This is a genomic window from Alteribacillus persepolensis (assembly GCF_900099605.1).
Taxonomy (GTDB): Bacteria; Bacillota; Bacilli; order Bacillales; family Marinococcaceae; genus Alteribacillus; species Alteribacillus persepolensis.
Map to the genome: position 1 here is coordinate 1 of NZ_FNDK01000012.1, position 57,671 is coordinate 57,671.

Consider the following 57,671-nt stretch of genomic DNA (forward strand, 5'->3'; position numbering starts at 1 on the left):
CAATCAATGTCAACAACTTTTTTGGTGTTTTTTCATGGTGGGCCTGAGTGGACTTGAACCACCGACCTCACGCTTATCAGGCGTGCGCTCTGACCAACTGAGCTACAGGCCCATTCTTCTTATTTATGCATAAAAAAAGACCATGCTTTTTCTATATGAAATTATAAGAAAATGAATGGAGCGGGTGATGGGAATCGAACCCACGACATCAGCTTGGAAGGCTGAGGTTTTACCACTAAACTACACCCGCATTATGGTCGGGAAGACAGGATTCGAACCTGCGACCCCTTGGTCCCAAACCAAGTGCTCTGCCAAGCTGAGCTACTTCCCGTACATTTCATAATTAGTAATTTGCTTTTTCATTTTTCTCTCATCTATAATTCCATACTTGGCAGCAAGCAATCTTTTATATAAATGGCGCGCCCGAGAGGAGTCGAACCCCTAACCTTCTGATCCGTAGTCAGACGCTCTATCCAATTGAGCTACGGGCGCCTATTAATGGTGCGGTCGAGAGGACTTGAACCTCCACGGGATTAACTCCCACTAGGCCCTCAACCTAGCGCGTCTGCCATTCCGCCACGACCGCGCAAACCAATTATTTCAATAAAATAAAATGGTGCGGGTGAAGGGACTCGAACCCCCACGTCAGAGACACTAGATCCTAAGTCTAGCGCGTCTGCCAATTCCGCCACACCCGCATTTTATGGCTGGCCCAGCTGGATTCGAACCAGCGCATCACGGAATCAAAATCCGTTGCCTTACCGCTTGGCTATGGGCCATCGTTTATTGTTTTGTTTTTTTATGGCGGGCCTGACGGGAATCGAACCCGCGATCTCCTGCGTGACAGGCAGGCATGTTAACCGCTACACCACAGGCCCTTTTATGTTATGTTAAGTCATCTTCTGCAATGTTTTCTTATGAATATTGTTCTATAAAACTATTTTGCATGGTGGAGGGTGACGGGTTCGAACCGCCGACCCCCTGCTTGTAAGGCAGATGCTCTCCCAGCTGAGCTAACCCTCCATGGTGACCCGTAGGGGATTCGAACCCCTGTTACCGCCGTGAAAGGGCGGTGTCTTAACCACTTGACCAACGGGCCGTTCCATTAATAATCATGGCGGAGAAGGAGGGATTTGAACCCTCGCGCCGCTTACACGACCTACTCCCTTAGCAGGGGAGCCCCTTCAGCCACTTGGGTACTTCTCCTAATGGCTCCACAGGCAGGATTCGAACCTGCGACCGATCGGTTAACAGCCGATAGCTCTACCACTGAGCTACTGTGGAATTTTTAAGTATTTTCGCTTTCGTTTTCAGCGACATTTTATATTTTAACGAATTCCTTTTTAAAAGTCAATAACTTTTTTATATCTTTTCATGTCGCTTTTCTTATTATGTTGTGTCCCTCTCTCAAGCGACTTTTATAATGTATCACAGGAAACAAAATGTGGTCAAGTGTTTCCCTATATTTTTTTTATTTTACCTCGGCATATTCCACAAACGTACTTTGCTGTATCCATTCTTCGATGCCTTCGGAACGTTTGTTCACATTCCAGGCATTGATAAAGGTGAATCGTCTTTCGCCGATTTTGCAGTTCTGGTATTGTTTTACAATGCCTTGCACCACCGACCTGTTCCAACAAATCCTTAAAGTTACGATCTTTATGCTGGTAGCCTTTGCCTTCTAGATGTAAATGATAATGACAAAGTTCATGCTTTAATATGGCCACCAGTTCTTCCCTTCCAAATCGTTCATAGTGTTTTGGATTAATTTCTATATGATGAGAATGAAGCAGATAACGCCCCCCAGTAGTTCTTAGTCTCCGGTTGAACACAGCTTTGTGCAAAAAGGGTTTAGCAAAATATTGTGTGGATATTTCCTTTGTCAGCTCGGTCAATGTTTCATCGTCCATCTCCGTCCCCTCCTTTTCAATGGAAAGTCTGACAAACTGTTGCGCATATACTGATTGTAACAGACAAAGTCCTTTGCTTTCACTTCAACATTACAGGGAGGTTGTGCCCCATGCCTGGCTGGTTCATGAGGCAGCTGAAAAAAGCTTTTTTTGAAAAAAACCGTCAGGAAATTCGGGTGTTAAATCAATGCTGGTTTGATTATCAATTCAAACAAAAAAAAGCAGGCCGGTAGCACACCGGCTGCTTTTTACGTTTGCTTCGCGGGCTGAATCATGGTTAAAGCAATTCTTCCCTTGTTAACATCCACATCTTCTATCCAAACATTTACAATATCTCCTACTGCTACTTCTTCCATTGGGTGTTTAATGAAACGTTCTGCCATTTTAGATATGTGCACCAGCCCATCTTGTTTTACGCCAATATCAACAAATGCCCCAAAATCAACCACATTTCTGACTGTCCCTTGCAGTTCCATGCCTTTTTCTAAGTCTTCCATACTCATAATACCTTTTTTTAATATTGGAAGCGGCAATTCATCCCTTGGATCGCGATTTGGGCGCTTTAAATCTTCTGCTATGTCTATAAGCGTTGGTACTCCAATGCCAAGTTCAGCAGCTGTCTGTTCTATGTCCAACGTTTTTAGTTTTTCCTTCATAGAAGCAGTGCCTGCTTCCTCCACATTGGCATCAATCATTTCTAACAACTGCATGGCAGCTCCATAACTTTCTGGGTGAATAGCGGTACGGTCCAAAGGCTCTTTCCCATCCAATATCCGCAAAAATCCCGCTGCCTGTTCAAATGTCTTTGCTCCTAACCTCGGTACTTGCTGCAACTCTTTCCGAGACTGGAACTGCCCCTTTTCATCTCTTGCTTTAATGATATTACTAGCGACAGACTTAGACAATCCAGCTACATACTGCAACAAGCTCGCTGAAGCACTATTTACATTAACTCCAACTTGGTTTACCGCTGTTTCTACAACAAACTTTAATGAATCATTCAATCTGGATTGAGAAACATCGTGCTGATACTGCCCTACTCCGACTGACTTCGGATCGATTTTCACCAGCTCCGCGAGAGGGTCTTGCAGCCGCCTTGCAATTGATACAGCACTGCGCTCTTCCACTTCCAGCTCAGGGAATTCTTCACGTCCTAATACAGAAGCGGAGTACACACTAGCCCCTGCCTCACTGATAATGAGATAAGATACATCTTTCGAAAGTTCTGTCATTACATCAGCGATAAATTCTTCTGTTTCTCTAGAAGCAGTTCCATTTCCAATAACAATAACGTCAAAATCGTACATTTTCAGCAGTCTTTTTATTAATGCTTTCGATTTTTCTACTTCTTTTTTCGGCGGCACTGGGTACATGACATCTGTATCCAGCAGCTTCCCAGTTTCACTTACAACTGCCAGCTTACACCCCGTTCGATACGCTGGGTCTACACCAAGAACTCTTTTCTCCCGCACTGGAGGCTGCAGCAGTAAATGGCGCAGGTTTTCAGAAAAAATGTGAATGGCTTGTTCTTCTGCTTTATCTGTTAATTCCTTGCGAATCTCTCTTTCTATCGCTGGTGCCAGCAGTCTTTTGTATGCATCTTGATAAGCTGATTCTAAGTAAGGCACAGCAGGTGAGCCAAAACGTTTAATGATATGCTTTTCAAGAAATGAATGAATCGCTTCCTCATTCATTTGAATAGAAATTCTCAGGATGTCTTCTTTTTCTCCACGATTCATTGCTAAAACACGGTGAGAAGGAATGCTTCGCAACGGCTCTTCGTACTCATAATACATTTCATAAATGCCTTGGTCATCCGCTTTATCCTTTTTCTTTTGAGACAACATCAATCCTTGTTGAAATGTCATCTTCCTTATACGCTTACGGACATCCGCATCGTCAGAGACCCACTCAGCAATAATATCCAAAGCCCCTTCTAAGGCTTTTTCTTTCGTTTCTACTTCCTTTTCTTCAGAAACATACTGTTTTGCTTCTTCTTCAATATCTGCCTTTCGCGGCTGAGAAAAAATGAGCGCAGCGAGCGGTTCTAACCCCTTTTCCTTCGCTTTTGTCGCTCGTGTTCTCCGCTTTTGACGATACGGCCGATATAAGTCTTCTACTTCCTGCAATTTCTCCGCAGATTCAATGGACTGTCTTAACTCTTTGGTTAACTTCCCTTGTTCATCGATTAAACGTAATACTTCTTGCTTTCTTCCATATAATTGCTTCCCATATTCCCATTGTTCATGCACGTTTCGTATTTGTACTTCATCAGCACCACCGCTCTGCTCTTTACGATACCTTGCTATAAACGGAACAGTATTTCCGTCTTCAAGCAGCTGAATAATGTTTTTCACAGAGGAAGCACTTAATGACAGCTGCTTTGTGATCATTCCTAGAAGTTGTTGTTTTGCTTGATCATCCATATGTTTTGCAAACTCCTTTGTGTTCATTATGTAAAACATAACCATCTATCAGCATATACTCTCTCACTATATCATAATCAAAAGCCTTTTCTTGTTCTACTTTACCACCCCTTCTTACAAATAAGAGCCGTATAAATGCCCTGACAAGTCGTTTCGTTTACCGGCTCCTCTTGGTCCCATAATGCGTTGAAGCTTTTTCTATCATACAAAAAAGAGCCTCTTTGGGCTCTTACATAATATATCCAGCAATAATGGTTGTATCGTCGTCCTCGTTTTGTGCTTTTTTAGACAATTGCTCAACAGAACGTTCAGGGGAAGGGGAGTACTTTAGCCATTGCTGATCAGATGAAGTCATCGTTATACCATCCGAGTGTAACAAAAACTGAAATCCTTTTTGTACGGGGAAATAATCAAGCCTGTATTGAAATTTGCGTCCCGCCATATAACCAGGTGCTGGAATAGGGCGAGAAGCCTCCCCGCTGCTGGTAATGAAATAGGTAGCAATGTTTCCAATATTGCCATACACCATTTCATTAGCAGCAAAATACACCTTTAAAATAGTTATAACCACGCCTCTTTCCCTTAGCAAAGCGCGATTGCACTTTTCTAACAGGCGCGGAACACTGTCCCCATGATATTGCTGGACAATATCCATCGTTTTTTTTGATGAGCGGTAAGCCATTTCTCCGCTACCAAGACCATCAGCCAGTGCACAAACAAAATAATCATCTGTCTCCACTGTTACATAAGCATCTCCGCACTGGTAATTGCCCTTTTTTCTCTTTTGAAACGCTGCAACGTCCACTTTGGCATGCGTTGGATTTTCAATCATATTAAAGACACTCCGATGGTTCCACTCTTATTGATTCTCGCAGCTTTTGTAATGCCCGCCGCTGTAAACGAGAGACGTGCATTTGAGAAATCCCTAACTTTTCTCCCGTTTCTTTTTGACTTAAGTTATCAAAATACGTACATTGCAGTATTTGTTTTTCCCGGTCATTTAATACTTTAAATGCTTTTTCTAACAACATCTGCTGGTCAGTCTTTTCATACCCTTCCTCTGTTGCTCCAACTAAATCCAACAATGTCACAGCACTGCCTTCCTGATCAGCTTCGATAGAGCGATCAACTGAAAGCGCCTGATAACTTTTCCCCATTTCCATTGTTTCGAGTACTTCTTCTTCACTAACGTCTAAGTATGACGAGATTTCTTCAACCTGCGGAGAACGCTGCAGCTGTGTTGTCAAATCTTCAACCGCTTTCTTGATTCGAGGGCCTAGTTCTTTAATTCGCCTGGGAACATGAACACTCCATGTTTTATCGCGGATAAACCGTTTAATTTCTCCAACAATGGTAGGCACAGCAAACGATTCAAAGCTGCGCTTGTACGTATCATCAAACCTTCTAAGCGCAGCCAACAGTCCAATCATACCAACTTGGTACAAATCATCATCATGGTCCTGTCCTCGCGAAAACTTTCGAGCTAGAGACTGAACAAGAGGTTCATAATGCTGTACTAGTTTTGTTTGTATTTCTTCTGATGGGTCCTGCTGGTATTGCTTAATCCATTCATACACTTCATGTTCTTCTTTATTGTTTTTGGGCGTTTGTTGGCGCTGGGACTCCATCGGCATTCTGTTCCACCTCATCTCTTTGCAGAAACTTTGTCATCACAATAGCAACACCAGCTTTTCCGTTAATTTCCACTTTATCCATCAGAGAATCAATAAGAAACAGCCCTAGCCCCCCTTCCTCCAATTCACCAATTGGTTTCGTACCATCTACAGGACCGAGGCCTTCTTTTAATTTCTCCAAATCGAAGCTTTGGCCGTTATCCGCAACGACAATAACCATTTTATCTGTATATAAGCTGCACCCTATCCCGATAAGCCCGCTGTCTTGATAGGCATGATCAACTACATTCGTACATGCTTCAGCTACTGCGATCTTTAAGTCTTCAATATCATCATAGGAATAACCAGCTCGGCTTGCAATTCCGGATACAGTTAAACGTACGACTCCTACATATTCAGCCTTTGCCGGGAGCTTCAATTCAATGTGATCTATTGGTTTCTCGCCCATCATTTAGCCTCCTCTCTTTCCTCACTGATGTCCATCACCTCATCTAAGCCTGTAATAGAGAATAAACGTTTCACCCGTGCATTAAGACCAATGAGCTTTAACGAACCTTCATTTGCGTTAACAGATTTAAGCGCACCAATAAAAATACCCAGACCTGTGCTGTCGATGTAATCCACATCAGCAAGGTCAACGATTACATTAGGAATATCTTTTTCTGTCAGCGGCTTTAGCGATTCCCGCAGCTGCGGTGCTGTATATGCATCAACTTCTCCGCCTACATAAAGAATATCTTGGCCGTTTTTTTCTTCCGTACGTATATCCAAATCCATTTTTATGCCTCCTATATCCATACGTTGCCCTCATGTTATATCAACGATACTGCTTTCAGTATGCTAACTTTCATTTTTCCTGTCATAAAGATGTGTTCAACTGGACAAAAACAGTCATCAAACACATACAATCTGCAAAACCGCTGTTATTAACGTACCCATATCTGTGTCGTTATTTGTTCTTTCCCTTGCGATATAAAAGTTAAACCTTTCTCCGTAAAATAATTAAGGAGAAGTCATCACGAAGCTGGAACCCTTGCAGTTTTTCTAATTGATAGAAGACATTATCAACAATTTCTTGTGCAGGCAGGTGTTTGTATTTGCGAATCAGCCGTGTCAGCTCTTCTCTTTCGATAAAGCCGTCATCCGTGCGACATTCTGTAACACCATCAGACAACAATACAATAAAATCACCAGGTTCCACTTTTTTATGGTACTCACGAAATGTAGTATCCCGCTTGATACCCAATACAAGTCCTTTTGCATACAGCTCTTCAAATGTATCTGTGTCATAATGATAATAAAACCCTGGTTCATGTCCTGCTCCAGAATAATAAAAATGGTGAACACGCGGATCATAAGACCCGTACATCATCGTAATAAACATATTGGAAGCTACATTCTGCTCAACGACTCGGTTTAAATTATCCAGCAAGGCTCCCGGCTGCAGCCTCTGTTCAGGCAGGCTGTCCATCGCATATTTAATCATAGACATACATAGTGCTGCTGGAACGCCTTTACCTATAATGTCAGCAATTGCTACTCCAATACAATCATTGTCATCTTTTATAAAATGATAATAATCACCGCTCATTTTTGAGGCCGGAACACTAATAACACCTACATCTAATGCGTCAACGCTGGGGATTTCTTTTGGTAAAAATGTTTGCTGCATACTCGCCGCAACATTAATTTCTGTTTCAAGCTCTTTCTGTTTATCTCTTAAGCTTTGATGTTCTCGATAAGCCATGCCATATCCCATCATTACTTCCAGCAAAAATTCAAACGAATCAAACACACCTTGGGGTAAATCAGGAAAATATTTTTCGAGTGCATCAAGGTGAAGACTGACCACTTCTTCTGGAGAGATTTGATTTTCCAGCACTTTTTTACTGAATTGTTGGGCATGATATAGTCCTGTTTCGTTCTTTTCTTCTAAATATTTCTTTAAAATCTTTGTGTATTGTTCCTGCATCAAGCTAAAAGAATCCGCCAACCTTCACCCTCCTTTAGCTATTCCATTTGATCGTCGTTATTTCCGTTCCTTCTCCGGCAATAGAATCAATATCAAACTCATCCATTAATCGTTTGACACCTGGCAGACCTGCACCTAAACCTCCAGACGTCGTAAAACCGTCTTCCATTACTTGGCGTATGTTTTTAATACCCGGACCTTCGTCTTTAGCTGTAATTTTAATACCCTTTTTCCTGCCAGTTGACTGCATCCTTTCGACCGACTCTATAATAATTTCACCTTTTTCAGCATACAGATATATATTTCTTGCTAATTCAGAAATGGCAGTCGTAATTCGCGCCTGGTCGACACTGCTGAATCCAAGTTCTTTTGCTAAATTCCTTCCTGCTTGACGAGCAGAAACAATTCCCCATTCCGTATGAACTTCAACATTGGATTGGACACTCATCTTCACCCCTCCAATTCCTGTTGAAGTTTATCCAAACCTTGTTCTAAATCAAGAGCAGTCGGTACCTCGTCAAGCATAATTCCCATGTCAATTAGTGTGATAGCTACAGCTGGCTGAATGCCTGTCAGCACAACTTTCGCTCCCATTAAATTGGACATTTCAACAACATCTCCTAAAACTTTCGCTATAAAGGAGTCGATCATCTCTACCGAAGTTAAGTCGATCACTACTCCGGATGATCCTTCTTGATGTATTTTATTCAGTAAATCTTCTTGAAATTGCAGTGCTGTTTGATCATCTAATTCTACTTGAACAGAAATTAACAGATAATCATGCAGCTTCAAAATTGGTATACGCATACGGGTCCTCCCTCCGATTCTTGCTTGGCGTTAAATATCGACAATTTTACGCTGTGTCAGTTCTAAGCCTGTCTCAATTCCTTTACGAAGAGTACTCCTTGTCGGAAACTTCCCTAAATCAATCCCCAAGTTGACAATCGTTTGTGCAATTTCTGGACGAATACCAACCAAAATACACTCGGCACCTACAAGACGTACGGCCTCGGAGGCTTGAATAATATGATGAGCAACCATAGTGTCTACAACTGGCACTCCCGTGATGTCGATTAACACCACTTGTGAACGATGTTCAATAATACCCTCTAGCAAACTTTCCATAATAAGTTTCGCTCGCTCTGTATCAATCGTTCCAATTAACGGCATTACACTAATCTTTTCAAACACAGGAATCAGCGGCGCAGATAACTCCTTTAATGCCAACTTCTGCAGATGAAGTGTATTTTCCCACGATCCCGTGTATTCATCGACAAGCTGGTTAATGATTCCATCAATCCAGCTTTCTATCTCATAAAACGTTGTAAATACTGTTTTTGACTGCAGCGAATCATTGGAAGTCATTGTTTCAAGCAGCACTCGGCGAAAAGCCTGCATCCCTTGTGTGAAATAGCTGAGAGGCCATCCAGCATGAATCAGCCTCTCAGCAAAGAAACGCAATTTTTCTTTTGCTTCATTCTGATCTAACTCCAACGTATCTATAATTAAATGAATAAACTCTGCGTTCGTTTCATTGTACTTGTCATATGGCAACTGTCGTCCCATTTCATTCTCACTTACCCGCTGAACTTCTTCTTCCCAACGCTTCATAATTTCTTCGCGCTGGCTGTATATCATCTCTATGATGGATGGCTGCATCAACAATTCCTCCAAAAAAATTGTTATCAATTTAAACAAGTAGTTTAAAAGAATAAGAAAAAGGTAAAACGATAAAACACACTTGTTTATATTATTTCATTTCTTGCACACGGGCGCAAATATATATTCGATACGCAACAATTTTATATATTTTTATATCCTTTTTTGATATTCTTCACCAATAAACCTGCCCATCGAGTGCGAAACGAAATGAAGGCGCGTATGCATATTGATTTATAAAAAAGGTTCTATTAGTTACAGGAGGTTAGCATTATTACCCCTTCTGGCTGGGCGGGCCCTTTATGTTCACTTGTGCGGGCGGCATTTTCACTCCTCAGCAGCTTATCGACGCATGCGAAAATTTCATCCGCTGCTTTTTCATAGGCATCTCATCTGAGAGCCGTTCATAAGGACATAAATAGAAAAAACAAAGTATATCCCTTAATTTTTGATTTAAAACCTAAAAAAAAGGCTACCACTAATCAGCGGCAACCTTTCATCTGTATATTTCTTTTTAAAAGATAACATAAATAAGGAAAAATAATAGCACAAAACATGCTTCTACGTTTTGCGTGTACGGTTCATTACACTCCACTTACAAGGCGATCATCCAAAGAATTTTCCGCTTCTTCTTCTGCCAAAAAGGACTCAGCAGCGATATGCAAATTAATGCTGGCCATTTCCATGTAGCCTTGCTGCATGGACTCACGCACTTTCTTTCTTTGCCGCTCTTTTAAATAATATTCCGTCGCTTGGTGGATAAAATCATTGCGATCCACGTCATCATGCTCAATAATTCCGTCTAATTCACGCAATAAATATTCAGGGAGACTAACATTAATTTGCTTTGTGCTCTTCTGAGACACTCCACACACCTCCAGCATACGCCTATAACTATCTCAAATCATTTTACTCAATCATAGCATTTCGATATTATTTTTGCAAAGTATGTTTAAACATAGATACCGCTCATTTTTTGTCGATTCGCAGCGAAACCTTATACATACACGCGCGGAACTCTATTACTAATCATACATGGTATTTCGTACGTAATGGTTTCTAGGCGTTCTGCCGCTTCTAATACAGTGATTGCGCAGTCCCCTTGACTTCCAATTAATGTCACCTTCGTATCAACCGGCGTGTAGCCCGGCAGCTTTATCATCATCTGATCCATACAAACTCTCCCTACAATCGGAACTCTTTGGCCGTTCACCAATACTTCACCGCCCTTTGAAGCATGATACCTGTACCAGCCATCTGCATATCCAATCGGCACCGTCCCAATCCATTCCTCCTCTGTTGTTGTGTATGTCGCTCCATAGCTAATGCTTTCTCCAGGGGGAAGCTTTTTGATTTGGATAATTCGGCTGTGCAGAGAAAATGCTTCTTTTAGCGGAAAAGGGAGCTGATCACTAATATCCGCCGAAGGTGTCAGCCCATACATCGCAATCCCAAACCGGAACATGTTAAAACACTTGTCAGGAAAGCGCAGTCCAGCAGCACTATTGCCACAGTGAATGTAGCGCGGCGCCCCATGCTGTTCTTCGACCGTTTGCACCATTTCTAAAAAACGCTGATACTGCTTAAGAAAATAAGTGTGATTTTTTTCATCGGCCGTTGCAAAATGTGTAAAAAGACCTTCCACACGGATTCCCCGGTATTCTTTCAGTGTTTCTAAGAAATCAGACAGTTGCATGGTATTTGTCATACCTATACGTCCCATTCCTGTGTCTACTTTCAGATGAATATCTAATACATTGCCCGAAGACAAGCACTCCTCTGCTTGTTGAATCCATTCTTTTTGAAATGCTGTTAACCGAATCCGGTATTTAGCAGCCAACTCAGCGTCTTGCGGACGTGTCCGTCCTAAAACTAAGATCGGCGCCTCTATTCCCGCTTCTCTCAACTCCAATGCTTCTTCTAAAAGCGCTACACCTAGAAACGATGCTCCTGCCTCAAGAGCAGCTTTAGCCGTTGGCACTGCTCCATGACCGTATCCATCAGCTTTAACTACTGCCATGATGTGCATCGTCTGCTTGAACTGCGCTGCTGCATTAGATACGTTTTCTTTAATATTTTCTACATCTACCTCAACCCATGTATCTCGATATGATGATTGTTTGAAAGCCATTGTTTATCTTCTCCTAGTTGTTCTCCTGCTTTTAGCTACCGTTATTGTAGCACAAAAGAAAACCCCAAAAGAGGGGCCGATCTTTTGAGGCTTTATGCTTATTTAATGTTTTCACTTGTTTCATTCATTGAACGGGCAATTGCTGTCATTTCGTCTTGGCTTAAGTCATGAGAAGCAATGAAGTATTCTACACCATTATAGTGCCACGTGAGAGAATTCTCTGCTTGCGCTGCCACAGTGAACCCTAAATCAACCGGCTGACCGTTTCCTACATTAACACTTGCTGCAGCCTCTTCGGCTGTTTCAACCTGCTGCACAATGGTAAATGACTGGTCACCACTGTAAGACAGGACGACTTTCGGTCCATTTTCTGTCATCGTTTCTTCTTTATCGTTTAACGTAGAGCCTTGTGGCTGGTAGGAAGGATAGACTGCTTCGAAATTTTCTTGTGCTGCATTTTCTTCTTCATTGTTCTCATCATCTTCTGTAGAAACTGGCACATCTTCTTCCATCGCAGCCGCTGTCATGTTTTTATCTGTATCGAAATCATTGTCATCAAAGGAAGCATTTTCGTCAAACTCTGTAAACTCAACAGACACTAACAATTTATAATCAGCATCGTAAATCTTTACTGTTTTTGGCTCTAGCGACTTGGAATCAAGAACAATTTCTTGATGATGAAGATTTTTATTTTGGTAGTTTGTTTTTGTTTCAAACACATACGTACCTTCATGAATAGCAAAAGTGCGTTCTGCATCCATTAATATATCAGATATTAATGATTCATAGAGATATACTTGGCTGTTGTTATTAGGCCAATCGCTCTGGAACCGGAAACTCTTGTTCAATGCCGGCGTCAACACAAAAACCCCGTCATCGTTTCGAATAATCATCTGATTTTGTTCTTCATTATCATTTTTCAAATGCACTTTATAATATTTATTTTTTTCATTTTGCATGTGCCAGATATCCACATCATAGGTTCTGGGCTCTTCACCCGTCTCAAGTGTCATGGTTGCTTCACCTTTGTAACCATCCATATCTTGCAGCTTTTTATCCAAGTCTTGTACGACTTCTTCTTGTGACTTTTCACCACACGCTGTCATAACAACAGCCGTTATCACACATACAAACACGAGCAGAAATATTTTGCGCACGTTATCATTTCTCCTTTGTCCTAAAGATAACGACAAAGGAGGGAACCTTACAAAGAAGAAACTATGGTACGAAATGCAAGCGGCAGCTGGTGAATCAAATCAGATGATGCCATTGAAGTTGCGGTAAAACCTTTTTGCAACGCTAAATCAGCTGTTAAACCGTGTATATACACAGCATTGCAAAGCGCAGAGAAGACATCTCGGTGCTGAAGCATAAACCCTAAAGCAATTCCTGTTAAAATGTCACCCGTACCCCCTCGGGCCAGCGCTTCATTGCCAGTAGGGTTAATGGACTGTTCTCCTTCTGGAGAAGTGACAATCGTATACGGGCCCTTTAATACGACGTAACAGTTATATGCTCGGGCAAATTCTTTCGAAATAGAGAAACGGTGTTTATTTACTTCCTGGATAGACACATCAGCCAGACGTGCCATTTCTCCAGCATGGGGTGTTACAATAACAGGTTCTTCTCGTTGTTTCATTTCCTGTTTCAGCTCAGGCAAGTAATATAACGCATCAGCATCAAATAACAGCGGCGTCTTCACCTCAGCCAGCAGCTTTCTGATAAGTTGTTTTCCACCCCGCTCCCTTCCAAGGCCTGGACCAGCGGCTACCGCATCGTAATGGCCAAAAGTAAAGTCTGTTCCCATTACTTCTCCTGCAATATAGCCGTTTTTTTCCGGAAGGGGCAAGAACATCGTTTCTGGCACGCTGTTCGAAACAATTGATAGAATACTAGCCGGAAGTGCTGTTGTTAACAGACCAGCTCCACTGTAGATGCAAGCGGAAGCAGTCATACTTACCGCCCCTGGCATAGAAAACGACCCGCCAACAATGAGCCCTTTTCCGTGATCTCCTTTATGAGAAGATGGACTTCGTTCAGGAAGTGACAGGGCGACATCGCTCTTTGTCCAGATACTCCGCTTAGAATGAACGACACTCCAGGCAGATTGAGGAATCCCAATGTCTACAGCGGTTATGTCCCCATAATAAGACCGCGCCGGAAAAAGATAGGCACTGCACTTGGCCGATTGAAGCGTAATCGTCGCATCAGCTTGGACTGCCTCCTCCGCAACATCGCCTTCTCCCGCCGGCACACCGCTTGGAATATCAACAGCCGTGATAATGGAACCACTTTTGTTCAAACAATCGGCTGCTTCACTGTAAGGGTAACGCAATGCCCCGGTAGCACCGGTACCAAGCATAGCATCAACACACAAATCATACGCTTTTTCCATAAAAGCAAGAACGTCCCAGTTTTTCCCTTCATACCCGCAGCTCTCAAATAAACGTTTGTGGTACTTAGCAGCCCCTTTCCATTGTTCTTCTGCAGCTAATAACCAGACATCGACATGAAACCCCCTGTCTAACAGTGTCCTGGCAATAACAAAACCGTCACCACCGTTATTACCCTTTCCAACCAACACAGCAATCTTCTTTTTACAAAGACCGGCGTAAAGCTTTTCCAATTGTTCAACCCAAGCTCTGCCGGCGTTTTCCATTAAAACTTCTTCTCTCATCCCAATGTCTTCAATGGCAAAGCGATCCACCTGCCTCATTTCTTCACCGGTAACCACTTGCATGGCAGGTCCCTCCTAACCGCAATATATTTCTATGAGACAAACAGAAAAGATATGCAAACAAGCCGTCAACCTGTCCAACATTTACTTCTCTACAATAACTTGAGCGGCAGCAAAGTCATGACTGTGTGTGATGGATATATGCACTGTACTGTTTAGACCCTTCGCTTTTATGACCGGTTTGCCTAAAGAGTCATTATATACTTCTATATCTTGAAAACCGTATTCTTTAGAAATACCAGTGCCTGCCGCTTTTGCAAAAGCCTCCTTTGCTGCATAACGTCCAGCTGCAAACTCCACTTTTCTTTTGCCTTTCAGCATGTGCAACTGCTCACGCTCTGATGTCGTGAGAACTCTTTCCTCAAAGCGCCGGCTTTTATGTAACAAACGTTCAATTCGGTCTAATTCTACGACATCTAAGCCGATTCCTTTAATCATGTTTTATGTTCACCCTTTGTCCTGTGCACTGTCATTAGTACCTGTCCCATTCCATATGGTAAAATTATAAAGGATTATGCAGTTGCCAACAACTTGTTGACAATTGGCCAAAAAAGGGGGGAAACCATGTTTATTAGAAACGAAACCTTCTATTCTTTTCGGAAAAATTACCCCATTATTACCGGACTTATCGTTATACATCTTTTGCTTTTCTTATGGATGAACCTGTCCATTTGGACCAATGGATGGATCCCTTTTGGAATCGCGATTTTCCAATTAGGGGTAGGAAACAACGGCGCGATTGCAGCTGGGGAGTGGTGGCGGCTGATTACCCCGATATTCCTCCACCGCGATATGGGGCATGTGCTGTTTAATTCGTTTTCATTGGTTCTCTTCGGACCTGCTCTAGAAAAAATGCTTGGGAAAGTAAAGTTTATTACAGTGTACCTAACCACAGGCATTTTAGCTAACCTGGCCACCTTATTTTTAACCAGCCCCTTCTATTTACACCTCGGCGCCTCGGGTGCAATCTTTGGTTTGTTTGGCGTCTATTTGTACATGGTCATTAACCGCAAAGATTTAATCGATGCAGCCAATGCCCAAATCATTACCGTCATTCTCATCATTGGTGTCGTGATGACATTTATTAATCCAGGTATTAATATTGTGGCTCATTTGTTCGGCTTGATTGCCGGGGCTGCTATCGCCCCTGTCTTTTTGCGGAATGCCCGGCCTTTTTACATGCATACACAGGCACCCGTTCACGACGGCGACATTACGTTTAATCCGCACCGCTGGAATAAACGACGTTTCGTTTCAAAGCAAGTGATCGTACGGGTGTTAGGATGGGGATTTCTTCTCCTTGTTATCGTTGGCATTGTGTCACGCTTATTCTAAGCACCCTGCACACAGCTGACTCGCAATGCTTTGCATTTGCTGTCAGCTGTTTTTATTGTTTGCTTTTTTACCGAACGCCCTCTTTAAACAGCGACTTCCTTTTTTGATTAACCGCTGAGCGGTTTTTCCAAATAAAACGAAGGACTTCTTCTTTATTTAACACTGTTTCTGCTATATCACAATAATTGTCGCCTTTCCCATGAACAGACCAGCGATTATTGGTTTTCATCAATGTCCACCAGCCGCCGCGCTGCCTGTCGCGAAACACAAAGTAATGTTTTTGTCCTTGCTCATCATACTTCGCCATGTTTTCAAAGTCCGCAAGCATCTCTTCAATATCTTTCTTCCTTCTTATCGTAACAGCCATTGCTACCACCTAACTTGTCCATAATAATCACTTATGTGTTAGAAGATAGCAAATACAAGAAGCGAAACTTGTAAAAATACGAAGATAAGACAAAAATATTTTTCGACAAAAAAGCTGCCCTCTGTGATCTGCAGAGGAACAGCTTCTGTTTGTACAAAGGAAATTATCTGCTTTTTACCAATAAGCTTACCGCTTCTTTAATAGTATCTTCTGTATCTTCTCCTCGTTCAATTTGAGCACGCACACATTGCTCTAAATTTTCACTAACAACAACACCGATCGTTCTGTCCAAAGCGCTTCTTACCGCAGACATTTGGCTGACGATATCCTGGCACTCCTTCCCTTCTTCCATCATCTTTAAGACACCGCGCACCTGGCCTTCAATCCGCTTTAATCTATTTTTAACCTGATCATTGTAATCCACGGCAAACCACCCTCCAACATACCTTTTCGTGTATTATAATTATACAATAGTGTGAACCGCAAAAAAAGCGCGCAGCCCTTCCTTTCATCCTTCTATATAGTTTGGTGCAACTGGCACTTCCATTGGCTCTCCTGCAGGATAATCCTGTGCCAGTTCATTCTCCATGTCTGCCCCTAGAAAAGACACATGTTCAAAACCAAAATCCTCGGCAGCAAATAAAATTGCCTCTAGCATTGCTCGCGACCGCGGTGTGTCTGCAAGCGAAGTATCTTCAGAGAATACTACCTGTACGCTGCCACCCTCTTCACTGACATTCTCTATTGTAACACCTTCAGGAATAGCAGGGTCTACAGAACTGCTTTCTTCCGCTGTTTTCATATTCTCTAATACTTCTGCAAATGTAGGCTCTTTTTCATACTCCTCTGAAAGACCACTTGCATTTCCGCTTACAAGAAAGGACTCATTCTCACTAGTTGTATAAACATAATATCCTTGTTGTGTTTTTCTTTGTTCCACATTTTCCATCAAGCCGTATTTACCTAGTTCTACCCCTCTTTTTCCATTCGATTCTAAAACTAACTCATTTTCGTTCATAAAGCGCAGCGACTCCTCTAAACTTTTTACAACGACGTCACTTTCACTGCTGCTCATGGCCGACATGTCCCTTTCAAACATTGCTTCAAGCGGCCCTTCCTCATCTGGATGGTTGAGCCAGTCGACATCCTCCAAGGCAGACCGGTGCAGACCAATATTTGCAGCTGCATAGTCTTCTGATATCTCTTCAAAAGCTTCCATCATGTTCTCCTCTACTTTAATGATAAATGTTAATGGAACAACGACAGCAGTATCAGCATCATAAAACGGAACAGTAACTGTCTGTTCATCCTTTTGAAGATCATCTGTACGCACAGCTTCCGTGTACCGCTCAAACGCCATCGTCGTTTCACCGATTTCAACAGCAGGCTCCTGGCTGATTTCCGCTTGTTTGTTTACACTTTCTTCCTCTTCATCAGAGACAACCGGACCTTCCTCTCTTTCTGCTTGAAACGTTTCTTCTTGATTATTCTCACTTTCTTCTTGGACTGCCTCTTCATCAGCTTTATCACTTTCTTGAGCTTGCTGCTGATTCGCCGATTCTGGCTGTTTTGGCTGATCACTCGCCGTAAATGGCACTCTTTCCATAAACAATGCAGGAACCAGGAGGAAAAGAAGGAGTAGAGCTGCTGCCGATAACGATGGAACGAGCCATACCGGCCTGCGTTTTTTCTGTGGTGCATCGTCCCATTGTTTCCGTACCTTTTGATAGACTTCTGCCTTCGAGCGTGCATCTTGAATACGCGGCAATTGATGAATATAACGCTTTATCTGCTCTTCGCTCTCATCATGGTAGCGCTTTGTCATGATTGTCCCCTCCTTTCCTGCTTTTGTTCCAGCACGCTTTTTATTTTTTTTACCGCCCGGTGCTGTGTTGTTTTCACTTTACTGTCTGACCACCCTAATATATCAGCTGTTTCTTTTATGGAAAGAGATTCTAAATAGCGCAGAACAATCACTTGACGCTGATCTGGCGTGCACTGCTCCATCGCTTCGTAAACATGTTTGACTTCCTCCTTAGTGGATACAATTTCATCTGGCAAAGGGGCAGGATCTTTCACCTCATATTTAGCAAGCGGACCAATAAAACCCAGCCATTTCCGCTTTTTCCGATTTTGTTTCCGTATCCAGTCAATGCCAACATGACGAGCAATGGAATATAGCCACGTCTTTTCACTGCTTTTCCCTTCAAACGTATGAAAAGAATGAAATACTTTAATATATACTTCTTGAACGAGTTCTTCCGCCGCTTCTTTATCTCGGACCATATAAAATAAGTATCGAAACAGAGAGTGGTGATAGTTTTCATACAACCGTTCAAATTCATCTTGCACGATTAACACTCCCAGTAATATAGTCGATTTTTCCTCACGTCTGTTACAAAATAAACATGAATATGTAACAAAAAGAAAAGCCCCGACAAAAACGCCGTTGAGCTTTTCTTCTTTAATTACAAAAACAATGCATAAACCCAGTACAAAACACCGTACAAGACTACAAGTGTCACAATCAACGCAAGTAATCCCTTATTCGATAATTTTTTCACTCTATCACCTGCCGCCAAATCACTACCATCGTATTATACCACGTTTGTATACACCCAGGCACCCAAACACAGTTTACAATAAGAAAACTCAGCTAACAGCATAACTTTAGGCTCAAGTGCTTACATCATTGCAGGCACACCTGTATTCTCAATGTGTTTGTAACACCGATGATTCAGCTGCTCTAGAACGCGGCCTTTTACTGTTGGCATAAAAAAAGAAGCGCTTATGCAGCGCCTCTTTCCAGCTTACCAACCTGTATTATAACAATTACTCTATTGTTTCATGAACGTGATATGTTTTTTCATAAATGTGTTCAATATCTTCATCCGTCATCATAGAAAAGTCAAATTCTTCTGTTCTCCTCACTTTACCGATAAATGCAACCATGTTCTTTCGTTCTTTTCTCCTCATGTATACCTGCCCTCCTGTTTTATTACAGTTTTATTATTTTGTTTTATTATATAACAGAGCAAATTTGCTGTCAACGGAATTTTCAGAAATGTTTACTTTTTTACTATCTCCGCTAAATAAGGAAGAAAGACCTTTGACAACTTTTTCTACTTTTTCTACACTTTGTGTAACTGTTTCTTTCTACATACGACGATGAAAGTAAATGGATTCACAAACAGGGAAAGGAGAAGATCCATGAAACGGCTATTGTTTGTTTTTCTTACGGCCTTTTTAAGCATCGGCATGCTAGCTGCATGCGGACAAGGGGAAGACATGGAAGAAACGGAGGAGACGACAGGAACTGAAGAAACTTCAGAAAACGAGGAAGCAGCAGAAAATGAAGAAACGGTTGAAAATGAAGCTGATTCAGATGAGTCTTCAGATGAGTCCGATACAGAGAATACAGAAACAAATACACAAGAAGACACAGCAGAAAATGAGGAAACAACAGAATCTGAGGGTAGTACAGCGGATGAAACAGTGAATGAGACAGTCACTTTATATTTCTCAGATGATCAACTGTTAGAAACATATAAGGAAGAACAAGAAGTAGAAGCTGCATCCACAGAGGAATTGCCAGAAGCAGCATTGAACGCTTGGTTAGAAGGTTCAAATAGTGAAGAACTAATTAATCCATTAGCTGGGTTAGCCGAACAAGAAGTAGCGATTCAATCCGTAGAAGGAGAAAACGGAACAGCCGAAGTATCCTTCTCAGACGCTATTCTAGATGTCAACGCAGGTTCAAGCGTTGAAATGGCTGTTACAGATCAAATTGCTTTGATAATGGAACAGTTTGGATATAATGAAACGAAAATATTGGTTGAAGGGCAAGAAGAACCAACATTGTTTGGACATATGGACGCAACGGAACCAATTTCCGCTCCAAATCCTGACGATTATGAACCCGTAGAATAATCCCTTCAACAATAACCAGCCTCTTTCATGTTCTAATTTTTAAATATAAGGATATCTTCGGTTTTGTTACGGTTTGGCCGCTTTAACTTAATCGGAAGATATCCTTTTTTTGTGGAAAAACCATGAGACACCTGCGGAAAAAAGCAAGAACTAACGCTTCGGCAGTAAAAAAGCGCAGCTTGACCTGATGTTGTACTTGTACCGGAGTGGTGCCAACGAATATATGTTAATCCATCCTTTGACGCAGAAAACCCTTACAGCAGTGCGGGCCTTCTTCATTTACGGAGCGTTCTTTTTTTATATTCCTTCTCTTATACATGCTTTCCCTTCGAAACGAATAAATACATGATCCATTTCTGCCCTTTACAGTAAATACTTAGTGTATATTACATATTGATAATATTTGTTATCTCTTTTTAATAAACATGAATAACCCCTGTACACCTAAGGATTGCAGCTTCCTTTTTCTTCGTTGGATGCTATTTCCTAAAGAAAATCATTTCCTCCCTTGATATTCTATCGATGTAAAAAACAGAAAAAGGAGGTCACTTACTTTGTTTAAAGTAATAAAAACAGTGGCTGTTGGACTTTTCGCACTGATATCTTTTCAATTTTCCACAGATATTACCAAAGCCTATACTGTCAATAAAGGAGATACATTGTGGTCTATCGGTGTGGAACACGGTGTGTCTGTGTTAGATTTAAAAGAAATCAATAAGAAAAACACAATGCATGTTCGTGAAGGGGAGTACCTTCATATCCCTGAGAGTATTACTTCTTCTGAAAGAGACCTGCTCGAAAGACTGGTTAGCTCAGAAGCAGAAGGTGAGTCATATGCAGGAAAAGTAGCTGTGGCAACCGTTGTCTTAAATCGTGTGAGCAGCAGCGAGTTTCCAAACACAATTAACGAGGTTATTTATGACGTATCAGCGACAGGCAACCCTTCATTCAGTCCAGTTATGGACGGCTCTATCCACGAACCAGCCGATGCACAATCAAAAAAAGCCGTAAAAGAAGCACTAGCTTTTGAAGGAATGGGCAGTGGATCCCTTTTCTTTTATAACCCTGCGATTGCTACAAATCACTGGATTTCCACAAGAGAAACAACATCTGTTATCGGCAACCACGTGTTTGCTAAGTAGCACAACTTCTGCTTACGGTATGATATCACGCCGTAAGCAGTTTTTTTGTTTCATTTGATGCTGTATGAGAAGTTCATACTAGAAAACGAAATCCCCTCTTTTCCCATCAAATTCTCTTTCTGTTCCTCTATGCATAACGATTGTGTTAGAATATAGAAAGTAAAGAGGTGAGGAATATGGATTATTCAAAAATGTGTCCCAAATACGAAGCAGCAATGGAACTGCTTGGTAAAAAATGGACTGGCCTCATCATTCGCGTACTGTTAGATGGTCCTAAACGATTCAAAGATATAAAAGCACAAATCCCAGATATGAGTGATAGAATATTAACAGAACGTATGAAAGAGTTAGAGGAAAGTGACATTGTCGAGCGCACTGTCTACCCTGAAAAACCAGTCCGTATTGAATACAGTTTGACGACAAAAGGAAACGATTTATCCCCCGTGATTGAATCTATTCAAGAATGGGGGGAAAAATGGATGTAGATACATCCTTCATTCAACCTTTATGGGTTGTATGAAAAAGAAAGGAAGTTTTAATAAATGGCTGCAGTGCACACATTTTCACGCCGAGAAGAAATGGCAAATGCTGCGACACACGCTGTTGGTATTCTGTTAAGCGTAACAGCACTTGCTTTACTCATTGTTTTTGCAAGCCTCTACGCCACCCCGCTTCACATTGTCAGTGTTTCCATTTATGGGGCCACGATGGTGTTGTTGTATGTCTCCTCCACTCTGCTGCACGCTTTGAAAGATGGCAGAGCTAAGAACCTTTTTGAAATATTTGACCACGCCTCTATTTATTTGTTTATTGCCGGCACTTACACTCCAATACTGTTTCACGCTCTTGACGGAGCATTAAGCTGGACGTTGTTTGGAATTGTGTGGGGCCTTGCGCTTTTTGGCGTCGGTTTTAAAGCTTTTTTCGTTAAAAAATTTATGTTTCTGTCCACTCTGTTTTATATTTTAATGGGCTGGATTATCGTGATTGCATGGGAGCCTCTCATGAATACTCTCCCAAGTGGTGGTATCACATTTCTTGTCATTGGCGGTCTGTTTTACACAGTAGGTACCATTTTTTATGTATGGAGGCACTTCCCCTATCACCACGCTGTGTGGCATATTTTCGTGCTGGCTGGATCAGTCATGCATTTCTTTGCCATTTTCTTTTATGTGCTGCCGCTGTAGCGTGTAAGAAAAGTTCAAGAGCCTTGAAAAACGCCAATGTTTATCTTTTTCTGTCAGTACAAAAAAGCAGCAACACATATCGTGTTTGCTGCTTTTTTCATGCCTTTATTTTGTAATAAACATTTGTGTCCAATAATGCCCATAGCTTCCGCCTTCAACGTGTCCGACACCAATATGAGTGAAGTCGCCATTAAGAATATTTTCGCGGTGGCCCTGGGAATCCATCCAGCCTTGCACTACTTGTTCTGGCGTTGTTTGACCAGCAGCAATATTCTCTCCTGCACCGCGGTAATCAATGCCATATGCATCCATCATATCAAATGGGCTGCCGTGGTTTGGACTATTGTGAGAGAAATAGCCTGCATCTCTCATATCCTTCGACTTATCTTCTGCTACAACAGAAAGTTCACTGTCTGCTTGCAGAGGTTCGAGCCCATGCTTTTCCCGCTCTTTATTCGTTAGACGAATTACTTCCTGTTCAAATGAACTGTCTGTATCTGCCTCATCTGCTGATGAAGAATCTTGATCAGAAGCTGAGTAATTGTTTGATTCGTCAGCTGGAGTTTCCTGAGCAGTCTCTGGCGTTTCCTGCTCGACATCAGATGAAGGTTGTGGTGTTTGCTGCTCAGGAGCTTGATGCGTTTCAAAGAAAGTTTGAATATCAAACCCATCTAACTCCTGGGCAATTTTATTCCATTCTATGCTTTCCAGTGATTGTGACGGACTTTCCTGTGCTTGACCTGACACCGCTGCCGGAAATGCAATAAGTGCAACGGCAAAGGATATAATAAATTTTTTCATTCCTTAACACCTCCGCCCTTTATTATGGCATATCTCTGAAACTTCGAAAGGGGGAGGGAAAAATATAGTAATAACTGAGAAAGTTTACATTAGTCCATAAGACCTATTTTACCTCCTTCATATTTTTCCTATATCGCTTTTTCTTTTGCATAAAGTAACTTATACACCGGCTAAAGGCTTTCTGCCATTATCCATACAAGGACTTTAAGCCTGCATCATGTAATCATAATGTAAAAAACACGGAAAGCCTTTGAAATCAAATGCATCCACAGAATGATACAACGATGGGACTGTATCAAAAGGTAAAAAAATGACCCTTTGACAGCCCCTCTCGTGAACGATCCGCCATTCTAAAGCGTAAAAAAAGAAAAGCCCTGCCCTTAGCAGTGCTTTTCACGATAAGTACTATTATTCAATCGGCTCTTCTTCGATTCCACCGCCATCATCCATACCCGGTTCTTCCTCTACATCCCCACAAGCAGCCAATACACTTGTTGCTAAAATACCAGTTAAACATGCGTAAAGAAGTTTTTTGCTCATGCCAGCTTCCTCCTTTTCTTACGATAGAAATATTTTGTCTCTTTCTTGCTGTAGTTTTACTGTACCACATACATTTTCCAATAAATATAATTATTGGAAAATTATAGATTTTTCAATAATTGTCTCACATTGTCCTAAATTTTTTTATAAGAAAAGACACATACTATGTTTACACATAAAAGAAATCGGGAAATACATTGATGATTTGTACCTAGAAATATAATTCCATACATACTACGAAAATGAATTGAGGGGTTGAAATAAAATGGACAGCCAAAACCTGCACACCATTCAGAAAATTGGAGAGTATCTTCTTCAACACCCACACACTTTAAGTGAAAAAATGGAGCAGCACAAACCAAGTAAACTGCATGCAGCATTTAACACAAATACTAATGATGTAAAGGACTTGCTGGAAGAACTATTTATAACAATTGGAAAAGGCGCAGTGGAGTCTTTTACCAATACCGATACTCTCCATGCTTCCGTTGAAGAATGGGGAAAGAAAACCGCTGATTATTGCATTAAAAACGATGTCAGCATTTCCAGTGCTTTAACGATTATGCCTCCATATAGAGATATTTTCATGGATATTACCGAAAAACAATGCAATGAAGATCAACGTACTATTCGTGATGCATTTGACATTTACAGCCAGTTTGAAACATTTTTAGATGAAGCAATTTATTCTTTCAGCCATTCATTTTTACATGAACATATTATTGAGTTAAACCACGCCAAAACACAGATGCAAGAAATTTCGGTACCGGTTGTGCCTATCAAACAAGAAACGGCTGTATTACCTTTGATTGGTGATATGGACGATGAACGTTCCGAATTTCTGCAAAGACGAACACTCGAGCGAGCAACAGAATTAGAACTTTCCTATCTCATTATTGATTTATCAGGTATTAATACAATCAACACTTGGTTTGCTCAACATTTAAACCAATTAATTGATGCATTGAAACTTTTAGGCATTGATACAAGTATTTCTGGCATGCGCCCTGAACTATCACAGACAATTGTCCAGCTGGGTATTTCCTTCAAGCACGTTACTAAATACTTGACGCTTGAACAAGCACTGCTACAACACTCTGCATATTCCATCTAATGCAGCCTTCCTGCCAGCTTTATGCTGGCAGGTTTATTTGTGTAAACCTCTTGTTTCGTTTATGATTGAAATGGTTAGAGCAACTTACGCAAAAGAAAGGGTTATATAGATGAGTAAGCTGACTGAAGAAATTCAATCTCGAAAGACCTTCGCTATTATTTCACACCCTGATGCCGGGAAAACGACATTAACAGAGAAGCTGCTGTATTTTGGCGGAGCGATTCATGAAGCCGGCACTGTCAAGGGAAAGAAAAACACGAAACATGCAACGAGTGACTGGATGGAGATCGAAAAGCAGCGCGGTATTTCTGTAACCAGTTCCGTCATGGAGTTTCACTATAAAGACCATCAAATCAATATTTTAGATACTCCTGGACACGAAGATTTTAGTGAGGACACGTATCGGACTTTAACAGCAGCTGATTCTGCTACCATGCTGATTGATGCGGCCAAGGGCGTCGAAGCTCAGACAAAAAAGTTGTTTAAAGTCTGCAGCATGCGAGGCATTCCTATCTTCACATTCATAAATAAACTTGACCGGCAGGGCAGAGACCCATTTGAATTGATGGAAGAAATGGAGAACCTGCTTGGTATCCGCTCCTATCCCATGAACTGGCCAATCGGAATGGGGATGGATTTTTACGGCATATATGACAGACACTCTAAGAAAATTGAACTGTATGATGCTGACAACCCTTCTAATGTTGAAATAAAACAAACAACCGGGCCAGACGATCCTGCCTTAGATGATTGGATTGAACCAACGCTTCTGGCCCAATTCCGTGAAGAAATCGAATTGTTAGATGTCGCAGGCGATGCCTATGACGAAGCAAAAATAAAAAATGGTGAATTAACACCTGTATTTTTCGGAAGCGCCATTTCTAATTTCGGTGTTCAAAATTTTCTAGAACACTTTTTACATCTAGCCCCTGCTCCAGTTGGCCGTAAAAGTGATAAAGGCTTTATTGAACCAGCACAGCCCGGCTTTTCTGGGTTTGTCTTTAAAATTCAAGCGAACATGAACCCAAAACACCGAGATCGCATTGCTTTTTTACGAATTACTTCTGGCAAGTATACACAAGGAATGCACGTCAGCCACGTGAGACAGAATAAAACTATGCGGCTTGCACAACCGACGCAGTTTTTAGCTCAAGACCGTAACATCGTTACAGAAGCGTATGCTGGTGACATTATCGGCCTTTATGACCCGGGCACGTTTCGTATTGGTGACACGCTCGCAGAAGATGACCACTTTCAATTTGATGAAATGCCTCACTTTTCCCCAGAACATTTCGCTGCCATTTCTGTCAAAGATGCCATGAAGCATAAGTCATTTGAAAAAGGGCTGCAGCAATTAACGGAAGAAGGGGCTGTACAATTATTTCACACCTACAATAAGTATCCAGAACAGCAAATTATTGGGGTGGTCGGTGTCTTGCAGTTTGAAGTCATGGAATATCGCTTAAAAAATGAGTACAATGCAGATATTCGCTTAGAAAACCTGCCTTTCTCCATCGCCAGGTGGGTGAATGGCGAGAGTGATGCGATGGAAACGTTCAAAAAACGCCAGCGCAACTTAACATTAGATAGAGATAACCGAATCGTTGCTTTGTTCGAGAATGAATTTCAAATGAACATGACAAAAGACAAATACCCACAGCTTATGTTCTATGAAAACTCTTATATGAAATAAACAAACTGCGGCCTAGATGGCTGCAGTTTGTTCCTATGGTGTATCTGGCAACTCTGTTAGAAAACGGCCAAAAAGCAATAAAACAATAAGAAATCCCCAAATCATGGCATTGTTAAACGTAGTACCATCAAATGCCGACACATCCCGGCTCATTAGCGTATCACCCTTCCTTTCCTAAATGATTCTTTATAGCTTCCATGACATCATCTATCGTTATATCATCATTTTCCTTTAAAAAATCTGCCATTTTATCTGCTTTTTCTTTTGGGGAGACCCTCTTGTATTCCCCAAGAAGTGTCACTTGAATAATAGGATAACCACGATACACTTGTACAGATTCTACTTTTAACCGCCCGGTCAACAGCAAAACTGCGGCAATCACATCCAAGTTGCTTCCATTTAATAAATCATTAACAGTATACGGGGGCAGTGACGATTGACTGTTGCGGTCCTTGTTGTTTTTAAACATTGATATGCACCCCCATTTTCACATTATGTACGTATCACAAAGAAGGTGCAGAGCCTAAGAACATTTCCTTAACTTAAGATAGAACGCTACCTATTGCTGTTTTTTCGTGTTACTCTATTGTAAATGAGTTTAAACACATGCATGCTGCCAAAACTTATATTGCACATACAGAGGTGACAACAATGAATACAGTTGCAATCGATATGGACGGAACTCTTTTACATTCCGAAGGTTTTGTTTCACAAGAAAACGCCCAAGCGCTGAAAACTTTACAAGCACAAGGACATAAAGTCGTTATTGCCACGGGACGCGGCCATAAAGATGTGAATCGTCTTCTTCAAGCAGTCAATATTACTCCCGATGGCATTGTTTCGTTAAACGGAGCCAGGGTGTTCTGGAAAGGCAAACTAATTCACGAGTCTCATATGGATCGCGATGATGCCGTACATCTAGCAGAGTGGTTAACCGACCGTCAATATTACTTTCACGTTTATACGAACCATGGTATGTATTCCCCTTCTCGTTCGTGGGAATTTTTTATGAACGATTTAGATATCTATACACAAGATAAAGAAGGCGGAGAAGAGATAAAAGAAGCTATTCGCCGTAAAGCTGACGGCCACCACCGTCAAGCTCATATGAATGAACTTCATTCTGCCGAAATGATACGTGAGGATGATCTCACTGTTTATAAATTTCTTATCGTTTCCATGCTTGAAGAGAAATTAGCTGTCTGCCGCAAAACATGGGGAGATAAACCAAGTATGTTAATCACTTCTTCGGGAAGAGACAACCTTGAAATAATGCACCCCCATACACAAAAAGGAAAAGGGCTGCTGCATTTGTTAAAACATGCAGATCTTGATCTGTCTACAACATTTGCGATTGGAGATAATTATAATGACTTGCCGCTTTTTAATGCAGCTGCGGTCAGTATTGCAATGGGCAATGCAGAATCAGATGTAAAACATGTAGCCACACATGAAACCACAAACCACGATAATCATGGCGTGGCTGAAGCCATTCATCATATTATTTTACGTTCCACTGCTCATAACACGTAACTTGTTTCCACAAAAATACAGTTGCTTTACGCTTAACCTGCTGCTATAATAGCCGTTGTTCTGTGCAGACACGTCATTACAATATAATAAAAACCTCTAGATGAGGTAGAGGCGCAAATGTCAAGAGTATGTTTTCGGAGTTGACAACGAAGATGAAAACAAAAAGGGGTATTTGCCGAAGCTCGTGGGAATGTCACTTCTCATGAGCTGGGACTGCATTGAATAAATGCAGGACTGTCACGATGGATTCGTCGTGGAGGGCTACTTTGTATTTCGGAATGACCGTTCTCTACCTGCCTGCGATAGAATCAGGCAGGTTTTTTGTATGGGATCGTTCGTTTTTTGAAGGAGTTTCTATCTCTTTTGTTGAGGTTCATTGCCCTTTCCCCTATCTGGCTGAGAGGCTGTTTAGACTCAACTGCTTCTGGCAGCATTTTCACTTCGCCTTGCCAGCTCATCACTGCTGTTGTTTCCCGCAAGCGTCTGCTCTGATGGCTGCCGAAAAACACATCGGGTGCTGACCGCAGCACTTAACGTGGAAACTGAAAGAATGGGAAAAATAAAACTATAGTCATTGGAATATGATAAAAAGCCTGTTTTTTTCATGCGCACGAAAAAAATAAACGAAGAAAGGAGTTTTATGGATAATGAATGAACCATCCGTATGGTCCCTCTTGCCTCCTATTCTCGCGTTGGTTATGATTATCGCAACGAGAAAAGTTCTCCCTTCATTAGGGGCCGGTATCATCATTGGTGCACTCATACTCACAGATTGGTCCTTCAGCGAAAGTGCTGCTCTGATTTGGGAAATATTCGCAGGCATCTTTGTAGTCGAAGGTGCTTTAAATGATTGGGAATTATACATTATTTTCTTTTTACTGATTCTCGGTGTCATGGCCGCACTCATCAGCTTTTCAGGAGGCAGCCGCGCTTTTGGCGAATGGGCTCTTACACGTGTAAAAACAAGAGTTGGCGCACAGCTTGCCACGCTGTTATTTGGTATTCTGGTCTTTATTGATGATTATTTTAACAGCTTAACAGTCGGTCAAGTGAGCCGTCCGGTCACAGACAGACAGCGTATCTCTCGGGCGAAACTGGCCTATATCGTCGATTCTGTTGCTGCACCAATTTGTGTCATCGCACCGCTGTCCAGCTGGGGGGCTTACATCATTACGATTATTGCAGACATCCTAAAAACACATGGTTTGACGCAGCTTGGAGGTCTGCAGGCATTTCTCTACATGGTGCCAATGAATTTTTATGCTGTGACAGCCCTGATGTTTGTATTTCTCGTTATTATTTGGAAGTTAGATTTCGGACCGATGCGTACACATGAACAAAGAGCCGTCACGAAACATCAACTGCTTGATCCAAACCGCAGCGGTGTACCTGGTGAACAATCCAAATCATTGCCAACCCATAACGGCAAGGTACGTGACCTCGTCCTGCCAATTTTAGTCTTAATTGTCAGCACGGTGTTCTTTATGATTATTACTGGTGTTCATGCTGCAGATGAAGTGACTGCGTTATCAGTATTTGCTGAAACTGACGTTGCCAGCTCTCTTGTCTATGGAGGTTTGATTGGTCTTTTGGTCACTATATTATTAACCATAACAAAGCAGCCATCTGCTACAAACTTCACCAAAACAATCGGCGCTGGAATCCAATCCATGCTGCCTGCGATTTATATCTTAATTCTCGCATGGATTATTGTCAGCATCATTGATCAACTGGGAACCGGCACGTATTTAGCAACATTTATCGACGGCACAATTCCTTTGTTTTTACTGCCTGCTTTACTGTTTATCCTTGCAGGTTTTATGGCTTTTTCTACCGGCACATCATGGGGTACTTTTTCCATCCTGCTCCCAATTGCCGGCGAAATTGCTGCTACACTGGATATATCATTAATGCTGCCAATGCTTGCCGCGGTGTTAGCCGGCTCGATTTTGGGTGACCATTGCTCCCCAATTTCTGACACGACGATCTTGTCTTCTACTGGAGCAGGGAGCCATCATATTGACCACGTCATTACACAACTTCCATATGCCCTGCTTTCTGGTATCGGTGCATTGATCGGTTTTTTACTGCTTGGCGCAACAGGAAGCACGCTTTTAGGATTAATGACTGCAGTGATTATTACATTAGTAATTGCACTCATTGTAAAAGCTCGTATTCAACCCATTGGTGAATGAAGAAACGGATAAAACATGCACGTTTGTCATATAATAGCCCAAAGCTTCTCTGCTTTGGGCTATTTCGCGTTTAAAATGTGATCCAAAAAGGAACAAGAATCATACACACATAAGAATCGTCATCATTGCACAGGAGGTGAAATACATGGAAGTACTGTTTATTGTCGTTGTTATTATTATTGTTGCTGTGTATTTTTCTCCCTTCTTTTTAGAAAGTCTGCAAGCATCTTTTCCATACTTTAATACTATTATGAGGGTTCGCTATACTATTATCTTTGGTGGAATTGGGTTATTGTATGGCATTGCAGGGAATGTTCTAGATATTACAGATATCTTTTTTGGCATGATTGCAGGGAGTTTTGTGGACTATCTTTTGATCGGCAGCCAAAAAAATCACACATCGCGGGAAACGTAGCTTGCTGCTGGCTGCGGCCACTGCTTCTGTTTACCTTTTCATTCAGTACTTCTCCCCATAAAAACGCTCTCTTTGTCGTATACGACAAAGAGAGCGTTTTTATTTACTGGCTCGTTTCTTCTACTTAACAATCATCACAGGACATTGCACACGCTTGGCTACCTTGTGGCTGACACTGCCCAACACCATCGTTTGCAATTGATTTAAGCCGCGGCTCCCTACAACGAGGCAGTCATAGTCACCATCATTAGCGAACTTTACAATTGTTGGACCTGGCTCCCCGTGCTTCACATGTACCTTATAGGAAAAGTTATGTTCTTTTAGCTTTTCTTCAACCGGAGCTAGTTTCTCTTTTCTTTTGGAATGAATGAGATTTGTGTTGCCGTAATGCAGCACATCTGTTTTCGATTTATCACCATCAACAACATAAATCACGTCAATATGCGGACGGTCCCCTTTGTTTGCTAATGCAATAGCATGATCTGCAGAACGAAGGGAATGGTCTGACCCGTCAGCTGCCAATAAAACCTTTTGATACATATCTTTACTCCCCCTTTTGATTATGGAAAAAGTGCGCCGTTTTCTGGCGCACTTTCCTTTCTTTTAGTGGCCTGATGACAAGCCCTGTAGTTTATTCATCAGCTGTGTGCTCTCTTTGTTTAGGCCGCTAAGTGACACTTTCACGTCTTTTTGTTCAAATTTCGCCCGGACTTTCTCAACTGCTTCCACAGCAGAATCGTCCCAGATGTGAGCATTAGATAAATCAATATTCACTTCTTGTACTCCATCTGCCTGGTAATCAAAACTCTTCGTAAAATCAGTTACCGACGCAAAGAATAATTGACCGTCCACATAATAAATTTTCTCCGAAGCTGACCGCCCCATCTTTTCCGTTACTTTCACTTTCGAAATTTTGGCGGCAAAGAAAATCGCACTTAAAACAACGCCTGCTAAAACTCCTTTTGACAGATCATGTGTGATGACAACCGTAGCCACTGTAACGACCATAACCGTCGTATCACTTTTCGGCACTTTCGTCATCATTTTTACAGAATTCCAGTCAAATGTGCTAATTGATACCATAATCATTACGCCGGCAAGAGCTGCCATTGGTATCTGCACAACTAAATCACCTAATACAAGAATCAAAAACATTAAAAACACACCAGCAACAAGAGACGATAAACGCCCGCTGCCGCCAGACTTAACGTTAATAACCGACTGTCCAATCATTGCACAGCCTGCCATGCCGCCTAAAAAGCCAGTCGCTACATTCGCATACCCTTGTCCGCGGCATTCTTTATCTTTATTGCTTTCTGTATCCGTCATGTCATCAACAATCGTCGCCGTTAACATCGACTCAAGCAAACCAACGATGGACAAGGCAAGAGCATACGGAAAAATAATCGTTAATGTCTCAAGCGTCAGCGGTATTTCAGGTATGAGAAACACAGGCAGTGTATCAGGTAAAGCGCCCATATCTCCTACCGTACGGACATCTGCACCAATAAAAATAGCTAACGCACTAACGATAATAATAGCAATCAGCGTAGATGGCACAGCTTTCGTCAGCTTAGGCATCATATAAATAATGAACAATGTCAAGCCGACCAGCGCATACATCATCCATCCTTCGCCTTCAAAATGCTCGATTTGCGACATAAAAATCAAAATAGCGAGTGCATTAACAAATCCAACCATTACCGACCTGGGAATAAACTTCATTAATCTGGATAACTTACTAAAACCAAATAAAATTTGAATAATACCGGTTAAAATCGTTGTCGCCAATAAATATTCCAATCCGTGGTTTGCTACAAGCGTTACCATAAGCAGCGCCATCGCTCCTGTGGCAGCTGATATCATACCTGGTCTGCCGCCCATAAAAGCAATGACAACAGCCATACTAAACGAGGCATACAAACCTACCATCGGATCCAGGCCGGCAATAATGGAAAAAGCAATCGCCTCTGGTATTAGTGCCAAGGCAACAACTATACCCGCCAACACGTCTCCGCGGACATTGCCGAACCATTCATTTTTCAATTTTGCAATATTCACTATTTTTTTCCCCTTCTTTCTAGTTTTTAGTTATTGTGCGGGATATCGATCCGTTCTCTCTTTTGTCATGCCCCGCACCTTTTTTGCTGTAAAAGTTGGCTTTTGCTCTATCAAAAGCCGGCGTTATGAACAAAGTGGATTTTATCATACATTTTTCCTATCCACCAAACCGCATGTAAGCGTTAATCATTTATTATTTTCTCTTCTTTTCTATTTTTTTCGCCTCTCTTCTCTATTAACTGTCTTTTTTTAAAAGAATCAAGCTTGTATTATCTTTGTTTATCTATGGTTTTTGTGTATGTATGATAAAATAATGGTTATGCATGAAACGCGAAGGAGGATCCACCTTGCGCTACTTAACAAAAGCAGAAATACAGGATTTAGCCGGAAAAACAATTTTTTTAAGGGGACTGCATTACTATGAAAGCGGCAATGTATCACAGCTTTCGTTCAATACGGCTGGATCTTTCACAAAAATAAAAGCTGTTGTTGCAGGCACTTTGTCTTACCACGTGCAGCTATTGTTTCATGAAGACGGAGAGCTGCAAGAAGGTTCCTGCAGCTGTCCAGCTTATCAAGAAGGCATGGATGTATGTAAACATATGGCTGCTGTTTTGCTTTCTTTAGCTCCAACTGAACAAAAAGCGACCCACAAAAATAGACAACACCGACAAAAAGTGAATAAACCAGCACCGGAAAGTGAAACAGAAAAAACAGCTTCCTTAAGAAAGCTGTTCGTCGATTACTTTGCAGGGCGTATGCAAACCGTAGAATCAGTTGGAGAAGTACTGGAAACGGAGTTCACGCTGGCATTTCATACCGATTATTACCAGCCACAGGAACAGTTTTTCACTATTGAACTGCGGATTGGAACGGACAAATTATATGTCGTAAAAGATATTGAGGCCTTATTAACTGCTATGCGGCAGCGATCTTTGCTTCCTTTCACCAAAAAGTTTACGTTTGATCCAACATACCATTACTTTGAGGAAGCTGATTTGCGCGCGTTAAGGGAAATAGAATCGATCATTCGAAATCAGCGCTGGTCAGGCAGACAGACAAGCTTTTTTTACACAGAGAAACAATCGCCGTCAGAAATTACGGTGCCTCCTGTTGCTGCCGAGAATATGCTGCGTGCATTATCTGATTGCTCCAACGCTTATATTAAACCGGCTGTTGGGAACCGTGTACCGTTTGTGATAAAGAAAGAGTGGCCGGGATCATTTGCATTGCACCAAACGAATCGTTACTACTACTTGTCGTATTCTTCTTTTGAATATCCACCGAAAAAGATTAGTTTAACTCCTTTTTATATTTGGAATGATCGTTTGTATGAAACAAATGAAAACGACCAACAAACCATGTTGTTGTTTCATATGCTGATGGATACACCAAATGGACGTCTTCCTTTAGAAAAAGGGGAGCTCGAGCAAGTGTATGCAAACGTTATCGAGTCGTTAAACACTCAAAACAGACTGATCATAAATAATGAGATTACAGACCAAGTCGAGCAGCATGCCCTGCACCGCAAAGTATACCTTGAAAGAAAAAACGAAGCCCTGTTGGCAGAGCCGCTGTTCACTTATGGACCGCATACATTGCATGCTGTAACAGAAGAAAGAAACACCCCTGAAAAGGAAGCGTTTATTGCACGTGAAACAAAAAAAGAAGAAGAGTTATTACAAGTCATTGAATCCGCTGGTTTCCATTGGAATGGAGAAGCATTGTCGTTAACTGACGAAGAAACCATTTTTACGTTTTTCTCTACTACACTGCCAGAGTTAAAAGACATAGCTGATGTGTTTATGACAAAAGACGTGGAACAGTTGATTGTGCCGGCAGCATCAATTTCTATTGAGTCTTCTCTTGATGAGTCTTTGGGCTGGCTGGACGTTTCATTTCAAACAGATGATTTAAATGAAGACGACTTGTACGATTTAATGATGTCATTAAAGGAAAAAAAACGCTATCACAAAACATCCGACGGACGCTTTATCTCTCTTCATCATGACTTCCTGCAAAACATTCAAGCGATGTTTGATGACACGAACACATCACCAGAAGACTTGGAAAATAACCGGCTTCGCCTGCCTGCATATAAAGCGTTTCAAGTGGATAAGTACGTTAACACAGGCAGACAATGGCACAAAGACGAAAGTGTGGAGCGGTTATTAACGGACATCCGCTCTCCAGAAACGTTTCAAGCACCGCTGCCTGCCTCTTTAACAGGTGTACTGCGTGATTATCAGGAAAAAGGCTTTCATTGGTTTAAAGCTTTAACCACATATGGATTTGGCGGAATATTAGCCGATGATATGGGGCTTGGAAAAACATTGCAAACATTAACATACATTTTATCAGAGAGACAAGAACGTCCTGATGCTCCGCCATTTTTAGTGATTGCTCCCTCTTCTCTTGTATATAATTGGGAAAAAGAGGCACATACGTTCACTCCAGAATTAAATGTACAAATTATTCATGGTTCAAAGGCAGCTCGACAACAACAGATAGAATCTATTGAGCAAAATACAGATATCTGTATCACTTCGTACCCACTCGTACGAAGAGATATTGATTTATATGAAAATGTCACGTTTCATGGACTTATACTCGATGAAGCACAAGCATTAAAAAACTATACTTCCAAAACATTTAGAGCGGTTCGAAACATCCAAACAGAAAAAGCATTTGCGTTAAGCGGCACCCCGATTGAAAACAAAATTGATGAATTATGGTCACTTTTTGCCATCCTAATGCCAGGATTGTTTCCAGATGTCCAGTCGTTCAAAGCACTGTCTCCTGACACCATCAGGCATCGTGTGTCTCCATTCATCCTTCGGCGTACAAAATCAGAAGTATTGACCGAACTTCCTGACAAAATTGAGACAACGATCCACTGTGATTTGACCAAAACACAGCGTGAAACATATGTCGCTTATTTAAACCGCATCAAAGAAGAAACAGCTGCACAGCTTCAAACGGGAACGTTTCAACAAAACCGGATGAACATTCTTTCTAATTTAACAAGACTGCGGCAATTATGCTGCCACCCTGGCATGTTTTTAGAAGAATATAATGGCGGGTCTGGTAAGTTAGAAGAGCTGATGAACTTTATGAAAGACGCTCATGAAAATGAACAACGCGTCCTCATCTTTTCGCAATTCACCAGTATGCTCTCCATCATTCGTGATGCATTCGATAAAAAAGGGATATCTTATTATTATCTCGATGGACAAACACCAAGCCACGAACGCCTTCATATGACTGATCAGTTTAATGAAGGGAAAAAAGAAGCGTTTCTTATTTCCTTGAAGGCCGGTGGAACAGGCTTGAACCTAACTGGAGCCGACACCGTTATTTTATTTGATTTGTGGTGGAATCCAGCTGTTGAAAACCAGGCGGCCGACCGTGCCCATCGTATCGGCCAAACCGATACGGTCCAAGTGATGAAGATGATTGCCCAAGGTACGATTGAAGAAAAAATCCAATCATTACAAGAAAAGAAAAAAGCATTATTTGATCAAGTTATTCAATCTGGTGAAACGAATTTATCTTCCCTTTCTGAAGAAGATATTCGAGAAATACTAGAGTTATAAACGTGAAGGTGTACTAAAAAGAAACTGGGACACAAGTATAGAAACCATATAATAATCCGAACGATTTATGAAAAAGTCAGTTCGGATTATTTGTTTATCACAGGAATGTCTATCGTTGCTCCGGCAACATATGCCGCATTCCGCGGGCACGGCCTAAGCTAGCTTGGTAAAGAACAGGCCTTGACCAAGTCGATCTTCTTGCTTCGACGCACAGGACGTGCTGGTGTCGGCGCTGGCCGCACGATGCGGCTGGTCTTAGCCGGCTTCCTGCAAGAGTCTTCGTATGTTGACGACGCTTGCTTAAAATATGCTTTCCTATCTTATTGTCCGGCTGTTGAGTAACCTGTTTTAGATTTGACCCAGTCTCTGGGTTTATCCATGATATGTCAGCAAAAGTCGTTTTTTCTAATTAGATATCTATCGATGGGAAAAGAAATTCTTCTTTTACTTGCCCTAACGCCGTACGTGAAGAAACATCTTCTTCCATTAGAGGCAGATATATTTTTTGCTGTTTGGGAAATGTGTGCTGTATTTGTTCCATGTAATACTGCTCCTGCTTTCTGCGTTTCTCAATGAAAACACTGTCTCCAGCGTGCGGCGGCATGCATTTATTCACGACCAGTGCATTCACGTCCAGACGGGCTTGATGTAAAAGTGCAAGCGCTCGTTTTGTTTCTGCAATTGGCAGCTTTTCTGGGACGAGCACATACACATAAGCTGTTCTTTTTTTATCCATTAGTACTTTTCGCGCTTTAGAGAAGCGATCTTTTCTATTCATTAACACCCGGTAAATAGGGTCATCGACTGGTTCTCCGTCATGAAGCCATTGTGAATAGTTTTCATTCACAGCTTGTCTTCTCTGCAGCATCCCCTCAATCCAAGCTTCCATCATTTCAGGGAGCGACAACAGCCGAACGGTATGGCCGGTCGGCGCTGTATCAAATACAATCATATCAAAGTGTGCCACTTCTTCTATGACAATTTGTACTAACCGATCAAATAATGCCGCTTCCTCAGACCCTGGTGATACCGCAGCCATGTCAATTTGCCGGTTCACCTCTTCTGCCATATGTGATTTGACGAGTCCTTGTAAATTACCTTTTACTTCGTTGATATAGCGCTTGGACTCCTTTTCCGAACTAACTTCCATTCCCCATAAATTGTGGGCAAGCTGCTTTTTATCATCACCAATCGTTGTATGAAATAAATCACTAAGGTTATGGGCCGGATCCGTTGACACAAGCAAGGTACGTTTTCCTCGTTCAGCCGCTGCAAGAGCAAATGCAGATGAGGATGTCGATTTTCCAACGCCGCCTTTTCCACCAAAAAACACAATATCGTAACGCAACAACTTGTCCATTTTTTGCACCTCTTTTCACACGCGGTGATATCTGCTGTTTTTATTTTCTACTAACAACAGCGGATACCAGACAATGGTGATTTATCCATTCCCATTCGTAAATGCCAGTCATGGAACCGCTCAATCATTTCTGGATACAATTCAAGTGTATAGTAAGAAACCGGGTTGGGCAGGCCAAGCAATTCTGAAAAACAGAGGAGCAGAAACAAATCATCTTCATCCCGGATTTCGCGTTTTATTTCAGCTTGGTGAGGAAGACGCAATACCTCATCATAAAACTCCAGCAATTTTTTTACACTCCATTTTTTATCAGCCATATTCTCCCCCTCCGTTCTTTGTTTGGTTAAAAGCAGGAAAGGGGATGCACCACAACTTTTGCAGGCAATCCCCCTTCGTTTTTGTTTCGCTACATTCACACCGAATCTATTCTTCGCTGTCCGGCTCTGTATGAGGCGGTTCTTTTCTAAACAAAGCAATTGCCTCAAGCAGGATCCATACAGCAAAAGCTAAGATAACCGCACCTAGTACAAATAAAAGAATTTGTGCATCTCCATCACCTAGCCAAGACCATTCAAAGATTATCTGTGTGACCATAGCCCATAAGGTCATAAAGAGCAGGAATACCATCGGAATGAAAGTAAATAAGAAATTTCGCCCTTTTCTGCGCAGCCAAATTGAAATAAGCAGTAAACTTATTCCGGCTAAAAGCTGGTTCGATGTTCCAAATAATGGCCATAATAAATAACCACCAGACCCAAACCCGCGGTCACCGGGCAGTAAAACAAGCAGCGCACTTGCCCCGACTGCAACGCTTGTCGCAACGTGTTTTTTCGTGAGAACCGGTGCTTTATATTCCTGTCCAAGCTCCGATATGATATAGCGCATAAGACGAACCGAGGTATCGAGTGTTGTCGCTGCAAAGCTGACTACAATCACAGCTACAATCGTCTCCGCCACACCTGCAGGCAGTCCAAGCCCCGTCGCGAGCTGACCAGCACCTCCAACAAAATGTGTTAATCCATCTGCATTCGCTGTGTTGAAACTGTCATACATAGCTAAAAACTCATCTTGTGTAGCAAAAAATGTAGTGACAGCCAGTATGGTAACAAGCGCAAGTGTCCCTTCTCCTACAGCGCCAAAATAACCAACAAAGCGAGCATCGGTTTCTTTGTTCAATTGTTTAGACGAGGTTCCAGACGATACAAGTCCATGGAACCCGGAAATGGCTCCGCACGCTATCGTAATAAATAACAGCGGAAACCACGATACATCCGTTACCTCACGCGTTGCCGGTGCTGTTACTTCAGGTGCCGGCCAAGTGAAAAGCAGCCCCAGATACAGTATGGCTAAACCTACGACAAGCTGGTGGGAATTAATATAATCACGCGGCTGCAGCAGCTTCCAAACCGGCAAAGTGGAAGCAATATAAACATACACCATAAGAACGACTATCCAAATGAGAAAGGCAGAAGATACCGCATCTAAGCCAAACACGCCCTCTGCGTCTTCTCCTCCAAAATAACTGACCAAATCAATTTGCAAAGCAGGAATGGTACTGGCCAGAACTGCCGCTGCATACATAACGGCCAGCGCAACTACTGAAGGCAGCAGCATGCTTCTTCCCTTTTTATTCACAGCATAGCCAATCCAAACAGCAAGCGGAATTTGAATAAATACAGCCAATACACTTGCCGGAAACGTAATAAACAGATTAGAAATAACCCAGGCAAACACTGCGTTTACCATTAATACAAGAATGAGAATGATAAATAAAAATAACAGTTTCGCACGTCTTCCAATAATTCTTTCAGCAAGTGTCCCAATGGACTGTCCTTTATTTCGGACAGACAAAACAAGCGTGCCAAAGTCATGAACACCCGCTGCAAAAACAGTCCCTAAAACAACCCATAAAAAAGCTGGCAGCCATCCCCAGTACACAGCAACAGCAGGGCCTACAATCGGGGCTGCACCAGCTACCGATGTAAAATGATGCCCCCAAAGCACCCACTTATTCGTTGGGACAAAGTCAACGCCATCCCGAAATTGATGCGCCGGAGTTGTGTAATTAGGATCAAGCCTGTAAATACGCTCTGCAATAAATTTTGAATAATAACGATAGCCTAAAGCAAATACTACAATTCCAATAACTGCTAGTACAACAGCAGGCACCGTCATCCCTCCTCTAATGCTTTAATGATAACGAGAAATCGGTTACAAAAATTCCCTCCTTTTATTTGCTATATGATGTATGGATAATAAAAATTATAAAAGAAAATCCGAAAGTTTGCGAATAAACAATAAATTTATCGTTGATAAAGCAGACAGCTATTTTCATTGTTTGCAAACAATCGATTATGTGCTACATTATAAACAAATACAAATGTTCCACTAGAGGTGTCTTGTGACTGAGAGAGACAAGTGTCTCAACTCTTAGAACCTGATCTGGCTAAGACCAGCGTAGGGAAGTGGCGTGACAAGGTGCATAGTATATTCATTGTATGTTTACTGCCGTCCCCCCTCTTCCCCAGTGGAATAGAAAGGGGATTTTTTTGTGCAAGATAATCGTTTAGTCGTCATGCTTGAAATTGCATTTATGACAGGACTGGCCATTATTTTCAGTTATATTGAAATCAGCGCTCCTTGGGCAATGGGTGGATCCATCTCATTTATTATGATTCCTATTTTCATTATCGCCTTTAGACGGGGATGGAAAGCAGGTGTCACGACAGGGTTTCTCACTGGCATATTACAAATGTTATTCGGAGCGATTATCGTTCACCCTATACAATTCATTATAGAATACCCAGTTGCTTATGCTGTACTCGGCTTGGCTGGTTTATTTGTCAAAGGCGATCACTTTAAAAAAGCCGTCCCTGCAGCACTCATTACTTTAGGTGTTGCTTTTGGAACATTACTCCGCTTCATTGATCATTTCGGTGCGGGTTTAATCTGGTTTGGGGAGTATGCTCCTGCAGGAATGCCAGTAGCTGTCTACTCTGCTGTTTACAATGCTTCTTACTTAGTGCCAGAGATGCTGATTACCATTGTCGTTGTTATCCTTATTTCAAAGTACAGGCCGCAATTTTTCTATGAAGCAAGGCGCATGCAATCCGCTGCATAGCACACGGTATATTTCTCCGTTGCCCATACATTGTGAATGGGAACGGAGTTTTTTTATATACATATAGAGAAGCATGATTTTGATACAAAGGAGAACTTTCATGAAAAAAAGAGACATTGATACCAGGGTCATACACGGCCGTTCGTTGGCACCACCGCCACATGGGAGCTTGTCCCCGCCTCTATTTCAAACATCCACTTTTTCTTTTTCCAGCGCTGAAGAAGGGGCACAACGCTTTGCGGGGGAGCAGGAAGGATTTGTCTATTCGCGATTAGGAAATCCTACTGTTCAAGAACTCGAGGAAAAAATAGCCGATGTAGAAAATGGCGAAGCAGGACTGGCATGCAGCTCAGGCATGGCTGCTATTTCTGCTGTTCTTACTTCCACCGCTTCATCCGGTGATCATGTACTCGTTTCAGAGGGTATATATGGCTGCACCTATGGTTTTTTCCAGCTGATGAAAGAACGTTATCATGTTGATTACACATTATTAAACATGGAAGATGAACAAACAATCGAACAAGAAATCCGACCAAATACGAAAGCGATCTATGTAGAAACACCGATTAACCCAACGATGAAACTAGTTGATTTAGACATGATTCATCGTATTGCCAAAAAGTACAACCTCTTCTATATTGTCGATAATACATTTTCTTCTCCTATCTTGCAGCGTCCGCTTGAACACGGAGCTGACGTCGTGCTGCATAGTGCCACCAAATACATCGGCGGTCATGGTGATGTGATTGCCGGTCTTGCAGTCGGGAAAAATGACTTTATCTCTCACGTTCGCAAAGCATCATTAAAAGATATGGGAGGAATTTTATCACCATTTGATGCTTGGCTTTTGTTAAGGGGCATCAAGACATTGTCCCTTCGAATGCAGCGTCACACTGATAATGCAAAGTTATTATCTAAAAAATTAAAAGATCATGATAAAGTAAAAAAAATATACTACCCTGGTGATACTGGCTTTGCCCAACACGTATTGGCAGCTAAACAAATGGACGATTTTGGAGGACTCATTAGTTTTGAATTAAAAGGTGGAAAAAAAGCTGCGGCATCATTTATGAACCAGCTAAAAATGATAAAGATTGCTGTTAGCTTAGGGGACGCTGAAACGTTAATTCAACACCCTGCAACGATGACTCATGCGGTGGTGCCTGAGTCAGTCAGAAAAGAAATGGGCATCAGCGACTCTTTGTTACGTCTCTCTGTTGGATTAGAATCAGCAAAAGACATTTGGGCAGACATAGAACAAGCGCTGACCACCTTATAAATTTCTGCTTATTACCAGTTAAAGAAATACTTTAAAGCTAACGTTATTGCTGTATAGCCAAGAGATCCCGCCAAAAAGGTCTTGAAATGAGCATTTTCTTCTGAAGGCAGTTCTTTTTTTAATACGTTTAAAATCATCGCTCCGGATATAAAAGCAAATACCATTGCCAGCATATAGGAAGGAAGCGGCGCAAATACCCCAGTGATCCATCCAAAGGCAATTCCGACAGCAAGCACGTACCGTCCCAGCGATTCATAACGCTTGCTGTCCTCCCGCCACAAATCATGTGACACTGCCATAAAGTGCATTCCAACCGCCACTCCATAAAAAACAGCTTCGATCCCCTCAATATCTGAAGCAAAAATAATGTAGGAAATTAACATATTGTAAACTGCGAAAAACATAATTTGAATCCAGAAAAAATGTCCCTCTCCTTCTAAGTGTGTGTGCTGGGCCCGTTCAGCTGCTTTGTGCACCCCATAGAAAATTAACAAGCCAAACAGTCCTAATATGTATAACTCCGATTCCATCGTTAAGCCTTGCGTTTCTGCAAAACGCGCTTGTTCTTTATGCAGTGACGGAAGCACATAGACAAACACGTAGGAGACCGCTACACCTCCCGAAAAAGACAGCCACTTAAAACGCCCTACAGCTGAAGAGGAAATAAGTTTATTAGCAAATAACTGTACGCATAGATATACAACCACCAGCAATAGTGAATCCAATGTCATATTCAGCTCTCCTTTGAAATACTCTTCTATGTTAGAGTTTCCCTGGATAACAAAAGAAAAAACCAACATAACATTCAACTTGTTTATTCTGCATATAAAAGCTGCCATACGATCATTCGCATGGCAGCACTGCTTTAACTGAAATGTAAATATACTTCTTTATTTTTCACTTCGACGGGATATGTTTTTACACAACCTTCATCCGGCTCTTGCACCATCCCGGTCTTTACACTGATTTTCCAATCATGAAGCGGGCAAAACACGTGATCCCCACTGACAATTCCTTGTGAAAGCGGCCCTTTTTTATGGGGGCAGCTGTTTTGAAGGGCATTTATATGACCTTTATTTGTTTTAAACACAGCAATTGATTCACCGTTTACCATCACTTCTTTCGGTACACCTTCGATAAGGTCATCCACACGGCATAGGAACACTTGCTTTTCTGTTTTGGTCGTTGGCATACTCTCACTTCCCTTTTGTCCAAGAATTATCGCACAACCTCTAACTGTTTCTTTTCAAACAATTCTTTTTGCTTCGCCTCATTTTCAGAGATTTCAGTCCATGGATCCTCTGGCAGCGCACGCAGCGCTTTTTCCATATTTTCAATAAGCTGCTTGCGTTTTTCTGTATCATCTAATACGACCGAGCGGATATGGTCCAGTCCTACTCGTTCCACCCAATGCGAGGTTCTTTCTAGGTAACGGGCATCTTCACGATAATACTGTAAAAAGGCACTGATATGGTGAAGCAATTCTTCTCCTGTTTCTACTTTACAGAACAAGTCACCACCTCTTAAATCCACACCGCCGTTCCCGCCGACATACATTTCCCAAGCCCCTTCGACGCCAACAATGCCGATATCCTTAATACCGGACTCTGCACAGTTTCTCGGACAAGCCGACACAGCCATCTTTACTTTGTGAGGTGTGTTCAAACGTTCGTATTTCTTTTCAATTTGAATTCCCATTCCAATAGAGTCCTGTGTTCCAAAACGGCAGAAATCCTCACCCACGCAAGTTTTTACTGTCCTAATTGATTTAGCGTACGCATATCCTGAATTCATGCCTAACTCTTCCCAAACAGAAGGTAAATCTTCTTTATTCACGCCAAGCATATCAATTCGTTGGCCCCCCGTAACTTTTAACATCGGCACATCATATTTTTCGGCCGTGTCGGCAATTTTTCGAAGCTGGTCAGGGTCAGTTACCCCGCCGTACATACGCGGAACAACAGAATACGTACCATCATTTTGGATATTGGCATGCATTCGTTCATTGATAAAGCGGGATGTATAATCATCTTCGTATTCTTCCGGCTGGTTTAAGCCAAGATAATAGTTAATAGCCGGACGGCACTTCGAGCAGCCTTCTTCTGTCTCCCAGCCAAGTACATTCATCACTTCTCTTGTAAACGATAATTGTTTATCTTTGATCACTTCAGAAACTTCGTCGTGAGAAAGATCAGTACATCCACATATCGGCTCTTTTTGACTTGCGACAGCTTCATCTCCCAGTGTTGCAGAAAGCAAATCAGATACAAGCGGTTTACAGCCCCCGCATGAGCGGCCGGCGTTGGTGTGCTTTGTCACATCAGCAACAGTCGCAAGCCCGTCATTGCGGATTGCTTCGACTATTTCTCCTTTACAAACCCCGTTACAGTCACAAATCTGCTCATCTGCTGCCATTGACACAACAGAGCTTTCATCACTAGCGCCGTCAGCATTCTCGGATGGAAGAATGACCGCTTTGTTCATACCAGAAATGTCCTGCTCTTTTTTCATCATATCTAATAAACGAGGGGAATCAGATGTGTCTCCAAATAAAACAGCACCAACGACTGTATCATCTTGTACTACAACTTTCTTATATATGCCTTCAAACTCATCATGCACTCTGATAGCACGTGTCTGTTCATTATCTTGGAAGTGCCCGGCTGAAAATACATCCACACCAGAAACTTTCAGCTTGGTGTACGTGAGTGATCCTTTGTACCCCTCTGTCTCTTGATTACACAAATGATCAGCCAGCACGCTGCCTTGCTCATATAAAGGGGCAACTAAGCCATAAGCAATACCATTGTGTTCAGCACATTCTCCCACGGCATAAATATCTTTTGCACTCGTTTCCATGAAGTCATTCACCACAATGGCACGTTCTGTTTGCAGTCCCGCTTCACTCGCCAACTCAATATTAGGCCTGATTCCAACAGCCATAACGACTAAATCTGCTTCTAGGAAAGTACCGTCTTTAAACGTGACACCTTCTACTCTTTCTTTTCCATTTATCATTTCTGTGTGTTTATTCATGTGAAAGCGCATGCCTTGTGCTTCTAATTCACGCTTTAGCATATCCGATGCCGGTGCATCGAGTTGTCGTTCCATTAAATAATCAAAAATATGGACCACATCAGTTTCCATATTTAAGTTCAACAACCCGCGGGCTGCTTCAAGACCTAATAAACCACCGCCAATTACAACCGCTTTTTTATAATGCTTTGACGTTTCGACCATGGTTTCACAGTCTTTAATATCTCGAAAAGCAATCACCCCTTCTTTATCTGCACCTGGCAGCGGAAGCATAAATGGATTAGAGCCCGTGGCAAAAATTAAGTGGTCATAGTGACAAACAACGCCATTTTTGCTTTCTATTTTTTTGCGGCGCTTGTCTACTTTCACAACTGGATCGCCTGTATACAGGGTAATGCCATTTTTTTCATACCAATCATAATCATTTAAAATAATATCTTCGACACTGCTGTCTCCTTGTAATACAGAGGAAAGAGCAATTCGGTTATAGTTAGGATGCGGCTCTTCCCCAAATATTGTAATTTCAAATCGTTCAGGATCTCTTTTTAGTATTTCTTCGATGGCACGAATACCTGCCATTCCATTTCCGATAAGTACTAACTGTTCTTTTTGCATATTGTTCTCCCACTCCCTTTTTCTTGCTATACAATATTTCGAATTGGCTCATCCAGCAAAGATTCCATGAACATACTTGTATCAGCAAAAGGCGGCAGTACAATGCTTGGTACATATCCATGACCATGCATAACCGCTTCCGCTTCTTTTCCTGCACATATAAAGGATGGAACCCTGTCTATTTCTATTTGGAATTCCTTTATCCAATTCATGACTATTTGTGCTGACGTATGACCGTGCAGCAATACATGTGCAGTGTGGCCTTCTTCTAGCAGACGCCAAACAGCTTCCCGGCCACTATGTGACAAGTCGGTTGTTCCTAACACATACACATCGGCTCCTTCTTCTTTTAAGGCATGCATGTGTGCTTTCATATCTACATCATCTGACATTCCAATGATTCCATAACCTGTTAACGGCTTCTGCTCCACCCATTGCAGCGAATCATGCAGTTTTGTCACATCTCCTACAACAATCACAGCGGGGTTCTGCATGCCTCTCTCTTTCACTTTTGCTGCTATTTTATTTAAAGGGGCGGTTATCGAGCGCTGTCTGCCGTACGTTCCCCACTCCGTGACAAGGGTGCTTGTCTGTTCCGGCTTCCCATGTTTCACAAGTTCGTTTGCGATATAAGAAAGATTTTTCACCCCCATGTAAAATACGATCGTATCAACACCTTTCGCTAATTTCTCCCATTCGATTTCTGGTTTGCCATCCCGGCTTTTGCTGTGTCCTGTTACAATGGCAAAAGATCGGGAATGCTCTCGGTGCGTCAGCGGCACTCCAGTGTAAATAGCAGCTGCGCTTCCAGCTGTGATTCCTGGAACAATTTCATAGGGGATATGGTGTTTTGATACCGCTTCTGCCTCTTCACCAACTCTTCCAAATACAGCAGGGTCTCCTCCTTTTAAACGAACGACTGTTTTTCCTTTTTTCGCTTGTATAACCAGCTCTTTCTGAATGTCGTGTTGACGCAGCGTATGTTGACACGGTTGTTTCCCGCAATAAATGAACGTTGCTTTACGATTTGCTTCTAATAATAAGGACGGGTGACTGAGACGGTCATAAACGATGACTTGCGCCGATTGCAGTGCTTTTAATCCTTTTAACGTAATTAATTCCGGATCGCCAGGGCCGGCCCCCACAAAATAAATTTTTCCCGCTTTCGCTTTCATTCGTGTCGCCACCTTTTAAAAAGTCTGTATCAATGTAAGTTAATTTCATTTTAATAGCTGTCATGCTTTTTGTATCGAAGCATGTGAGATTAGTTAACATTATTTTTGCAGCAATGTGCCAAACCAGGTATGATGCTGCAAAATCCTTATATCTTGCATTCCTTAGAAAAAATCAGCCTGCCGACAGACCTTTTGTTTAAACGCATAAACAAGCTGCCTTAGTCGTTCTGACAACAACGAAGACAGCTTGTTTCTTTCATATGTCCGGCATGCACTAACAGCTGCCGCTTACCACTTTTATACGGTAAAAACTTTCCGTCCATTGTTATAGCAACTCGATCACCGTTTGGGTCTTCTTTTTTCTCTATATCTATTTTAAAATCAATAGCACTCATAATGCCGTCCCAAATTATTCATGGATTATTGCTTTTAACGTCGTGCCATACACTTGTGTTATTTCATGAAACCGATATATAAGTGGATTAACGGGCACTGCCCCCCCAATGATCCTTTTGTTGGTATTTCGGTTAAGAATGAGAAGACATCGTCGTTATCAATATGTAAACAATGCACCAAAGAGACTGCCTCTTCTTTACTCATAGCAGCTTGTCCTTGGATTGCTGCTACCCATACTTTATTTCTTCCAACAACTTCAGCAAGATGCTCATACGCAACATGCTGTGATTTCTTGGCTTCCCATATCACATCTGCTGCATGCTTTCTTTCTTCTGACGTTTTGCTATAGCCCATTGTGTATTCCTCCCCATATTTTTTACTGTGCTTTTTTCAAATCCTTAACCGCTGTTGTTTGCACTTCTGCTTGCTTTCCATGTGTAACATACAGCGCTCCTCCTGCGAACACTGCTGCACTCACGAGGTTGCCTAAAAGAACCGGTATCTGATTCCACAACCACCAATCAGCTATCGTAACGTTTGCACCGAGCATCATGCCCGCTGGAATAACAAACATATTAACGACAGCATGTTCAAACCCTTGGCCAAAAAAGATAACAATCGGCAGCCACATCGCTGCAATTTTTCCAATCGTTGATTTGGATGTCATCGCCATCACAGCACCTAGCGCCACCATCCAATTACAAAGAACTGCTTTTACAAATACCGTACCCATTCCGGCACTTCCAAGGGCAGCGTATGCAATTGTTTTTGCTTCGGCTGTCGAAACAAGCTGATCTGCCATAGCACTTGTCCCTGTTCCAAATTGGGTAGTGGCGGCGGCATACAATGCTGCGTAAAGAATACTTCCGATCAAATGGCCGATAATCACCCAAAACCAGTTATAAAGCATACTGAATCGAGAAATTTCGCCATGCATGTTAGCGACAGGAAGCAGTGCAAAATTCCCCGTCACTAATTCCAAACCGAGCAAAATAATCATGACAAAACCGACCGGAAAGATAATTGCTCCTAACATGTCCATTCCTGTTTGCAGATTGGCTGTAAATGCTAATGTCGTGGCGTACCCTAAAAAGACACCAGCTAATCCTCCTCGAATCAATAAATCCTTCACAGAAAGACCGGCCTTTGCCTTTCCTGCTTGTATCATGCTCTCTATCACTTGCCGAGGCTGTATGCTATCCATAAACGTCCCCTTCCTATCGATTGTTATAGCTAGTATAAAAAATAACTGCATCGTTTCACTTTATTTTTGTTAAGAAACTTCACACACTTTTTGAAACATATCGTTTCCCTGGCATTTGCTTCATGACATGAAGGTTTTATTATCCTCTCTCTTTTTCCTTGATGGACTCATACACTTTTGTTTTTCTTTTTAGTGATGATATACGCACAGTTGGAATAAATTTTAGATATATCGCAATCCTAAAACACAAGGAGGCGGAAAATGGCTGGATACTTGAAGCGTGTGATGGAAAAAACAAAAATGACGTTACAACAAGCTACCATGCTGTTTAAAGAAAAGGTGTATGATATCACAGGGACCACAACGGCTACGATTGATCAGTTATCTGCCTATATTCAGCGTCACCCTGACGTACAAATATCTAAAAGAACGTTGTTGGGAATGACATTTACGTTCTATCATTTACAAGTAGAAGGAATTCATTTTTATGTTGAAATGAGGGATGGATACCTTTTACAAATGGATGTCTATACATCGGAGCATGATATTGTTTCTTACCGCTCTTATCGTGATCAGCATGTAAAAAACATTCCTATCAAATTTCCTTAACTTACTGCATGCACCAATAAAGAAAAGCGCAAGTGCCTTGAAAGAGGGACGTTCAGCTATGGGGAAGGAATTTCTGTAAGGAACCTCGGTAAGGTGCATCGGTAAGGTACTCCGGTAAGGTACTTCTACTAAGAACGCACACTTCCTGTGTGCAACGTAGAAGTCACCACATCCTGTGGAAGCACGTCCTGTGGCAACGCTGAACCGATCCACATCGTGTGCGCCTGAGCGAGCAGACGCTTGCGCTGGACCATGAAAGCGCCAAATTTTTATACTTTTTATCTATTAAAAAACCAGTTAACCTGACGTTCATTTCAGGTTAACTGGTTTTTTAATAGACGTGCCGCTTGTTTAGGATCTTCATCCATACTAATGGATGAAATAACAGAAACACCATCTGCTCCGGCACGGATAACTTCTGAAGCATTTTCTTTTTTTATACCGCCAATCCCTACAACAGGCAGGTCAATACCATTTTCTCGCAACTCTGTAATCGCACCTGGACCAATGGGGGACTTAGCGTCTGCTTTTGTGGTTGTCGAGAACATAGGTCCTGTTCCAATATAGTCCGCCCCTTGTTTTTGAGCTTGCGCCGCTTCATTAACTGTCTTGGCAGATACTCCCACAATCATATAATCTGGACATTTTTTCCTGACTGCCTCGATTGACTCGTCATCTTGGCCGACATGAATTCCATCTGCCTGTAATTCCAAAGCAAGCTCTATATCGTCATTTACGATAAAAGGAACACCATGCTTCCGGCAAATTGCTTGCATATCCCGAGCAGCCTGTTCTTTTTCCGCCCCTTCTAACGCCCCTTGGCCTTTTTCACGAAACTGAAAGCACGTCACTCCTCCTTCAATCGCGTTTGTTAACACACGAAGCGGTGAACCTGCACTATTGTTTGTACCCATAATAAAATAAAGCAGCAGCTGTTCTCTATTCATGCAAAGCACCCCCGCGATTCACAATTTCTCTTTCTATATGGAGCTGCTGTTTAAAATCGATTTCATCTATACGATAAAGCGCGTTCAATAGCTGTATTTGAAATGTACCAGGGCCTTGTCCATTTGTATATGCACTTGCTTTTTGCGCAGCAATGCCGTAATAACCTAATGCTGACGCAGCACCTTCCGTTAACTTGTCGGACACGCTGAGAAATGCAGCTATAACGGAACTAGCCAAACAACCTGTTCCAGTAACTTTAGACAGCATGGAATTCCCATTATAAATGGTATACACATCGTGTTTATCAGCAACAGCATCTCTTTCACCAGTTACCGCTATCGCAGATGCTTGAACGTTTTTAGCAGCATAAACAGCAATGGACTCTACGTTATACTCTCCTCTTGATGCATCTACACCGCGAATATCACTGTCCAACCCTGCTATCGCAGAAATTTCTGCTGCATTTCCGCGAACGAGAGTAATCTTTAATTCATTTAACAGTTTATGAGCTGCATTGGTTCGATATATTGTTGCCCCTGCTCCTACTGGGTCCAAAACAACCGGTATTCCTTTTTCATTGGCTGCCCGTCCGGCCTTGGCCATCGCTTCTATCTGTGCATCATTCAACGTACCAAGATTTAACACAAGTGCATCAGCCTGTTTTGCCATTTCATCTGCTTCTTGTTCTGCATTAGCCATCACCGGACTTGCCCCCATCGCTAATAACCCATTGGCTGTGAAATTAGCAACTACTGTATTTGTAATATTGTGCACTAACGGCTTTTGTTCTCTTACTTGCTCTAACAGCCGACTGGCCTGTTTACTTCTCAAGGCAGCTCCTCCCTTAAACCATAATATCTTCTTTGCTTAGTCGAGACGCCCAATGATTAATTGGACCATTGCCTTTACCTATCTCAAGCGTATCCATGATTGCTTTGGATATAAACGCCTTACTGTTTGAAACCGCCGTTTTAATAGAATTTTTTCTCGCTAATTCCGCTGCGATAGATGCAGACAGACTGCAGCCTGTACCATGCGTATGATTTGTATCTGTTCTTGGTGCATGCAAGTATTCAATGCCATCCTCGCTGTACAGCACATCTGTTGCATCACCTGTTAAATGCCCGCCTTTGACAACAGCGGCAGATGCCCCCATCTCATCTACCAGCGTCTTCGCCGCATCTTCAGCTGTTTCTATATTCTCAATACTTAAGCCTGTTAACACCTCTGCCTCTTGACGGTTCGGTGTAATAACAGCCGAAAGCGGTAATAAACGCTTTTTCATTAAATCCAATGACTCTTGTTCCATGAGAGAATCACCACTTGTTGCTACCATTACTGGGTCAATGACTAATGGCACATCGTTTTCCTGTTCTAACAAATCCGCTACTCTCTCTATCATTTCAGGAGTGGCTATCATGCCTGTTTTGACAGCTCCAGGACGTATATCTTCAAAAACTGCTCTGATCTGTTGTTCTACCATGTCGACAGGCACATGCCATACATCCTGTACACCTTTTGTATTTTGTGCCACAACAGATGTCACCACCGCCATCCCATAGGCTTTACGTTCTTGGAATGTCTTTAAGTCAGCATGAATTCCTGCACCACCCGTTGGATCTGTGCCGGCAATCGATAATACACTTGGTACATTGCGCATAGTTTTTCCCCCATATGTTTAAAAGTATGGTGTTCTAATACGGTATTTTCCTAAAAACACTCTGCAAAAAAGATTCTGCTGCAAATGCTGGGTTGAATAGATGTGTGCTTTTTTGCACGTTAGGAAAAGTTCCCTTAAAAAACAGAAACGGCAACAAATAAAAAAACCGCTCCCTGAAAGAGAGCGGTTCATGCCTTATACCTGCTATACCATGTTCTCGCTCCACTTTCCTACGATGGTGCTAACCATTTCAGGTTCAAAGGGACCGATGCAGCAAATAAATGTGCATCATCTCAGCTATCATACAGCGCCCCTAGTGGATGTTTATTCAGTTAATTTTATAGTACCCAACCTACTGTACCTCTGTCAAACACTATGACTCGTTGTTATTGTCATGATGGCCCTTGTTTTTATCATCTTTATCTTGATCATCATGCTTGGATTTTTGAACAATATTTTCAAGCAAGTGAAGAATATCATCTTTTGTTAACGAATCAATCTCTTTATTTTCCCGTGTGGCTTCGTTTTTACTTTCTTCTGCTTCATTCCTTTGTTCTTGACTGTTCTCATCCAGTGGCTGCTCTGTTTCCTGTATTGAGGAATCGTTTTGCGGCTCAGAAGTGAGCAGACGGGTATGTGTTTGCCGTCTTTCATCATCTTCATCGAGCTCATAAGCATAAATAACTCTTCCTTGCGGAGTAACATAGCGTTTATTCATGTGCCTTGTGTCTTTATCCATAAAGCTGTACAGGACAGGGATGACAAATAGCGTCAAAAATGTGCTGCTAATAAGTCCGCCAATCACCGCAATACCCATCGGCTGCTGAATTTCTGTTCCTTCTCCCATACCAAGCGCTAACGGAACAACACCTAAAATAGTGGTAATGGCTGTCATTAATATCGGACGTGTCCGTTTTTTCACACCTTCAATGATCGCTTCTCTTGTTGGAAGCCCTCTTTCTTTCGACTGATTAATGTAGTCAACTAAAACAATAGCGTTGTTTACAACAATACCAGCCAACACAATTAAGCCAATAAATACTGTTACGCTCAAAGGTGTCTGGGTGATCGTCAGAGCAAGCATCACACCAATGATGACAAGCGGAACACTAAACATCACGACAAATGGATATTTAAACGATTCAAACTGCCCCGCCATGACGAGGTAGATAAATAATAAAGCTAGTATAAACGCAAACACCAAGCTGTTTAATGCATCTTCAAGCAGCTCTTGTTCACCTGAAAAAGCATAACTGGTGCTGTCTTGTATATCCGCTTCCTCGATAATGTTTTCAATGAGATTAGACATGTCATTTAGATTCGTGTCACTCGTGTAGGAAACCGTAAATTCTACACTTCGCTCTTGATCAAGACGATTAATAACCGCTGGGCCTTCTGCTTCATCTACAACAGCAAGGTCATTTAATTCAATGTATTCTCCTTCATCGTTTGGAATTAGCAGCGTCTCTAAATCTTCTTTGTCAGCCAATGATTCATCAGAATATTGAACAACGACATCATAGTTTTCATTGCTGTCAGTTTGTATTGACGTCGCAGTCTCCCCACGGGTTACTTGATGAACCGTTTCAGCAACCTGCGCTGGAGCGAAACCGTTGTTACGTGCTGCTTCTTCATCAATACGCACTTGCAGCTCAGGTGCCCGTTCTTCCATCGATGTTTCAACGCTTCTTACATAACGTTCATTGTTGAGTTCTTCTTCTACCTCAGCTACCGCTTCTTCTAACGCAGCGGTATCGTTATCACTCATCGTAAACACAATAGAATTTGCCTCGCCGCCGCCCACAGCAGCTTGTGTAGATAAGGATATGTCTGCATTCTGGTCAACGCCTTGGACATCTCCTTCTATATCTTCAACAAAATCAATCGTGCTTTGATTTCTGTCTTGAAGATCAGTCATCGTCACAAACATTTGTGCTTCGTGTGACCCGGATGGACCACCCATCCCAGCTGTATCTTCAGATGAGCCAACAACAGACATATAATCTGCTACAACGGATTCATCATCTAATATTTCTTCGATTCCCTCAACAACTTCGGCTGTTTTATCAAGGTTGGTGCCGTGTTCCATTTCTATATCCACCATAAAATACCCTTCATCTGTCGCTGGCAGAAAGTTAATTCCTGTCGCAGCAATACCGGCACCTCCAACAGCCAGTAAAACAAATGTTATAAATAAAGTCATAAAACGATGACCGAGCACCCAGGATATGGAACGGCCTATCCCCTTCATAAAAGCAGAATTCTGCCGTTTACGTTCTTGGTTTCCCCGCGGCGCAGTCAGCATACGGCTTGACATCATCGGCACGACTGTGACTGCCACTAGAAGCGACGCCAAAAGACTAAACGCTACAGCTAAAGCAAACTCGGTAAAAATATTACCGACAATACCACTAATAAATACAATCGGCAAGAAGACAGACACTGTCGTTAACGTCGAAGCAGTAATGGCTCCACCGACTTCTTTTGTCCCTTCTGCCGCCGCTTCTTTCGCGGTTTTCCCCATGGATAAGTGCCGGTAAATGTTTTCGATAACAACAATTGCATTATCCACTAACATCCCTATTCCAAGTGCCAAACCACCCAATGTCATTAAATTCAAACTAACATCAGTGAAGTATAAGAAGCCAAAAGTGACAATCACCGAAAATGGAATCGCTGTACCAATAATCAAGGGCGTTTTCCAATTCCGCAAGAAGAAAAACAAAACAGCCATGGCAAATATACCGCCAAGCACAAGCGCCTGAGATACACTGTTAATCGATAATTGGATATATTCACCCTCGTCATAAAAGGAAACGACAGATAAATGATCATACTCTTCTTCTCCAAGCAAAGTTTCCATCTCATCATTAAATGCTTGGGAAACTTGAGCAGTATTAGCATCTGTTTCCTTTATTACTGTCATCTGCAGAGCCGGCTGCTGATTGGCTCTAGTGATAGCATCTGTTTCTCCTGTTGTTTCTGCTACTTCAGCTATATCAGAAAGAACAAGCTCTTCACCATTTTGCGGATTTGCGCCAATAACAATATTAGCTAAATCTTCTTCACCAGACAACGAGCTGATCGCACGCGTTGTCAACTGCCGGTCACCCGTTTCCACGGTGCCGCCTGGAAGCGTGAGATTATGTGATTGGATTGTTTGAACAATCTCCTCTTGTGTTAACTGATTTGCTTCTAGTTCTTCCTGGTCTAACCGTACTTCAAACTGTTCCGTGACTTGACCGGAAGTATCCACATTGGCAATCCCGTCAATTCTCTCCAACTCTGTTTGAAATTCATCGACATCCCCCTGGAAACCTTGGACATCTTGATTGTTAGACGTTACTGCCATCTGTGCCATCCCCATCATCGACGGATCGAACTTTAAAAAGCTCGGGGAGTTGGCATCATCTGAAATATTCGCCTGGTTCATGGACGTAATAATGTCTTGTTCCACTTCATCAATCGTAGAATCCCATGAAAATTCCAGTAAAACAAGGGCCATGCCTTCCTCAGATGTTGAAGTCATCGTACTTAAACCCGGCAATGTGGACAGCTCTTCTTCCAGCGGTTTCGTTACTTTATCTTCCACTTCTTCAGGACTAGCCCCCGGATAACTAGACACAACTGCCCCAACAGGAGGGTTGATTTCTGGAAATAGTTGAAGAGGAAGATTTGTTAATGAAACTCCCCCTAGCAAAATAAATAAAATCATGCCTACAATCGTTAATTTAGGCCGCCTAATGGATACATTAGTGAGTTTCAATTTGGCTCCTTCCTCCTTTTCTCTACTCTCCAAGCATATAGCTTAACCATTTATCCATAAACCTTTATTTTAAATCATTCAACTGTTTAAAAACTAAACTATTCAATAATCTAAAATATATAACGCTCTTCGTCAAGTTTTCCGTTTATTGTTGCCAATATCGTCACTTTTTATATAAAAAACGGGACTTGCTGTTCATTCGAAAAACTCAGATTGTCGCCAAGCCTGTCAACACATACGATGACCTTGCTGCACGTATACTGCTGTTAAAATGTTATCCTTTCTTGTCCATGTAAAAAAGCTGCATCTTCCATCTTTTCGATGAAAAAATGCAGCTTTCCATTATACATCTTTCGTTGTTTCTCCTTGTTGAATAATACGGTCCAATGCAACAATAACGTCTCTTACTTTTTTTATATCCTCTAGTGGTAACTGGGCAATATAATCTTGAATAATCGACCTTTCAAATGCCTGGAATTGTCTTTTGAGTTCTATTCCCGTTTCCCCCAACCTCATTGTAATTTCGCGGCGATTATTTTCATTGATTGAACGAATCAGCAAGTCTTCTTTTTCAAGTTTGTTCATGGCCTGACTTACCGCACTCTTTGATATACCGAGACGCTCTGCCATTTCACTCATTGTGATGTTTTCTTGACGAATAAAAAGAATCATAATAGACTCCTGGCGAGTGGTTAACTGCAATTCACTTAACAGCGGCATTTTCGGTTGTAAGTGCTTGGATATGTTTTCAATAGCATCAATGGACTCCAAGAAAACTTGTTTATACTCATCCATACTCACGGTATTCATCTCCTGCCTTACTTTGGCTGTTTAAAGCACTGCCTTTTTTAATCCTTTATTTAAAAAGGCTCCTATGGCACCGCTGTATTCACCATGGTCAAGAAACAGTGCTTTTTTGCCTCTTAATTCTGTGTAGCCTTGGACAATATCTCTTAATGTATCATGTTGAGAAAAGGTAGATCCGATATAAACAACGGTGTCCGTCTTTAATCGTTCGGCGGCTTGTACACTCATTGTTGTGATGGTTTCTCCAATCATTCGCACGACTGCAGCAATATAATCTTCTTGTGAAAAGGACTGTTCTTTCATATTTGAAACGTTACCAAAATTGCTGGCCGTTAAGTCACCTGATATTGGCGGATTTTCATGCGAATAGATATCGCGTACAGTAACGTTTAGTGACGCACCATTTCCTTGTTTGCCTAATGTTAAAATGGTGTCATAGTTATCTTCTCCAGTCAGCAAATAAGAAAGGCCCAGCAATGTGCCGCCTCCCATGCCGCTTCCTCCAATGCGCTCATACGAGTCACCTTCTACCACATGGATGGACGTTCCGGTACCGACATTTGTCACCATAAAGCGCGAACCAGCTTCTCCATACTGGCCATTTTCCTCTAATAAATGTCTTACTCCTTCACATGTTGCTTCAAACTCATTTATTTTCTTAACCGGGAACACAGATTTTTGTGTGAATAAACCAGCCTTCCCGCCCGTAATATGTATGACAGGGTTATGAAATCGTCCCTGAATCCATTGGTCTACATCTTCTAACCGTGTGGTAGGCACTTTTTTATATCGCCATTCTCCCTCGAGTCGATAGACAATTTTTGACAGGGTGCCCCCAACGTCCACACCTAGATACTCTTTGTTCATCGAATTGACGAACCCCTTTCATCCCAGCTTTTACAATACAATGCATTTTATACTTACTAGTTTCCCTTATTTTATACCATGTTGCAAAAGAACAAAATACGCAGACGAAAAATCTCTTTTTTGTTATACTGTGTTAATCAAGAGATTTACTAATTTCATTGGTCATGACAAACATATTTACTTGTTTATTCATGACAGTTAGGCAGGGAACAACATGGATGTCTTTTCATTGTTAATGGGTTTTCTGTTTCTTTTAAACGTTATATTTGCTTCTGTGATTATCTTCCTTGAACGAAAAGATGCGACATCAACGTGGGCTTGGCTGATGGTTTTGTTGTTCATCCCATTTCTCGGATTTATTCTCTATTTAATACTCGGTCAAAACATGAGCAGAAAACGCCTCTTTGATTGGGAAGATATCAAAAAAATTGGCATTGAAAATCTAATTAA

The 57,671-nt window shown here is 41.8% G+C and carries 58 protein-coding genes, 12 tRNA genes and 3 riboswitches (1 of these 73 running past the window's edge); of the genes, 16 read left to right on the forward strand and 54 right to left on the reverse strand.

Annotation, left to right across the window (positions count from 1 at the left end; translation table 11 throughout):
* Nucleotides 1-35 precede the first annotated feature (35 nt).
* The 13 genes from BLT18_RS10345 to BLT18_RS10405 form a co-directional block, all read right to left on the reverse strand.
* Nucleotides 36-112 (reverse strand) — tRNA-Ile (locus BLT18_RS10345).
* 64 nt (nt 113-176) lie between these two features.
* Nucleotides 177-250 (reverse strand) — tRNA-Gly (locus BLT18_RS10350).
* A gap of 4 nt (nt 251-254) precedes the next feature.
* Nucleotides 255-331 (reverse strand) — tRNA-Pro (locus BLT18_RS10355).
* Nucleotides 332-415: 84 nt separating this feature from the next.
* A tRNA-Arg gene (locus BLT18_RS10360) sits at nt 416-492 on the reverse strand.
* A 7-nt stretch (nt 493-499) separates the two neighbouring features.
* Nucleotides 500-586: transfer RNA gene (locus tag BLT18_RS10365), tRNA-Leu, on the reverse strand.
* Nucleotides 587-614: 28 nt separating this feature from the next.
* Nucleotides 615-698, reverse strand: a tRNA-Leu gene (locus BLT18_RS10370).
* Between the two features lie 6 nt (nt 699-704).
* Nucleotides 705-779: transfer RNA gene (locus BLT18_RS10375), tRNA-Gln, on the reverse strand.
* A gap of 23 nt (nt 780-802) precedes the next feature.
* Nucleotides 803-878: transfer RNA gene (locus tag BLT18_RS10380), tRNA-Asp, on the reverse strand.
* Between the two features lie 69 nt (nt 879-947).
* Nucleotides 948-1,023, reverse strand: a tRNA-Val gene (locus tag BLT18_RS10385).
* A 1-nt stretch (nt 1,024) separates the two neighbouring features.
* Nucleotides 1,025-1,099, reverse strand: a tRNA-Glu gene (locus BLT18_RS10390).
* A gap of 16 nt (nt 1,100-1,115) precedes the next feature.
* Nucleotides 1,116-1,206 (reverse strand) — tRNA-Ser (locus BLT18_RS10395).
* A 3-nt stretch (nt 1,207-1,209) separates the two neighbouring features.
* A tRNA-Asn gene (locus BLT18_RS10400) sits at nt 1,210-1,284 on the reverse strand.
* Between the two features lie 176 nt (nt 1,285-1,460).
* Nucleotides 1,461-1,910, reverse strand: coding sequence for a SprT family protein (locus BLT18_RS10405; protein ID WP_091273706.1), 450 nt, complete (start codon nt 1,908-1,910; stop codon nt 1,461-1,463).
* A 110-nt stretch (nt 1,911-2,020) separates the two neighbouring features.
* Here BLT18_RS10405 and cmpA point away from each other — a divergent pair, with 110 nt between their 5' ends.
* Nucleotides 2,021-2,143 carry a cortex morphogenetic protein CmpA gene (gene cmpA / locus BLT18_RS10410; protein ID WP_091273708.1) on the forward strand — a complete coding sequence of 41 codons (123 nt, stop codon included), beginning with the start codon at nt 2,021-2,023 and terminating at the stop codon, nt 2,141-2,143.
* A 15-nt stretch (nt 2,144-2,158) separates the two neighbouring features.
* Here the strand turns inward: cmpA and BLT18_RS10415 are convergent, their stop codons facing one another.
* The 14 genes from BLT18_RS10415 to acpS form a co-directional block, all read right to left on the reverse strand.
* Nucleotides 2,159-4,336 (reverse strand): Tex family protein, encoded by a 2,178-nt coding sequence (locus tag BLT18_RS10415; RefSeq protein WP_091273710.1) that lies wholly within the window; start codon nt 4,334-4,336, stop codon nt 2,159-2,161.
* 229 nt (nt 4,337-4,565) lie between these two features.
* Complete coding sequence (locus BLT18_RS10420) at nt 4,566-5,168, reverse strand: PP2C family serine/threonine-protein phosphatase (protein WP_091273712.1); 603 nt, start codon at nt 5,166-5,168, stop codon at nt 4,566-4,568.
* Between the two features lies 1 nt (nt 5,169).
* Nucleotides 5,170-5,970 (reverse strand): RNA polymerase sigma factor SigB, encoded by an 801-nt coding sequence (gene sigB / locus BLT18_RS10425; protein WP_091273714.1) that lies wholly within the window; start codon nt 5,968-5,970, stop codon nt 5,170-5,172.
* On the reverse strand, nt 5,927-6,418 hold the full coding sequence (gene rsbW, locus BLT18_RS10430; protein WP_139184730.1) for an anti-sigma B factor RsbW: 492 nt from the start codon (nt 6,416-6,418) through the stop codon (nt 5,927-5,929). The genes sigB and rsbW overlap by 44 nt, the downstream gene beginning before the upstream one ends.
* Nucleotides 6,418-6,747: an STAS domain-containing protein gene (locus tag BLT18_RS10435; protein ID WP_091273718.1), complete on the reverse strand. Its 330-nt coding sequence runs from the start codon at nt 6,745-6,747 to the stop codon at nt 6,418-6,420. Before BLT18_RS10435 ends, rsbW begins: the two co-directional genes overlap by 1 nt.
* Before the next feature lie 202 nt (nt 6,748-6,949).
* Nucleotides 6,950-7,963, reverse strand: a complete 1,014-nt coding sequence (locus BLT18_RS10440; RefSeq protein ID WP_281242352.1) for a PP2C family protein-serine/threonine phosphatase — start codon at nt 7,961-7,963, stop codon at nt 6,950-6,952.
* A 13-nt stretch (nt 7,964-7,976) separates the two neighbouring features.
* On the reverse strand, nt 7,977-8,390 hold the full coding sequence (locus BLT18_RS10445) for an anti-sigma regulatory factor (RefSeq protein ID WP_091273720.1): 414 nt from the start codon (nt 8,388-8,390) through the stop codon (nt 7,977-7,979).
* 2 nt (nt 8,391-8,392) lie between these two features.
* The gene (locus tag BLT18_RS10450; protein ID WP_091273721.1) at nt 8,393-8,749 is read right to left on the reverse strand and encodes an STAS domain-containing protein; all 357 of its coding nucleotides are present in this window, start codon (nt 8,747-8,749) and stop codon (nt 8,393-8,395) included.
* Nucleotides 8,750-8,779: 30 nt separating this feature from the next.
* On the reverse strand, nt 8,780-9,601 hold the full coding sequence (locus BLT18_RS10455; RefSeq protein WP_091273723.1) for an STAS domain-containing protein: 822 nt from the start codon (nt 9,599-9,601) through the stop codon (nt 8,780-8,782).
* A 584-nt stretch (nt 9,602-10,185) separates the two neighbouring features.
* The gene (locus BLT18_RS10460) at nt 10,186-10,467 is read right to left on the reverse strand and encodes an antitoxin (protein WP_091273724.1); all 282 of its coding nucleotides are present in this window, start codon (nt 10,465-10,467) and stop codon (nt 10,186-10,188) included.
* 131 nt (nt 10,468-10,598) lie between these two features.
* Nucleotides 10,599-11,732, reverse strand: a complete 1,134-nt coding sequence (gene alr / locus BLT18_RS10465; RefSeq protein ID WP_091273726.1) for an alanine racemase — start codon at nt 11,730-11,732, stop codon at nt 10,599-10,601.
* Between the two features lie 98 nt (nt 11,733-11,830).
* Nucleotides 11,831-12,889, reverse strand: a complete 1,059-nt coding sequence (locus BLT18_RS10470) for a LolA family protein (protein WP_091273727.1) — start codon at nt 12,887-12,889, stop codon at nt 11,831-11,833.
* Nucleotides 12,890-12,936: 47 nt separating this feature from the next.
* The gene (locus tag BLT18_RS10475; RefSeq protein WP_091273729.1) at nt 12,937-14,472 is read right to left on the reverse strand and encodes an NAD(P)H-hydrate dehydratase; all 1,536 of its coding nucleotides are present in this window, start codon (nt 14,470-14,472) and stop codon (nt 12,937-12,939) included.
* Between the two features lie 81 nt (nt 14,473-14,553).
* A complete protein-coding gene (gene acpS, locus BLT18_RS10480; RefSeq protein ID WP_091273730.1) occupies nt 14,554-14,907 on the reverse strand; it encodes a holo-ACP synthase in 354 nt (117 codons plus the stop codon).
* Nucleotides 14,908-15,033: 126 nt separating this feature from the next.
* On the opposite strand from acpS, the gene BLT18_RS10485 reads away from it, so the two are divergent.
* Nucleotides 15,034-15,804 carry a rhomboid family intramembrane serine protease gene (locus BLT18_RS10485; RefSeq protein ID WP_091273732.1) on the forward strand — a complete coding sequence of 257 codons (771 nt, stop codon included), beginning with the start codon at nt 15,034-15,036 and terminating at the stop codon, nt 15,802-15,804.
* A gap of 67 nt (nt 15,805-15,871) precedes the next feature.
* Here the strand turns inward: BLT18_RS10485 and BLT18_RS10490 are convergent, their stop codons facing one another.
* From BLT18_RS10490 to BLT18_RS10510, 5 genes are all read right to left on the reverse strand, one after another.
* Nucleotides 15,872-16,171, reverse strand: a complete 300-nt coding sequence (locus BLT18_RS10490; protein ID WP_091273733.1) for a hypothetical protein — start codon at nt 16,169-16,171, stop codon at nt 15,872-15,874.
* Nucleotides 16,172-16,334: 163 nt separating this feature from the next.
* Nucleotides 16,335-16,595, reverse strand: coding sequence for a metal-sensitive transcriptional regulator (locus BLT18_RS10495; protein ID WP_091273735.1), 261 nt, complete (start codon nt 16,593-16,595; stop codon nt 16,335-16,337).
* Between the two features lie 84 nt (nt 16,596-16,679).
* Nucleotides 16,680-17,996, reverse strand: a complete 1,317-nt coding sequence (locus BLT18_RS10500; RefSeq protein ID WP_091273736.1) for a GerMN domain-containing protein — start codon at nt 17,994-17,996, stop codon at nt 16,680-16,682.
* On the reverse strand, nt 17,993-18,523 hold the full coding sequence (locus BLT18_RS10505; protein ID WP_091273738.1) for an RNA polymerase sigma factor SigX: 531 nt from the start codon (nt 18,521-18,523) through the stop codon (nt 17,993-17,995). Before BLT18_RS10505 ends, BLT18_RS10500 begins: the two co-directional genes overlap by 4 nt.
* Before the next feature lie 480 nt (nt 18,524-19,003).
* On the reverse strand, nt 19,004-19,147 hold the full coding sequence (locus BLT18_RS10510; protein WP_091273740.1) for a BH0509 family protein: 144 nt from the start codon (nt 19,145-19,147) through the stop codon (nt 19,004-19,006).
* Between the two features lie 234 nt (nt 19,148-19,381).
* Here BLT18_RS10510 and BLT18_RS10515 point away from each other — a divergent pair, with 234 nt between their 5' ends.
* The 4 genes from BLT18_RS10515 to trhA all read left to right on the forward strand — a co-directional run bounded on the left by BLT18_RS10515 (nt 19,382) and on the right by trhA (nt 22,430).
* Entirely contained in the window at nt 19,382-20,101 is a 720-nt protein-coding gene (locus BLT18_RS10515; RefSeq protein ID WP_175487467.1) for a GerMN domain-containing protein, read from the forward strand.
* A gap of 554 nt (nt 20,102-20,655) precedes the next feature.
* Entirely contained in the window at nt 20,656-21,243 is a 588-nt protein-coding gene (locus BLT18_RS10520; protein ID WP_245705241.1) for a cell wall hydrolase, read from the forward strand.
* A 176-nt stretch (nt 21,244-21,419) separates the two neighbouring features.
* Entirely contained in the window at nt 21,420-21,728 is a 309-nt protein-coding gene (locus BLT18_RS10525) for a winged helix-turn-helix transcriptional regulator (protein ID WP_091273743.1), read from the forward strand.
* Between the two features lie 57 nt (nt 21,729-21,785).
* Nucleotides 21,786-22,430, forward strand: coding sequence for a PAQR family membrane homeostasis protein TrhA (gene trhA / locus BLT18_RS10530; protein ID WP_091273745.1), 645 nt, complete (start codon nt 21,786-21,788; stop codon nt 22,428-22,430).
* A gap of 105 nt (nt 22,431-22,535) precedes the next feature.
* Here trhA and BLT18_RS10535 read toward each other — a convergent pair whose 3' ends face one another.
* Nucleotides 22,536-23,231, reverse strand: coding sequence for a CAP domain-containing protein (locus BLT18_RS10535; RefSeq protein WP_091273747.1), 696 nt, complete (start codon nt 23,229-23,231; stop codon nt 22,536-22,538).
* 408 nt (nt 23,232-23,639) lie between these two features.
* Nucleotides 23,640-23,771, reverse strand: coding sequence for a hypothetical protein (locus BLT18_RS18675; protein ID WP_281242353.1), 132 nt, complete (start codon nt 23,769-23,771; stop codon nt 23,640-23,642).
* A gap of 265 nt (nt 23,772-24,036) precedes the next feature.
* On the opposite strand from BLT18_RS18675, the gene BLT18_RS10540 reads away from it, so the two are divergent.
* On the forward strand, nt 24,037-24,885 hold the full coding sequence (locus tag BLT18_RS10540) for an STAS domain-containing protein (RefSeq protein WP_091273749.1): 849 nt from the start codon (nt 24,037-24,039) through the stop codon (nt 24,883-24,885).
* A gap of 109 nt (nt 24,886-24,994) precedes the next feature.
* Nucleotides 24,995-26,578: a peptide chain release factor 3 gene (locus tag BLT18_RS10545; protein WP_091273750.1), complete on the forward strand. Its 1,584-nt coding sequence runs from the start codon at nt 24,995-24,997 to the stop codon at nt 26,576-26,578.
* Between the two features lie 160 nt (nt 26,579-26,738).
* On the opposite strand, the gene BLT18_RS10550 is transcribed toward BLT18_RS10545, so the two are convergent.
* Entirely contained in the window at nt 26,739-27,047 is a 309-nt protein-coding gene (locus BLT18_RS10550; RefSeq protein WP_091273752.1) for a hypothetical protein, read from the reverse strand.
* A 182-nt stretch (nt 27,048-27,229) separates the two neighbouring features.
* Between BLT18_RS10550 and BLT18_RS10555 the strand changes: the two genes are divergently transcribed.
* The 3 genes from BLT18_RS10555 (at nt 27,230) to BLT18_RS10565 (ending at nt 30,721) form a co-directional block, all read left to right on the forward strand.
* Complete coding sequence (locus BLT18_RS10555) at nt 27,230-28,111, forward strand: HAD family hydrolase (protein ID WP_175487468.1); 882 nt, start codon at nt 27,230-27,232, stop codon at nt 28,109-28,111.
* 98 nt (nt 28,112-28,209) lie between these two features.
* A riboswitch (Lysine riboswitch) is annotated at nt 28,210-28,383 on the forward strand.
* Nucleotides 28,384-28,758: 375 nt separating this feature from the next.
* A complete protein-coding gene (locus BLT18_RS10560) occupies nt 28,759-30,306 on the forward strand; it encodes a Na+/H+ antiporter NhaC family protein (RefSeq protein WP_091273756.1) in 1,548 nt (515 codons plus the stop codon).
* 145 nt (nt 30,307-30,451) lie between these two features.
* Entirely contained in the window at nt 30,452-30,721 is a 270-nt protein-coding gene (locus BLT18_RS10565; RefSeq protein ID WP_091273758.1) for a hypothetical protein, read from the forward strand.
* A 120-nt stretch (nt 30,722-30,841) separates the two neighbouring features.
* Here the strand turns inward: BLT18_RS10565 and BLT18_RS10570 are convergent, their stop codons facing one another.
* Nucleotides 30,842-31,261 carry a universal stress protein gene (locus BLT18_RS10570; RefSeq protein WP_091273760.1) on the reverse strand — a complete coding sequence of 140 codons (420 nt, stop codon included), beginning with the start codon at nt 31,259-31,261 and terminating at the stop codon, nt 30,842-30,844.
* Nucleotides 31,262-31,324: 63 nt separating this feature from the next.
* Nucleotides 31,325-32,782: a SulP family inorganic anion transporter gene (locus BLT18_RS10575; RefSeq protein ID WP_091273761.1), complete on the reverse strand. Its 1,458-nt coding sequence runs from the start codon at nt 32,780-32,782 to the stop codon at nt 31,325-31,327.
* 347 nt (nt 32,783-33,129) lie between these two features.
* Between BLT18_RS10575 and BLT18_RS10580 the strand changes: the two genes are divergently transcribed.
* Nucleotides 33,130-36,378, forward strand: a complete 3,249-nt coding sequence (locus tag BLT18_RS10580) for a DEAD/DEAH box helicase (RefSeq protein ID WP_175487469.1) — start codon at nt 33,130-33,132, stop codon at nt 36,376-36,378.
* Nucleotides 36,379-36,787: 409 nt separating this feature from the next.
* Here the strand turns inward: BLT18_RS10580 and BLT18_RS10585 are convergent, their stop codons facing one another.
* The 3 genes from BLT18_RS10585 to BLT18_RS10595 all read right to left on the reverse strand — a co-directional run bounded on the left by BLT18_RS10585 (nt 36,788) and on the right by BLT18_RS10595 (nt 39,907).
* Nucleotides 36,788-37,738, reverse strand: coding sequence for an ArsA family ATPase (locus tag BLT18_RS10585; protein WP_091273766.1), 951 nt, complete (start codon nt 37,736-37,738; stop codon nt 36,788-36,790).
* A 50-nt stretch (nt 37,739-37,788) separates the two neighbouring features.
* Nucleotides 37,789-38,055 (reverse strand): cory-CC-star protein, encoded by a 267-nt coding sequence (locus BLT18_RS10590; protein WP_091273767.1) that lies wholly within the window; start codon nt 38,053-38,055, stop codon nt 37,789-37,791.
* A gap of 106 nt (nt 38,056-38,161) precedes the next feature.
* Complete coding sequence (locus BLT18_RS10595; RefSeq protein ID WP_091273769.1) at nt 38,162-39,907, reverse strand: carbon starvation CstA family protein; 1,746 nt, start codon at nt 39,905-39,907, stop codon at nt 38,162-38,164.
* Nucleotides 39,908-40,118: 211 nt separating this feature from the next.
* Nucleotides 40,119-40,219, forward strand: a riboswitch (TPP riboswitch).
* Between the two features lie 70 nt (nt 40,220-40,289).
* On the opposite strand from BLT18_RS10595, the gene thiT reads away from it, so the two are divergent.
* On the forward strand, nt 40,290-40,859 hold the full coding sequence (thiT, locus tag BLT18_RS10600; protein ID WP_091273771.1) for an energy-coupled thiamine transporter ThiT: 570 nt from the start codon (nt 40,290-40,292) through the stop codon (nt 40,857-40,859).
* Between the two features lie 100 nt (nt 40,860-40,959).
* Complete coding sequence (gene megL, locus BLT18_RS10605) at nt 40,960-42,138, forward strand: methionine gamma-lyase (RefSeq protein WP_091273772.1); 1,179 nt, start codon at nt 40,960-40,962, stop codon at nt 42,136-42,138.
* Between the two features lie 11 nt (nt 42,139-42,149).
* On the opposite strand, the gene BLT18_RS10610 is transcribed toward megL, so the two are convergent.
* The 8 genes from BLT18_RS10610 to BLT18_RS10635 all read right to left on the reverse strand — a co-directional run bounded on the left by BLT18_RS10610 (nt 42,150) and on the right by BLT18_RS10635 (nt 48,564).
* Nucleotides 42,150-42,869, reverse strand: coding sequence for a hypothetical protein (locus BLT18_RS10610; RefSeq protein WP_091273774.1), 720 nt, complete (start codon nt 42,867-42,869; stop codon nt 42,150-42,152).
* A 134-nt stretch (nt 42,870-43,003) separates the two neighbouring features.
* On the reverse strand, nt 43,004-43,330 hold the full coding sequence (gene nirD / locus BLT18_RS10615) for a nitrite reductase small subunit NirD (protein ID WP_091273775.1): 327 nt from the start codon (nt 43,328-43,330) through the stop codon (nt 43,004-43,006).
* Nucleotides 43,331-43,356: 26 nt separating this feature from the next.
* Nucleotides 43,357-45,789, reverse strand: coding sequence for a nitrite reductase large subunit NirB (nirB, locus tag BLT18_RS10620; protein WP_091273777.1), 2,433 nt, complete (start codon nt 45,787-45,789; stop codon nt 43,357-43,359).
* A 26-nt stretch (nt 45,790-45,815) separates the two neighbouring features.
* Nucleotides 45,816-46,964, reverse strand: coding sequence for a uroporphyrinogen-III C-methyltransferase (gene cobA, locus BLT18_RS10625; RefSeq protein ID WP_091273779.1), 1,149 nt, complete (start codon nt 46,962-46,964; stop codon nt 45,816-45,818).
* A 218-nt stretch (nt 46,965-47,182) separates the two neighbouring features.
* Nucleotides 47,183-47,359 (reverse strand): cyanase, encoded by a 177-nt coding sequence (locus tag BLT18_RS18475; protein ID WP_281242354.1) that lies wholly within the window; start codon nt 47,357-47,359, stop codon nt 47,183-47,185.
* A gap of 14 nt (nt 47,360-47,373) precedes the next feature.
* On the reverse strand, nt 47,374-47,439 hold the full coding sequence (locus BLT18_RS18785) for a cyanase (RefSeq protein WP_407639927.1): 66 nt from the start codon (nt 47,437-47,439) through the stop codon (nt 47,374-47,376).
* Complete coding sequence (locus BLT18_RS18480) at nt 47,418-47,714, reverse strand: hypothetical protein (RefSeq protein WP_217635742.1); 297 nt, start codon at nt 47,712-47,714, stop codon at nt 47,418-47,420. The genes BLT18_RS18785 and BLT18_RS18480 overlap by 22 nt, the downstream gene beginning before the upstream one ends.
* Before the next feature lie 22 nt (nt 47,715-47,736).
* Nucleotides 47,737-48,564 carry a formate/nitrite transporter family protein gene (locus BLT18_RS10635; RefSeq protein WP_091273780.1) on the reverse strand — a complete coding sequence of 276 codons (828 nt, stop codon included), beginning with the start codon at nt 48,562-48,564 and terminating at the stop codon, nt 47,737-47,739.
* A gap of 261 nt (nt 48,565-48,825) precedes the next feature.
* Here BLT18_RS10635 and BLT18_RS10640 point away from each other — a divergent pair, with 261 nt between their 5' ends.
* On the forward strand, nt 48,826-49,173 hold the full coding sequence (locus tag BLT18_RS10640) for a hypothetical protein (protein ID WP_091273782.1): 348 nt from the start codon (nt 48,826-48,828) through the stop codon (nt 49,171-49,173).
* Between the two features lie 314 nt (nt 49,174-49,487).
* Here BLT18_RS10640 and thiE read toward each other — a convergent pair whose 3' ends face one another.
* From thiE to coaW, 6 genes are all read right to left on the reverse strand, one after another.
* A complete protein-coding gene (thiE, locus tag BLT18_RS10645) occupies nt 49,488-50,120 on the reverse strand; it encodes a thiamine phosphate synthase (protein WP_091273784.1) in 633 nt (210 codons plus the stop codon).
* Nucleotides 50,113-50,952, reverse strand: coding sequence for a hydroxyethylthiazole kinase (gene thiM / locus BLT18_RS10650; RefSeq protein WP_091273785.1), 840 nt, complete (start codon nt 50,950-50,952; stop codon nt 50,113-50,115). The genes thiE and thiM overlap by 8 nt, the downstream gene beginning before the upstream one ends.
* 13 nt (nt 50,953-50,965) lie before the next feature.
* On the reverse strand, nt 50,966-51,781 hold the full coding sequence (gene thiD, locus BLT18_RS10655) for a bifunctional hydroxymethylpyrimidine kinase/phosphomethylpyrimidine kinase (protein WP_091273787.1): 816 nt from the start codon (nt 51,779-51,781) through the stop codon (nt 50,966-50,968).
* Nucleotides 51,782-51,991: 210 nt separating this feature from the next.
* Nucleotides 51,992-52,106: riboswitch (TPP riboswitch) on the reverse strand.
* Nucleotides 52,107-52,154: 48 nt separating this feature from the next.
* Nucleotides 52,155-55,547 carry an efflux RND transporter permease subunit gene (locus BLT18_RS10660; RefSeq protein ID WP_091273789.1) on the reverse strand — a complete coding sequence of 1,131 codons (3,393 nt, stop codon included), beginning with the start codon at nt 55,545-55,547 and terminating at the stop codon, nt 52,155-52,157.
* A gap of 342 nt (nt 55,548-55,889) precedes the next feature.
* Nucleotides 55,890-56,342: a MarR family winged helix-turn-helix transcriptional regulator gene (locus BLT18_RS10665; RefSeq protein ID WP_245705246.1), complete on the reverse strand. Its 453-nt coding sequence runs from the start codon at nt 56,340-56,342 to the stop codon at nt 55,890-55,892.
* Between the two features lie 36 nt (nt 56,343-56,378).
* Nucleotides 56,379-57,221, reverse strand: coding sequence for a type II pantothenate kinase (gene coaW / locus BLT18_RS10670; protein ID WP_091273792.1), 843 nt, complete (start codon nt 57,219-57,221; stop codon nt 56,379-56,381).
* A gap of 214 nt (nt 57,222-57,435) precedes the next feature.
* Between coaW and cls the strand changes: the two genes are divergently transcribed.
* A protein-coding gene (cls, locus tag BLT18_RS10675; RefSeq protein ID WP_091273793.1) for a cardiolipin synthase crosses the window boundary here: on the forward strand, nt 57,436-57,671 show its start. It continues 1,213 nt past the right edge of the window; only the first 236 of its 1,449 coding nucleotides appear in the window; its start codon is at nt 57,436-57,438; the stop codon falls past the right edge of the window.

Coding starts and splice junctions, on each gene's coding strand:
- megL (WP_091273772.1), top strand. CDS start 40,960: ATGAAAAAAAGAGACATTGATACCAGGGTCATACACGGCCGTTCGTTG.
- BLT18_RS10415 (WP_091273710.1), bottom strand. CDS start 4,336: ATGGATGATCAAGCAAAACAACAACTTCTAGGAATGATCACAAAGCAG.
- BLT18_RS10455 (WP_091273723.1), bottom strand. CDS start 9,601: ATGCAGCCATCCATCATAGAGATGATATACAGCCAGCGCGAAGAAATT.
- cobA (WP_091273779.1), bottom strand. CDS start 46,964: ATGAAAGCGAAAGCGGGAAAAATTTATTTTGTGGGGGCCGGCCCTGGC.
- BLT18_RS10475 (WP_091273729.1), bottom strand. CDS start 14,472: ATGCAAGTGGTTACCGGTGAAGAAATGAGGCAGGTGGATCGCTTTGCC.
- BLT18_RS10450 (WP_091273721.1), bottom strand. CDS start 8,749: ATGCGTATACCAATTTTGAAGCTGCATGATTATCTGTTAATTTCTGTT.
- BLT18_RS10500 (WP_091273736.1), bottom strand. CDS start 17,996: ATGACAAAGCGCTACCATGATGAGAGCGAAGAGCAGATAAAGCGTTAT.
- BLT18_RS10640 (WP_091273782.1), top strand. CDS start 48,826: ATGGCTGGATACTTGAAGCGTGTGATGGAAAAAACAAAAATGACGTTA.
- BLT18_RS10585 (WP_091273766.1), bottom strand. CDS start 37,738: ATGGACAAGTTGTTGCGTTACGATATTGTGTTTTTTGGTGGAAAAGGC.
- cmpA (WP_091273708.1), top strand. CDS start 2,021: ATGCCTGGCTGGTTCATGAGGCAGCTGAAAAAAGCTTTTTTTGAAAAA.
- BLT18_RS10540 (WP_091273749.1), top strand. CDS start 24,037: ATGGACAGCCAAAACCTGCACACCATTCAGAAAATTGGAGAGTATCTT.
- BLT18_RS10555 (WP_175487468.1), top strand. CDS start 27,230: ATGAATACAGTTGCAATCGATATGGACGGAACTCTTTTACATTCCGAA.
- BLT18_RS10490 (WP_091273733.1), bottom strand. CDS start 16,171: ATGGCTGTTACGATAAGAAGGAAGAAAGATATTGAAGAGATGCTTGCG.
- thiD (WP_091273787.1), bottom strand. CDS start 51,781: ATGCGCAATGTACCAAGTGTATTATCGATTGCCGGCACAGATCCAACG.
- nirB (WP_091273777.1), bottom strand. CDS start 45,789: ATGCAAAAAGAACAGTTAGTACTTATCGGAAATGGAATGGCAGGTATT.
- BLT18_RS10420 (WP_091273712.1), bottom strand. CDS start 5,168: ATGATTGAAAATCCAACGCATGCCAAAGTGGACGTTGCAGCGTTTCAA.
- BLT18_RS10665 (WP_245705246.1), bottom strand. CDS start 56,342: ATGGATGAGTATAAACAAGTTTTCTTGGAGTCCATTGATGCTATTGAA.
- BLT18_RS18475 (WP_281242354.1), bottom strand. CDS start 47,359: ATGAGTGCTATTGATTTTAAAATAGATATAGAGAAAAAAGAAGACCCA.
- BLT18_RS10485 (WP_091273732.1), top strand. CDS start 15,034: ATGTTTATTAGAAACGAAACCTTCTATTCTTTTCGGAAAAATTACCCC.
- BLT18_RS10515 (WP_175487467.1), top strand. CDS start 19,382: ATGAAACGGCTATTGTTTGTTTTTCTTACGGCCTTTTTAAGCATCGGC.
- BLT18_RS10435 (WP_091273718.1), bottom strand. CDS start 6,747: ATGGATTTGGATATACGTACGGAAGAAAAAAACGGCCAAGATATTCTT.
- trhA (WP_091273745.1), top strand. CDS start 21,786: ATGGCTGCAGTGCACACATTTTCACGCCGAGAAGAAATGGCAAATGCT.
- sigB (WP_091273714.1), bottom strand. CDS start 5,970: ATGCCGATGGAGTCCCAGCGCCAACAAACGCCCAAAAACAATAAAGAA.
- BLT18_RS10610 (WP_091273774.1), bottom strand. CDS start 42,869: ATGACATTGGATTCACTATTGCTGGTGGTTGTATATCTATGCGTACAG.
- BLT18_RS18480 (WP_217635742.1), bottom strand. CDS start 47,714: ATGGGCTATAGCAAAACGTCAGAAGAAAGAAAGCATGCAGCAGATGTG.
- acpS (WP_091273730.1), bottom strand. CDS start 14,907: ATGATTAAAGGAATCGGCTTAGATGTCGTAGAATTAGACCGAATTGAA.
- rsbW (WP_139184730.1), bottom strand. CDS start 6,418: ATGGGCGAGAAACCAATAGATCACATTGAATTGAAGCTCCCGGCAAAG.
- thiE (WP_091273784.1), bottom strand. CDS start 50,120: ATGAATAGAGAACAGCTGCTGCTTTATTTTATTATGGGTACAAACAAT.
- BLT18_RS10525 (WP_091273743.1), top strand. CDS start 21,420: ATGGATTATTCAAAAATGTGTCCCAAATACGAAGCAGCAATGGAACTG.
- BLT18_RS18675 (WP_281242353.1), bottom strand. CDS start 23,771: ATGAGCAAAAAACTTCTTTACGCATGTTTAACTGGTATTTTAGCAACA.
- BLT18_RS10560 (WP_091273756.1), top strand. CDS start 28,759: ATGAATGAACCATCCGTATGGTCCCTCTTGCCTCCTATTCTCGCGTTG.
- BLT18_RS10545 (WP_091273750.1), top strand. CDS start 24,995: ATGAGTAAGCTGACTGAAGAAATTCAATCTCGAAAGACCTTCGCTATT.
- BLT18_RS10635 (WP_091273780.1), bottom strand. CDS start 48,564: ATGGATAGCATACAGCCTCGGCAAGTGATAGAGAGCATGATACAAGCA.
- coaW (WP_091273792.1), bottom strand. CDS start 57,221: ATGAACAAAGAGTATCTAGGTGTGGACGTTGGGGGCACCCTGTCAAAA.
- nirD (WP_091273775.1), bottom strand. CDS start 43,330: ATGCCAACGACCAAAACAGAAAAGCAAGTGTTCCTATGCCGTGTGGAT.
- BLT18_RS10535 (WP_091273747.1), bottom strand. CDS start 23,231: ATGAAAAAATTTATTATATCCTTTGCCGTTGCACTTATTGCATTTCCG.
- BLT18_RS10565 (WP_091273758.1), top strand. CDS start 30,452: ATGGAAGTACTGTTTATTGTCGTTGTTATTATTATTGTTGCTGTGTAT.
- BLT18_RS10405 (WP_091273706.1), bottom strand. CDS start 1,910: ATGGACGATGAAACATTGACCGAGCTGACAAAGGAAATATCCACACAA.
- BLT18_RS10550 (WP_091273752.1), bottom strand. CDS start 27,047: ATGTTTAAAAACAACAAGGACCGCAACAGTCAATCGTCACTGCCCCCG.
- BLT18_RS10510 (WP_091273740.1), bottom strand. CDS start 19,147: ATGAGGAGAAAAGAACGAAAGAACATGGTTGCATTTATCGGTAAAGTG.
- BLT18_RS10445 (WP_091273720.1), bottom strand. CDS start 8,390: ATGAGTGTCCAATCCAATGTTGAAGTTCATACGGAATGGGGAATTGTT.
- BLT18_RS10570 (WP_091273760.1), bottom strand. CDS start 31,261: ATGTATCAAAAGGTTTTATTGGCAGCTGACGGGTCAGACCATTCCCTT.
- alr (WP_091273726.1), bottom strand. CDS start 11,732: ATGGCTTTCAAACAATCATCATATCGAGATACATGGGTTGAGGTAGAT.
- BLT18_RS10590 (WP_091273767.1), bottom strand. CDS start 38,055: ATGGCTGATAAAAAATGGAGTGTAAAAAAATTGCTGGAGTTTTATGAT.